48 protein-coding genes and 3 pseudogenes (1 of these 51 cut by a window edge) are annotated in these 56,975 nt (G+C 72.0%); 22 read left to right on the forward strand and 29 right to left on the reverse strand.

Going from position 1 to position 56,975, the window contains the following annotated elements; translation table 11 throughout:
- Positions 1-44 precede the first annotated feature (44 nt).
- Positions 45-1,052 carry a zinc-binding alcohol dehydrogenase family protein gene (locus ACFZB3_RS40360; RefSeq protein WP_391386169.1) on the reverse strand — a complete coding sequence of 336 codons (1,008 nt, stop codon included), beginning with the start codon at positions 1,050-1,052 and terminating at the stop codon, positions 45-47.
- A 148-nt stretch (positions 1,053-1,200) separates the two neighbouring features.
- On the opposite strand from ACFZB3_RS40360, the gene ACFZB3_RS40365 reads away from it, so the two are divergent.
- Together ACFZB3_RS40365 and ACFZB3_RS40370 are read left to right on the forward strand one after the other, a co-directional pair.
- Positions 1,201-1,995, forward strand: a complete 795-nt coding sequence (locus ACFZB3_RS40365) for a VOC family protein (RefSeq protein ID WP_391385977.1) — start codon at positions 1,201-1,203, stop codon at positions 1,993-1,995.
- A gap of 47 nt (positions 1,996-2,042) precedes the next feature.
- Entirely contained in the window at positions 2,043-2,744 is a 702-nt protein-coding gene (locus ACFZB3_RS40370) for an RNase H family protein (protein WP_391385980.1), read from the forward strand.
- Here the strand turns inward: ACFZB3_RS40370 and ACFZB3_RS40375 are convergent, their stop codons facing one another.
- Both ACFZB3_RS40375 and ACFZB3_RS40380 read right to left on the reverse strand, forming a co-directional pair.
- A complete protein-coding gene (locus ACFZB3_RS40375; protein WP_391385983.1) occupies positions 2,745-3,575 on the reverse strand; it encodes a tyrosinase family protein in 831 nt (276 codons plus the stop codon).
- A gap of 37 nt (positions 3,576-3,612) precedes the next feature.
- Complete coding sequence (locus tag ACFZB3_RS40380) at positions 3,613-4,011, reverse strand: tyrosinase family oxidase copper chaperone (RefSeq protein WP_391385985.1); 399 nt, start codon at positions 4,009-4,011, stop codon at positions 3,613-3,615.
- A 343-nt stretch (positions 4,012-4,354) separates the two neighbouring features.
- Between ACFZB3_RS40380 and ACFZB3_RS40385 the strand changes: the two genes are divergently transcribed.
- From ACFZB3_RS40385 to ACFZB3_RS40395, 3 genes are all read left to right on the forward strand, one after another.
- Positions 4,355-5,545: an FAD-dependent monooxygenase gene (locus tag ACFZB3_RS40385; protein ID WP_391386171.1), complete on the forward strand. Its 1,191-nt coding sequence runs from the start codon at positions 4,355-4,357 to the stop codon at positions 5,543-5,545.
- A 97-nt stretch (positions 5,546-5,642) separates the two neighbouring features.
- The gene (locus ACFZB3_RS40390) at positions 5,643-7,136 is read left to right on the forward strand and encodes an MFS transporter (protein WP_391385987.1); all 1,494 of its coding nucleotides are present in this window, start codon (positions 5,643-5,645) and stop codon (positions 7,134-7,136) included.
- Positions 7,133-7,741 (forward strand): TetR family transcriptional regulator, encoded by a 609-nt coding sequence (locus tag ACFZB3_RS40395; protein WP_391385989.1) that lies wholly within the window; start codon positions 7,133-7,135, stop codon positions 7,739-7,741. Before ACFZB3_RS40390 ends, ACFZB3_RS40395 begins: the two co-directional genes overlap by 4 nt.
- Before the next feature lie 288 nt (positions 7,742-8,029).
- On the opposite strand, the gene ACFZB3_RS40400 is transcribed toward ACFZB3_RS40395, so the two are convergent.
- A complete protein-coding gene (locus ACFZB3_RS40400; RefSeq protein ID WP_391385992.1) occupies positions 8,030-8,218 on the reverse strand; it encodes a hypothetical protein in 189 nt (62 codons plus the stop codon).
- Positions 8,219-8,458: 240 nt separating this feature from the next.
- On the opposite strand from ACFZB3_RS40400, the gene ACFZB3_RS40405 reads away from it, so the two are divergent.
- Positions 8,459-9,339 (forward strand): IS5 family transposase gene (locus ACFZB3_RS40405; protein WP_391385995.1). Its coding sequence is split into 2 segments (ribosomal slippage): positions 8,459-8,804 and positions 8,804-9,339, totalling 882 coding nucleotides; the frame shifts between segments, so codons are not numbered across the junction.
- 16 nt (positions 9,340-9,355) lie between these two features.
- Here the strand turns inward: ACFZB3_RS40405 and ACFZB3_RS40410 are convergent.
- The 3 genes from ACFZB3_RS40410 to ACFZB3_RS40420 form a co-directional block, all read right to left on the reverse strand.
- On the reverse strand, positions 9,356-9,649 hold the full coding sequence (locus ACFZB3_RS40410; protein ID WP_391385997.1) for a hypothetical protein: 294 nt from the start codon (positions 9,647-9,649) through the stop codon (positions 9,356-9,358).
- Positions 9,650-9,787: 138 nt separating this feature from the next.
- On the reverse strand, positions 9,788-10,819 hold the full coding sequence (locus tag ACFZB3_RS40415) for a tetratricopeptide repeat protein (protein WP_391385999.1): 1,032 nt from the start codon (positions 10,817-10,819) through the stop codon (positions 9,788-9,790).
- 46 nt (positions 10,820-10,865) lie between these two features.
- Positions 10,866-11,351 (reverse strand): hypothetical protein, encoded by a 486-nt coding sequence (locus tag ACFZB3_RS40420; protein ID WP_391386002.1) that lies wholly within the window; start codon positions 11,349-11,351, stop codon positions 10,866-10,868.
- Between the two features lie 1,194 nt (positions 11,352-12,545).
- On the opposite strand from ACFZB3_RS40420, the gene ACFZB3_RS40425 reads away from it, so the two are divergent.
- Complete coding sequence (locus ACFZB3_RS40425) at positions 12,546-12,911, forward strand: hypothetical protein (protein WP_391386005.1); 366 nt, start codon at positions 12,546-12,548, stop codon at positions 12,909-12,911.
- 128 nt (positions 12,912-13,039) lie between these two features.
- Here ACFZB3_RS40425 and ACFZB3_RS40430 read toward each other — a convergent pair whose 3' ends face one another.
- The 4 genes and pseudogenes from ACFZB3_RS40430 to ACFZB3_RS40445 form a co-directional block, all read right to left on the reverse strand.
- Complete coding sequence (locus tag ACFZB3_RS40430) at positions 13,040-13,348, reverse strand: hypothetical protein (protein WP_391386008.1); 309 nt, start codon at positions 13,346-13,348, stop codon at positions 13,040-13,042.
- A 56-nt stretch (positions 13,349-13,404) separates the two neighbouring features.
- Positions 13,405-13,835, reverse strand: a pseudogene (locus ACFZB3_RS40435) (transposase); the annotation flags it as partial.
- A 423-nt stretch (positions 13,836-14,258) separates the two neighbouring features.
- Positions 14,259-14,693: a hypothetical protein gene (locus tag ACFZB3_RS40440; RefSeq protein WP_391386010.1), complete on the reverse strand. Its 435-nt coding sequence runs from the start codon at positions 14,691-14,693 to the stop codon at positions 14,259-14,261.
- Positions 14,694-14,974: 281 nt separating this feature from the next.
- Positions 14,975-15,268: pseudogene (locus ACFZB3_RS40445) on the reverse strand (transposase); the annotation flags it as partial.
- Between the two features lie 332 nt (positions 15,269-15,600).
- On the opposite strand from ACFZB3_RS40445, the gene thrS reads away from it, so the two are divergent.
- Positions 15,601-16,827 (forward strand): threonine--tRNA ligase, encoded by a 1,227-nt coding sequence (thrS, locus tag ACFZB3_RS40450; RefSeq protein ID WP_391386174.1) that lies wholly within the window; start codon positions 15,601-15,603, stop codon positions 16,825-16,827.
- Positions 16,828-16,843: 16 nt separating this feature from the next.
- Here thrS and ACFZB3_RS40455 read toward each other — a convergent pair.
- A pseudogene (locus ACFZB3_RS40455) lies at positions 16,844-17,565 on the reverse strand (IS5 family transposase); the annotation flags it as partial.
- Positions 17,566-17,618: 53 nt separating this feature from the next.
- Positions 17,619-18,527: a LysR substrate-binding domain-containing protein gene (locus ACFZB3_RS40460; protein WP_391386013.1), complete on the reverse strand. Its 909-nt coding sequence runs from the start codon at positions 18,525-18,527 to the stop codon at positions 17,619-17,621.
- Positions 18,528-18,660: 133 nt separating this feature from the next.
- Here ACFZB3_RS40460 and ACFZB3_RS40465 point away from each other — a divergent pair, with 133 nt between their 5' ends.
- Complete coding sequence (locus ACFZB3_RS40465; protein ID WP_391386016.1) at positions 18,661-19,548, forward strand: NAD-dependent epimerase/dehydratase family protein; 888 nt, start codon at positions 18,661-18,663, stop codon at positions 19,546-19,548.
- Positions 19,549-19,638: 90 nt separating this feature from the next.
- Here ACFZB3_RS40465 and ACFZB3_RS40470 read toward each other — a convergent pair whose 3' ends face one another.
- On the reverse strand, positions 19,639-21,345 hold the full coding sequence (locus ACFZB3_RS40470) for a cholesterol oxidase substrate-binding domain-containing protein (protein WP_391386019.1): 1,707 nt from the start codon (positions 21,343-21,345) through the stop codon (positions 19,639-19,641).
- 139 nt (positions 21,346-21,484) lie between these two features.
- Here ACFZB3_RS40470 and ACFZB3_RS40475 point away from each other — a divergent pair, with 139 nt between their 5' ends.
- On the forward strand, positions 21,485-22,468 hold the full coding sequence (locus ACFZB3_RS40475; protein ID WP_391386022.1) for an aldo/keto reductase: 984 nt from the start codon (positions 21,485-21,487) through the stop codon (positions 22,466-22,468).
- A gap of 47 nt (positions 22,469-22,515) precedes the next feature.
- On the opposite strand, the gene ACFZB3_RS40480 is transcribed toward ACFZB3_RS40475, so the two are convergent.
- The 7 genes from ACFZB3_RS40480 to ACFZB3_RS40510 form a co-directional block, all read right to left on the reverse strand.
- Positions 22,516-22,941 carry an SsgA family sporulation/cell division regulator gene (locus tag ACFZB3_RS40480; protein ID WP_391386024.1) on the reverse strand — a complete coding sequence of 142 codons (426 nt, stop codon included), beginning with the start codon at positions 22,939-22,941 and terminating at the stop codon, positions 22,516-22,518.
- 111 nt (positions 22,942-23,052) lie between these two features.
- Entirely contained in the window at positions 23,053-24,090 is a 1,038-nt protein-coding gene (locus ACFZB3_RS40485; RefSeq protein WP_391386027.1) for a hypothetical protein, read from the reverse strand.
- Between the two features lie 154 nt (positions 24,091-24,244).
- The gene (locus ACFZB3_RS40490; RefSeq protein ID WP_391386030.1) at positions 24,245-25,867 is read right to left on the reverse strand and encodes a protein kinase; all 1,623 of its coding nucleotides are present in this window, start codon (positions 25,865-25,867) and stop codon (positions 24,245-24,247) included.
- A gap of 200 nt (positions 25,868-26,067) precedes the next feature.
- Positions 26,068-27,030 carry a pyridoxal-phosphate dependent enzyme gene (locus ACFZB3_RS40495; RefSeq protein ID WP_391386176.1) on the reverse strand — a complete coding sequence of 321 codons (963 nt, stop codon included), beginning with the start codon at positions 27,028-27,030 and terminating at the stop codon, positions 26,068-26,070.
- 134 nt (positions 27,031-27,164) lie between these two features.
- Positions 27,165-27,842, reverse strand: coding sequence for an AIM24 family protein (locus tag ACFZB3_RS40500; RefSeq protein ID WP_391386033.1), 678 nt, complete (start codon positions 27,840-27,842; stop codon positions 27,165-27,167).
- A 56-nt stretch (positions 27,843-27,898) separates the two neighbouring features.
- On the reverse strand, positions 27,899-29,242 hold the full coding sequence (locus ACFZB3_RS40505; protein ID WP_391386036.1) for a CAP domain-containing protein: 1,344 nt from the start codon (positions 29,240-29,242) through the stop codon (positions 27,899-27,901).
- A gap of 103 nt (positions 29,243-29,345) precedes the next feature.
- The gene (locus tag ACFZB3_RS40510) at positions 29,346-30,557 is read right to left on the reverse strand and encodes a serine hydrolase (protein ID WP_391386180.1); all 1,212 of its coding nucleotides are present in this window, start codon (positions 30,555-30,557) and stop codon (positions 29,346-29,348) included.
- A 323-nt stretch (positions 30,558-30,880) separates the two neighbouring features.
- Between ACFZB3_RS40510 and ACFZB3_RS40515 the strand changes: the two genes are divergently transcribed.
- The 5 genes from ACFZB3_RS40515 to ACFZB3_RS40535 all read left to right on the forward strand — a co-directional run bounded on the left by ACFZB3_RS40515 (position 30,881) and on the right by ACFZB3_RS40535 (position 39,685).
- Positions 30,881-32,662, forward strand: a complete 1,782-nt coding sequence (locus ACFZB3_RS40515; protein ID WP_391386039.1) for a M4 family metallopeptidase — start codon at positions 30,881-30,883, stop codon at positions 32,660-32,662.
- Between the two features lie 199 nt (positions 32,663-32,861).
- Positions 32,862-34,052 (forward strand): ROK family protein, encoded by a 1,191-nt coding sequence (locus ACFZB3_RS40520; protein ID WP_391386042.1) that lies wholly within the window; start codon positions 32,862-32,864, stop codon positions 34,050-34,052.
- 31 nt (positions 34,053-34,083) lie between these two features.
- Positions 34,084-35,880: a CBM35 domain-containing protein gene (locus tag ACFZB3_RS40525; protein WP_391386045.1), complete on the forward strand. Its 1,797-nt coding sequence runs from the start codon at positions 34,084-34,086 to the stop codon at positions 35,878-35,880.
- 143 nt (positions 35,881-36,023) lie between these two features.
- Positions 36,024-38,369 (forward strand): glycoside hydrolase N-terminal domain-containing protein, encoded by a 2,346-nt coding sequence (locus ACFZB3_RS40530; protein ID WP_391386048.1) that lies wholly within the window; start codon positions 36,024-36,026, stop codon positions 38,367-38,369.
- On the forward strand, positions 38,366-39,685 hold the full coding sequence (locus ACFZB3_RS40535) for a GDSL-type esterase/lipase family protein (protein WP_391386050.1): 1,320 nt from the start codon (positions 38,366-38,368) through the stop codon (positions 39,683-39,685). The genes ACFZB3_RS40530 and ACFZB3_RS40535 overlap by 4 nt, the downstream gene beginning before the upstream one ends.
- Before the next feature lie 25 nt (positions 39,686-39,710).
- Here ACFZB3_RS40535 and ACFZB3_RS40540 read toward each other — a convergent pair whose 3' ends face one another.
- The 4 genes from ACFZB3_RS40540 to ACFZB3_RS40555 all read right to left on the reverse strand — a co-directional run bounded on the left by ACFZB3_RS40540 (position 39,711) and on the right by ACFZB3_RS40555 (position 46,203).
- On the reverse strand, positions 39,711-42,587 hold the full coding sequence (locus ACFZB3_RS40540; protein ID WP_391386053.1) for an AAA family ATPase: 2,877 nt from the start codon (positions 42,585-42,587) through the stop codon (positions 39,711-39,713).
- 117 nt (positions 42,588-42,704) lie between these two features.
- Positions 42,705-43,058 (reverse strand): UBP-type zinc finger domain-containing protein, encoded by a 354-nt coding sequence (locus ACFZB3_RS40545; protein ID WP_391386056.1) that lies wholly within the window; start codon positions 43,056-43,058, stop codon positions 42,705-42,707.
- The gene (locus ACFZB3_RS40550) at positions 43,055-44,530 is read right to left on the reverse strand and encodes an ATP-binding protein (RefSeq protein ID WP_391386058.1); all 1,476 of its coding nucleotides are present in this window, start codon (positions 44,528-44,530) and stop codon (positions 43,055-43,057) included. The genes ACFZB3_RS40545 and ACFZB3_RS40550 overlap by 4 nt, the downstream gene beginning before the upstream one ends.
- A complete protein-coding gene (locus ACFZB3_RS40555) occupies positions 44,527-46,203 on the reverse strand; it encodes an FAD-dependent oxidoreductase (protein WP_391386061.1) in 1,677 nt (558 codons plus the stop codon). Before ACFZB3_RS40555 ends, ACFZB3_RS40550 begins: the two co-directional genes overlap by 4 nt.
- Before the next feature lie 190 nt (positions 46,204-46,393).
- Between ACFZB3_RS40555 and ACFZB3_RS40560 the strand changes: the two genes are divergently transcribed.
- On the forward strand, positions 46,394-47,263 hold the full coding sequence (locus ACFZB3_RS40560; RefSeq protein ID WP_391386066.1) for a universal stress protein: 870 nt from the start codon (positions 46,394-46,396) through the stop codon (positions 47,261-47,263).
- Positions 47,264-47,287: 24 nt separating this feature from the next.
- On the opposite strand, the gene ACFZB3_RS40565 is transcribed toward ACFZB3_RS40560, so the two are convergent.
- From ACFZB3_RS40565 to ACFZB3_RS40575, 3 genes are all read right to left on the reverse strand, one after another.
- Entirely contained in the window at positions 47,288-48,523 is a 1,236-nt protein-coding gene (locus ACFZB3_RS40565; RefSeq protein ID WP_391386069.1) for a DUF4032 domain-containing protein, read from the reverse strand.
- Between the two features lie 23 nt (positions 48,524-48,546).
- Entirely contained in the window at positions 48,547-49,296 is a 750-nt protein-coding gene (locus ACFZB3_RS40570) for an MBL fold metallo-hydrolase (RefSeq protein WP_391386072.1), read from the reverse strand.
- 85 nt (positions 49,297-49,381) lie between these two features.
- Positions 49,382-50,008 carry an alpha-ketoglutarate-dependent dioxygenase AlkB gene (locus tag ACFZB3_RS40575; RefSeq protein WP_391386075.1) on the reverse strand — a complete coding sequence of 209 codons (627 nt, stop codon included), beginning with the start codon at positions 50,006-50,008 and terminating at the stop codon, positions 49,382-49,384.
- Positions 50,009-50,142: 134 nt separating this feature from the next.
- Here ACFZB3_RS40575 and ACFZB3_RS40580 point away from each other — a divergent pair, with 134 nt between their 5' ends.
- Together ACFZB3_RS40580 and ACFZB3_RS40585 are read left to right on the forward strand one after the other, a co-directional pair.
- Positions 50,143-50,772 (forward strand): TetR family transcriptional regulator, encoded by a 630-nt coding sequence (locus ACFZB3_RS40580; RefSeq protein ID WP_391386078.1) that lies wholly within the window; start codon positions 50,143-50,145, stop codon positions 50,770-50,772.
- Positions 50,773-50,790: 18 nt separating this feature from the next.
- A complete protein-coding gene (locus ACFZB3_RS40585; RefSeq protein ID WP_391386081.1) occupies positions 50,791-52,464 on the forward strand; it encodes an FAD-binding dehydrogenase in 1,674 nt (557 codons plus the stop codon).
- A 110-nt stretch (positions 52,465-52,574) separates the two neighbouring features.
- Here the strand turns inward: ACFZB3_RS40585 and ACFZB3_RS40590 are convergent, their stop codons facing one another.
- Positions 52,575-52,925, reverse strand: a complete 351-nt coding sequence (locus tag ACFZB3_RS40590) for a DUF488 family protein (RefSeq protein WP_391386084.1) — start codon at positions 52,923-52,925, stop codon at positions 52,575-52,577.
- Between the two features lie 167 nt (positions 52,926-53,092).
- Between ACFZB3_RS40590 and ACFZB3_RS40595 the strand changes: the two genes are divergently transcribed.
- From ACFZB3_RS40595 to ACFZB3_RS40610, 4 genes are all read left to right on the forward strand, one after another.
- Positions 53,093-54,496 (forward strand): M1 family aminopeptidase, encoded by a 1,404-nt coding sequence (locus ACFZB3_RS40595; RefSeq protein WP_391386089.1) that lies wholly within the window; start codon positions 53,093-53,095, stop codon positions 54,494-54,496.
- Between the two features lie 66 nt (positions 54,497-54,562).
- Positions 54,563-55,312 carry a L,D-transpeptidase family protein gene (locus ACFZB3_RS40600; RefSeq protein ID WP_391386092.1) on the forward strand — a complete coding sequence of 250 codons (750 nt, stop codon included), beginning with the start codon at positions 54,563-54,565 and terminating at the stop codon, positions 55,310-55,312.
- Positions 55,313-55,343: 31 nt separating this feature from the next.
- On the forward strand, positions 55,344-56,045 hold the full coding sequence (locus ACFZB3_RS40605) for a response regulator (RefSeq protein WP_391386096.1): 702 nt from the start codon (positions 55,344-55,346) through the stop codon (positions 56,043-56,045).
- A protein-coding gene (locus tag ACFZB3_RS40610) for an ATP-binding protein (protein WP_391386099.1) crosses the window boundary here: on the forward strand, positions 56,042-56,975 show its 5' portion. The gene runs 926 nt beyond the window's last position; the window shows 934 of its 1,860 coding nt (coding positions 1-934); its start codon is at positions 56,042-56,044; the stop codon falls past the right edge of the window. Before ACFZB3_RS40605 ends, ACFZB3_RS40610 begins: the two co-directional genes overlap by 4 nt.

Below are 56,975 nucleotides of genomic sequence, written 5' to 3' on the forward strand. Positions count from 1 at the left end.
CGCCGGTGGCCCGCTCCTGTGCCCGGGCCGCCCGGGGATTGGGCTCAGGAAAGGTCGTTCACCAGCACCGCGGCCCCGTCGAAGCGCCCGGCCTTCAGGTCCCGCAGCGCCCGCGGGGCCTCCGACAGCGGGTAGGCGTGGGTGGTCGCGTGCACACCGTGCCGCTCGGCGAGGGCGAGGAACTCCCGCCCGTCGGCACGGGTGTTGGAGGTGACGCTGCGCAGCTCCCGTTCGTAGAACAGCTCGTGCTCGTAGTTCAGCGGCGGTACGTCGCTGAGGTGGATGCCCGCGACCGCCAGCACTCCGCCCCGGTCCAGGGCGCGCAGCGCGACCGGCACCAGGTCGCCGACCGGCGCGAACAGGATCGCGCTGTCCAGCGGCTCGGGCGGCGCCTCGTAGGCGTCCCGCGCCGAGGCCGCGCCCAGCTCCAGGGCCAGCCGCCGCGCCTCGGCACCCCGGGTGAGCACGTGCACCCGCGCGCCCTCGGCGAGCGCCACCTGCGCGCACAGGTGGGCGCTGCCCCCGAAGCCGTACAGACCGAGCCGCCCGCCCGTCGGGAGCGAGGCCCGCAGCAGTGCGCGGTAGCCGATGATCCCGGCGCACAGCAGCGGGGCGAGCGCCACGTCGCCGAGGGCGCCGGGCAGCCGGTAGGCGAAGGCGGCCGGCACGGTCGTGTACTCCGCGTAACCGCCGTCCGCGTCCCAGCCGGTGTACTCCGAGTGCGGGCACAGGTTCTCGGCGCCCCGCAGGCAGTACGCGCAGACCCCGTCCGTGCGCCGCAGCCAGGCCGCTCCGACCCGGTCGCCGACCGCGAAGTCCGCCACCTCGGCGCCCGTCCCCGCGACCGTGCCGACCACCTCGTGCCCCGGGGTCACCCCGGCCCGGTGCACCGGCAGGTCCCCCTCGGTGACATGCAGATCGGTACGGCACACCCCGCAGGCCCGCACCCGCACCAGCAGCTCGTCCGCCCCGGGCACCGGCACCGGCCGCTCGACCAGCCGCAGCGGATCCGCCTCGACCGGCCCGGGCCGCGCCACCGACCACGCCCGCATCACGTCCGCCATACCGCGCCCCGTCCGCCGAAGGCCGCCGACTCCCTTCCCAGTGTCCGCCGGAGTCCGGCGTTCGGCGCGCGGGCGGACCGCCCGGTGGCTAGCGTGAGGAAGCGGGAGAATCCGCACGATCGGAAGGGCCGCGGCGATGGCGGTACAACCTGAAGGAACCCCCTGCTGGGCCGACGCGATGTTCAGCGATCTGGAGGGGGCCAAGAGCTTCTACGGCGAGGTCCTGGGCTGGACGTTCGGCGAGTCGTCCTCGGAGTACGGCAACTACACCCAGGCCTACGCGAACGGCAAGGCCGTGGCCGCCGTCGTACCGCCCATGCCCGGCCAGGAGGGGCAGTCGCAGTGGTGCCTGTACTTCGCCTCGCCGGACGCGGCGGCCACCGCGGCGCGGATCCGGGAGAACGGCGGCGAGGTGCTGATGGAGCCGATGCAGGTCGGCGACTTCGGCACGATGTGCCTGGCCCGCGAGCCCAGCGGCGCGGTGTTCGGCATCTGGCAGGGCGGCGTCCACGAGGGCTTCGAGGCCACCGGCGTGCCCGGCGCCTACTGCTGGGCGGAGGTCTTCACCCGCGAGCCCGCGAAGGCCGACTCCTTCCTCGCGGCCGTCTTCCCGTACGCGGTCCGGCAGATCGAGGACGACAACGTCGACTTCCGCACGTTCAGCCTCGGTGAGCAGCCCGTGCTCGGCCGGATGCGGATGACCGACGACTTCCCGCCCGAGGTGCCCTCCTATGTCAACGTGTACTTCACCGTCGCCGACTGCGACGAGGCCGTCGCCAAGGCGGTGAAGCTCGGCGCGGTGCTCCGCTTCGGACCGATGACCAGCCCCTTCGGCCGGTTCGCCGCCCTCAGCGACCCGCAGGGCGCCAACTTCTCGGTGATCGACGTCACGACCACCGAGGGTGAGATGCCGTCTACCACGGACGTCTGACCTGCGCGGATCCAGGACCACGGCCGGGCACCCCGCCCGGCCGTGGCATGATCGGGGCCATGCGTGAACGAGTGGTGGCCGCGTGCGACGGGGCTTCTAAGGGAAACCCGGGACCGGCGGGCTGGGCCTGGGTGGTGTCCGACGACGCGGCGACTCCGGCCCGCTGGGAGGCCGGGCCGCTCGGCAAGGCCACCAACAACGTGGCCGAACTGACCGCCCTGGAGCAGCTGCTGGCGGCCACCGACCCGGACGTGCCGCTCGAAGTGCGGATGGACTCGCAGTACGCGATGAAGGCCGTCACCACCTGGCTGCCCGGCTGGAAGCGCAACGGCTGGAAGACCTCCGGGGGCAAGCCGGTCGCCAACCAGGACCTGGTCGTCCGCATCGACGGACTCCTCGACGGCCGCACGGTCGACTTCCGCTACGTCCCCGCCCACCAGGTCGACGGCGACCCGCTGAACGACTTCGCGGACCGCGCGGCCAGCCAGGCGGCCGTGGTCCAGGAGGCCGCGGGCAGCGCCCTCGGCTCGCCGGAACCGCCGCCGTCCCAGGCGCCCGCCGCCTCCGCCGGGGCGCCGCGCCGCAAGGCGGCACCCCGCAAGAGCACGGCGGGCGGCTCCTCGGCCCGCACCATCAAGGCGAAGTTCCCCGGCCGCTGCCTCTGCGGCCGCTCCTACGCGGCAGGCGAGTCCATCGCCAAGAACGCGCAGGGCTGGGGCCACCCGGAGTGCCGTACGGCAGAGGCCTGATCAGGCCTCCAGGGTGTCGAACGTGTAGAACTTCGTGTGGTCGAGCAGATCCGCCGGCCGCACGTCGTTCCACGGCTTCATGGTCTCGTCCAGGTCCACCACGTCCGGCGTGCCACCGCCCGGCAGGTAGGCCGACTCCGGGTGCCGGCGCTGCCAGCGGGCCCAGAGCTTGTCGATGAAGGCGTGGTGCAGCCAGAACACCGGGTCGTTGGGGGAGACCCCGGTGGCCATCTGCCCGCCCACCCAGACGTGGACCCGGTTGTGCAGGTTGACCCCGCGCCAGCCCTCCAGATGGTTCCGGAAGCCGTCCGAGGCGCTGTTCCAGGGCGCCATGTCGTACGTTGCCATGGACAGGACCGATTCGACCTCGGCCCGGGTCGGCAGCTCGCGCACGCTCGTCCCGAGCGACCTGCGCAGGTAAGTACGGCCGTCGACGCGGACGTTGACCGGCCAGTTCCCGCCGGTGGCGGCGAACGGCCCGTCCGTCACCCGCCCGTCCGAACTGCGCCCGGTGCCGCCGAGGAAGTCCGGCGCCCACAGGGCGGCACGGACGGTCCGGTCGGCGCTCCAGTCCCAGTAGGGGAGCGCGACGGAGGAGTCCACGGACTGCAGGGCCTGCTCGAAGTCGAGCAGGAACCTGCGGTGCCAGGGCAGGAACGACGGCGAACGGTGGCCGGTGCGCTCCGAGTCGTCGGTGTCGGACATGATGAAGGCGTTGTGCGTGCGCACGAAGTCGTCGTAACGCCCGGTGCGCTTCAGCTCGATGACGGCGGCGACGAACCGCCGCTTCTCGTCTGCGGTCAGTCCGGCCTGGTTCTTGCGTACGGTCATGTGCGGAGCTGCTCCTTGTACGGGGCGATCAGGGCGGTCAGTTGGCGGGGAACGGCAGCAGCGCGGCGCCCTGCAGCTCGTCGACCGCGGCACGGGCGGCGGCGCGCGGAGTGGCGACCGGGTCGTAGTGGCTGACCACGCTGATCCAGCTGCCGTCGGCGTTCCGCATCACGTGCAGTTCGACCCCGTCCACGAACACCGCGTATCCGGCGCCGTGTCCGTGGTGGTGACCGCCGCCCATTCCCTTCATGCCGTCCATGCCGTCCGGCCGGCCCTGTATTCGGCGGCCCTTGTAGACCTCGTCGAAGGGTTCGAGCGCTCCCTCGTGCGAGTGGCCGGCGGCCGAGGCGCCGGGCGCGAGGAGGGTCTGGGTCCCGGCCGCGGCGGCGAGGGCGGCCGCCGCGGTGAGCGCGCGACGGCGGGTGAGTTCGGGCATGCGGATGCTCCTGTGACGGGTGCGGGTGCTGACCCCGTATGCCTATCCGGCCGTCTCGGAGCGGGAGAAATCGCCCGGATCAGGTTGGCTGTGATCAGGACAATTAACCACATGTCATACAAGATTGAACAAAGATGATCTTGCTGCGGCGGTGGCTCCGCCGGGCCCGGAACGGGTAATTCCTTGCGCAGGTGCGCGGCTTGCCGGTGATCTTTCTCCGTGGTCCGCCGTCCGGGTGGCGTGGCTCACGGCGTCAATCTGGCGCGATTCGCGAACCCGGCCGGGTGGTCCCGCGCTGCTACCCTGCGGTGCCAATTGACCACGTTCGGTGAGATCCAGGGGTGTGTGCGTGAAGGTCGTCTGCGTCGGAGGCGGGCCCGCCGGCCTGTATCTCGCGATCCTGCTCAAGCGGCAGAACCCGTCCCACGACATCGCCGTCCACGAACGCAACCCCGAGGGCTCCACCTACGGCTGGGGCGTCACCTACTGGCGGGCCCTGCTCGACCGGCTGCACGCCTGCGACCCCGAGTCGGCGCGGGCCGTCGAGGCGAGCTCGGTGCGCTGGACCCAGGGTGTCGCCCACGTCCGCGACCAGGTGGCCCGGCAGCCCGGCGACGCGGGCCACGGCATCGGCCGCCACCGCCTCCTGGAGATCCTCGCCGAACGCGCCCGCGAACTCGGCGTCCGGCTGGAGTTCGAGGACGAGATCACCCCCGGGAACCTCCCCGAGGCCGACCTGGTCGTCGCCGCCGACGGCATCCACAGCGCCCTGCGCACCCGGCACGCCGGCCACTTCGGCACCGAGGCCGCCGAGGGCCGCAACCACTACGTGTGGCTCGGCACCACCCAGGTCTTCGACTCCTTCACCTTCGCCTTCGTCGAGACCGGCCACGGCTGGGTCTGGTGCTACGGCTACCCGTACGACGACGGGCACAGCACCTGTGTCATCGAGTGCGCCCCGGACACCCTCACCGGCCTCGGCCTCGACACGATGGACGAGGCCGGTCAACTGGCGCTGCTGGAGAAGCTGTTCGCCGGCATCCTCGACGGCCACCCGCTGACCGGCGGCTCCTCGGCGGCCTGGCCGGCCTTCCGCACCCTCACCAACCGCACCTGGCACCACGGCAACCTCGTCCTGCTCGGGGACGCCGCCCACACCACCCACTACTCCATCGGCGCCGGCACCACCCTCGCCCTGGAGGACGCGATGTGCCTCGCCGAGGCACTGCGCGAGCACGCCGTCCTGCCCGAGGCCCTCGCCGCCTACGAACGGCGGCGCAGGGCCGAACTGGTCTCCGCCCAGAGCGCCGCCCGCCTCAGCGCCCAGTGGTACGAGAACCTGCCCCGCTACATCGGCCTGCCCCCGCACCGCATGTTCGCCCTGCTCGGACAGCGGCACTCGCCGCTGCTGCCGTACGTCCCACCGCAGCTCTACTACGGCCTCGACAAGGCCGCCGGGCGGCTGGAGGCGCTGCGCAGGCTGAAGCGGTGGCTCGGGCCGCGGGCGGCGCGCGCCCTGCACGCCCGGTCGTAGGCGCCGTACGGCCGCGGAACGGTTTGGGTGAAAGGCCATTCACCCGATAGGGTGAATTAGTATTCACCTCGTTTTCCGCACCGCCGCAGGAGTGCCGATGGACCAGCCCGCCCCGACAGCCGGTCACCCGGGACCGCCCGCCGTCCCGCCCCCGCTGCGGGAGCGGCTGACCATCCCGGTGCTGGCCTTCGGCGGCATCCTCATGGCCGTCATGCAGACGGTCGTCGTCCCCCTCCTGCCCGACCTGCCCCGGCTCACCCACTCCTCGGCCGGCGCCGTCTCCTGGATGGTCACCGCGACCCTGCTCGCCGGGGCCGTCCTCACCCCGGTGCTGGGCCGGGCCGGCGACATGTACGGCAAGCGCCGGGTGCTCACCGGGGCCCTCGCGCTGATGACCGCGGGCTCCGTGATGTGCGCCCTGTCGTCGGACATCACCGTGCTCATCGTCGCCCGCGCCCTGCAGGGCGCCGCCGCGTCCGTCGTACCGCTCTCGATCAGCATCCTGCGTGACGAACTCCCGCCCGAGCGCCGGGGATCGGCCGTCGCGCTGATGAGCTCCACCGTCGGCATCGGCGCCGCGCTGGGCCTGCCGCTGGCCGCGCTGGTCGTGCAGTACTACGACTGGCACACCATGTTCTGGCTGACCAGCCTCCTCGGGGCGCTGGGCGTCGCGGCCGTCTGGTGGGCGGTCCGGGAGTCGCCGGTGCGCGAGAGCGGCCGGTTCGACGTCCTCGGCGCCCTGGGGCTCGCCGTCGGGCTGACCTCTCTGCTGCTCGGCGTCTCCCAGGGCGGTCAGTGGGGCTGGGGCAGCCCGCGCGTCCTCGGTCTTTTCGGAGCCTCCGTCCTCGTGCTGGCCCTGTGGTGGTGGCAGCAGCTGCGGACCGCCGAACCCCTGGTCGACCTGCACCTCGTGACCCGGCCGCGGGTCGGCCTCTCGCACGTCGCCGCCCTGCTCACCGGGTTCGCCTTCTACGCCAACTCCCTGGTCACCGCCCAGCTGGTACAGGCGCCGAAGGCCACCGGATACGGCCTCGGCCTGTCGATCGTGGCCACCGGCCTGTGCCTGCTCCCGGGCGGCGTCACCATGCTGCTGTTCTCGCCGCTCTCCGCGCGGATCTCCGCGTCCCGGGGCCCGCGCATCACCCTGGCCCTCGGCGCCGCGGTCATCGCCTGCGGGTACGTGGTCCGCATCGCCGACAGCCGCGACCTGTGGATGATCATCCTCGGCGCCACCGTCGTCGCCACCGGCACCACCCTCGCCTACTCCGCGCTGCCCACGCTGATCCTGCGGGCCGTCCCGGCGAGCCAGACCGCCTCCGCCAACGGCGTCAACGTCCTCATGCGCACCATCGGCCAGGCCACCTCCAGCGCCGCCGTGGCCGCCGTCCTCACCCACCACACCAGCCTCGTCGGCGGCGCCCCGATCGCCACGCTCCACGGCTACCTGCTGGCCTTCGCGATGGCCGGCGCCGTCGCCCTCGCGGCCGGTGCCGCCGCCCTCACCATCCCCGGCGACAAGAGCCCCGACGACACCCCCCGCGTTCGGGGCCGGGCCGAGAGTGCCAGGGACGACGCGCTGGAGGGAGCATGAGTGCCGTGAGCACCCGACCCGGCACCCCCTCCGCCACCGCGCCCGCGCCCGCCCGCCGGGACGCCGAGGCCACCAAGGCGGCCATCCTCAAGGCCGCCCGCCACCTCCTCGCCCGGCACGCGCACGCCGACATCACCCTCAAGGACGTCGCCGAACGCGCCGGGGTCAGCGCACCGCTGATCCTCAAGTACTTCGGCAACAAGGACAGCCTGTTCGCCCGCGTCATGTCCTTCGACACCGACGCGGCCGCCCTGCTGGACGCACCCCTGGAGGAACTCGGCCGGCACATGGTCCGGCACGTCCTGGAGAGCCAGCGCGACCGCGGCGCCGACCCGGTGCTGCGCATCGTCTTCGCGCCCCTGCACGGCGACCACGGGGACGTGCTGCGCGCCAACTTCCGCGCCCACGTGATCGACGCCCTCGCCGCCCGGCTCACCGGACCCGACCCGGACCTGCGCGCCGAACTGGCCGTCGCCCAGCTCATCGGCCTGGGCGTGATGTACGGCATCGCCCGCGGCCCGAAGCTGCGCGACGGTGCGGCCGTCGACATCGGTGACATCGCCGACCGGTACGGTCCAGCCGTCCAGGCCCAGTTGACGCCCTAGCTCCGGCTCTGGTCCTCGGGGCTGTCCGAGGGGCCGTCGCGTGACAGGCCGACTGGGAGGTCGCTCCTCCCGGACCGGCACTGGCCCTGGTGCTGGTGCTGGTGCTGGTGCTGATGCTGATGCGGAGGCGAACCGGTCATTCGTCGGATCGGCCGGTGCGAAGGTGCCTCTGCTCCGACTCGGACCCGGCGTGCCCGAAGGGTCGGCCTGGTCCCTGGGACTCTCCCGGCTGCGCACGCTCGCGCGGGAGCGCCCCGCAGCGCGTGACTGCGGGGCGCCCAGTGGGGTTCAGTCGACCATCTGCCCGTCGTACATGCCGCCCTTACAGGTGTTGTTCGCCCAGTTGACCGTTCCGCCGCCGTGCTCGCACTCACCCGGGGTGAGGCTGGCGGCGCTGGCGGTGACAGCGCCTGTGAGGCCGAGTCCGGCGAGCGCTGCCGTGGCGATGACGGCGGCGAGGAATCGTCGAATGCGCATGTGGTTCGCCTTTCACAGATTGCCTCGGTTGGGACAGTACTCAGCTTGATGTTCAGCCATGTGGGCGACATGTCGGGTTGGGCCGTTCGGGTGATATTGCCGTCGGGTGCGGGGTAGGCGACGCGACCCGTCGGACAGGCCCTGGCCCCGGTTCTGGCCCCGGCTCTGGCCCCGGTTCTGGCCCTAGGGCCTGTCCGGCGGATCATGTGACTATGGCGGTCCGGAGTCGTTGGTCTTGGTGTGGGGCGGGGAGATCCGACGAATGCTGAGTGGGCCCGGCTGGAGTCGCATCTGCCAATTGCTGGGCGACGCGGCGGACGCCGGCGTGATCACCGCACGGTGATCAACGGGATCCTCTTCCGCGTGCGCACGGGCATACCGTGGCGGGACCTGCCTGAGCAGTTCGGCAGCTGGAAGACCGTCTGTGAACGACATCGACGTTGGTCGGCGGACGGCACATGGGATCAGATCCTGTGCGCCGTCCAGACGGACGCGGACTCCGTCGGCCGGCTCGACTGGAGCATGGTCAGCATCGACTCGACGTCCTGCCGGGCACATCAGCATGCGGCCGGGGCCCGCAAGAAGAAGCCCCGTGTCCCGAAAAAAGATCAACGCCCCGGCACCACCGCCCCGACGAAGGACTCGGACGGTCCCGGGGCGGCCTGACCTGCAAAATCCACTTGACCGGTGAGGGCGGGTGTCGCCCCGTGGCGTTCCTGGTCACACCCGGCCAGTGGGGCGACGCACCGCAGATGATCGAGGTGCTGGAACGGATCCGGGTGCCCCGCCCGCAGGGCGGCCACCCCCGCACCCGGCCCGACCACCTCGGCGGGGACAAGGCATACAGCTCCCGCCGAAACCGCCGCTACCTGCGACGACGCCAGATCAAGCACACCATCCCCGAACCCAGGGACCAACGAGCCAACCGCAGACGCCGCGGCAGCATGGGTGGCCGTCCCACCGGCTTCGACCGGGAGATGTACAAGCGCAGGAACGAGGTCGAGCGCACGATCAATCGGCTCAAGAACGCGAGAGCAATCGCCACCCGTTACGACAAGCGGGCCTATGTCTTCCACGGCACCGTCTCAGTTGCCGCCGTCCGACCATGGCTACAGGACTGAACCAACCTGCGCGGCGTCAGTCCCCGAGAAACCACAAGTACAGGGCCTGCCCATCGAGGACCGCCCTCCCCAGCACGGTGAGTTCTTGCGCGAACTCGTCGGTCACCACGCCCGGCGGCAGGCGCGGTATCTCGTCCAACAGAGTCACCACCTGCCGGGAGTTGAACATGGTGTCTGCGTACGGCAAGAGGTGCCCGAGCATCGGAAATGCCGCCTGATCGAGCCCGCCCAGCTCCGGACTCCAAGCCACCCCATGCCGCCCGTGGATCTCGATTACACCGCTCTCACTACGGACCTGGACGTCGATCATGGCCAGAGCCTAAGGCCTCAGGATCCGCCGGACAGGCCCTGGCGCAGACCCACCAATGGGTGGGGTGACCGACGCCAGCGGCGAAGTCGCGGGGCGTTGCCGTGCAGGGCCGCGTCCTGACCGGCGTCGGACGGGGCGTCAGGTCCACGGGCCGCGGATGACATGCCGTTCGGGGAAGATGCGCGACTCGACGTATCTGCCGATCTCCCGTACGTCGTCGGGCTTGCCGATGCCGGGGAGTTCGACGTACTCCGTGGACGAGGCACCGGCCTCGTTGTAGCGCAGGCCCAGGGAGGCGGTGTTGGTGAGATATGTGCCGAAGGTACGTACGTAGCTGGGTGATTCGACGATCTGGTAGTACCAGACGAACTGGACCCGGCGCCGGACGAACCCGGCCTTCACGTCGACGCCGTACTCGTAGAAGTCCGCGCCGTTGGTACGCGTCTTGACGTACGCGACCAGGGGGAAAGCCAGGATGAGGGCCACGACGGCCAGGAGGGCGAGCATTCCGAGCATGCGGACGCCCATCGGGATCCGCAGGCTCTCTCCCGCGACGAACAGCAGAACGGCGAGCGCCACGGCGATCAGCAGGTGCCTCAGCAGTGTGGGGAGCAGATGGCGGGCCTTGAGGCGGACCGAGCGGACGATGTGGCCGCGGTCTGCCACCCGGTGGGAGTCAACCCGGGCCCGCAGGGTCGGCGGGCCCGGCGTGAGCGTCGGACCGACCAGGGGTGGCGCACCGCCGCCGGGTCCGGCCGGGGGCAGCAGGGGCTGTGGGCCGGCCGCAGCGGCCTCGCACTCGCGCAGCCGGGCCCGGGTGTCCTGGTAGTCGGTGACCGTCAGGACCCGTCGGTAGGCCTCGGCGGCCTCCCCCGACGCGCCCTCCGCCTGCAGGATCCGGCCGAGACGGTACGCGGCCAGATGGTGACGTGGCTCGCTGTCCAGGACGCGCCGGAGGTTCGCCTGCGCCTCGGGCGCCCGCCCCAGGTCGGTCAGGCAGACGGCGAGCGCGAAGCGTGCGGCGACGTCGTCCGGTGACCGCTGGAGGAGGCGCTGCAGCAGCAGGAGCGCCTCGTCGGGCCGGCCCCGGCGGTGCAGTTCGCCGGCCTCCTCGTACAGTCCCGCCTCCTCGTCCGGTGTCCCGCCGGGCGACGGTTCGTTCACGATCATCCGAGTCTCCCCCTTCTCGCGCCGGCGGTGCGGGCGCGGTCCCCGTTCACTCGCGGTTCGTCTCGGTGATGCCCGCCTCGGCCCTGATCAGCGGCATGATTCCGCACAGGCCGTAGCCGGCCAGTCCGATCAGCCCGGCCACGAGGCACACCCCGAGGGCGGTGTAGGCCTGGGTGTCGTCGACGGGCGGCGACCCGGCCGGGTGTGGCCGACTCATCCAGTCACCGAAATGCACGAACTTGATCATTCCTGCGGCCAACACGGCCTGGGACACGGTGTGCAACAGACGGCCCCACAGATCGCCCGGCCCCGGCCGCACCACCCCGTGGCAGAGCACGAGACCGGCGTTGACGCTGAAGACGCCCAGCAGCACCAGGTCGAGCCAGGCCAGGGGCGCGCCGGGCTGCGGCCAGGGCGGCCCCTCCCCGCGCAGGGCCGCGTCGAGCCAGGGCACCGAAGGGTCCCGGGAGTTCGACCACAGGGGCGAGCGGCCGTCGGTGACGCGACCGTCGATGCCCGTCGCGAGGAGCATGGCGCCGAATGCGCACACCAGGAGCCCGGGCCAGAACAGCGCGCTGCGCGCACCCGGCCCCCGCCCGGCCCCAGGTGACGGTCCCGTTCCGCTCGCCATACCGACCCCCGTCGCCCAGCCCCGGCTGCCGCGCGGCCGTGCGGCTCACGCACGCGGCATCGTCGCGTCGCCCGAAGGGTTCCGCCATGGGCGTGCGGGGTCATACGGGGGCGCGCGCGGGAAGGTGATTGCGCCTGGTGACAGGGCCTGTCGGCGCCGGGGACAATCGTGGGCGGGTGGAGGTGTCGTACGCCGTTGGGGGTGGGCGCGATGGGCGAACGCTGGCGCATCTTCCGCAGGACCGGCCGACCGCCGACACGAGGTGGCGGAGGCACCGGGGCGACCGGGGAACGACGCCGGTTCGGACCGAGCCCGGGCAACTCCTCCGGAGGCACACGAACGCCTGGCACCGTCACGCCGGGGCAGGGGCGGACCGCGCCGGAGGGCGGCAACGGGCACAGGGGCGGTGGCGGTGGCGGTGGCGACGGTACGGCCGGATCCGACGCCGGGACAGGCGCGGACGCGGGGGCCGGTCCAGGGCAGCACGTCGGACACGGGCAGCCTGCGGACGGCCAACACGGGCACGGACAGCAGGGGCACGAGCACGGACACCACAGTCACGGGCACGGGCACGGGCACCAGGGCGACTCCCCTGGCGGGCACTCCGGTGCCGGGCACGGGCACGGACATGGACACGGAAACAACCACGGGCCCTCCGACACGCAAGGACACCAAGCCCCGCCCGGGACGCCAAGCGTGGCACCCGATCACCACGACAAGTTGCCGCCCGTGAAGGGCGAGCCCCAGCCCCACGCGCCCGACTGGAGCGGCAAGGATCTGTATCCGTGGGGCAAGGGAGCCTCGGGCTCCTCGCAGCCACACCCAGGGCACCACGGAGGGGGGCACGATCCCCACGACAACGCCGCACCCCAGCCCTCGCCCGGGTCACCGGCTCCGGCGCCTGCCCCGGTAGGCGACCGCCACGGAAGCCACGGTCATGTCGTAGGAGACGGCGAAGGGGGCGGTGACGGGGAGGAGACATCCGGCGGTGGTCAGGACGCCGGGGCGCCCGACGCCGGTACGGCCGCTCCGCCGCCCGCGACCGACGGGGGCGGCGCCGCAGACGCGGGGATACGGGAAGAGGCCGGCGACCGGGTGGACGGCATCCCGATCATCGGCGAGCCCACGTCCACCGCTCCGCCGTCGACGCAGACGCCCCAGCAGCCGGACAGCCCTGTCCCGGCCGACCAGTACGAGTTCCGGGCCGACCCACCCTCGGCAGCACCGGCGGAGCCACAACAGCAGGACCATGCCACGTCCACCGATCAGCAGGCCTCCGCGGTGGCGCAGGCGGACACGCCCTACTGCGCGGGGCAGGACTTCGGGGCCGTGGCGTTCGACCTCGCGGGCGGGGCGGGCCCGGACACGGGTGCGGACGCGTTGGCGCCCTCGGACGGCGACACCCCGGCGCCCGGCTTCGACGCCTTCACGTTCTCGGCTCCGCCGGAGGCGATGGCCTGAGTCAGCTGTGGATGCCAGAAGGGCCGGCCCCAGACCCGCAAGGAAAAAAATAACTGCGGTGGGAGTCTCGATCGGGTGATCGCCGCTGGCCGCGGGCATGAAGACAGACACCTCACGTTGCTATGCCGTCAAGTTCTCGGGATGAGCCCTCCGTTCACGGCGCGGTTGTAGAGCCGCCGGTGCCACTCGTTGGCGTGGCGTCCGGGGTCGGTGGTCAGGACGGGGTTTGGGCCGGTCTCGATGAGGTGCAGCAGGGTCCCGGCGACGCCGTAGCAGTCGTCCGGGCCGAAGCAGGAGACCAGCGCGCGGGCTTCCTCGCCCGTGACCGGCTTCGGAATCGCCTCGAGTTGCTCGACGCGCCTGGCGATCTCCTCTTCGCTCGCGTCCCAGTCGGGGAGCGGGCCGTCGGCGACGAACGCCTGCACTTCGGGTCCCATGGGTGAATGATCAGCTTCCATCGCCAGCGTGAGCAAGGTGTCTTCGCTGTTCAGGCTGCCGCCGCCTGGTGGGCCCACTCGGCGCGGAAGACGTCGCGGACGCGGTCGGCCTCAGCCTCGATGCCGCGCTTGCGGCCTGCTCGTTTAAGAGCGGCCTGGAGCTGGGTGCGGGTCAGCCGCGCGGCCCGAGAGGGAGTCGGTGCGGCCTTGAGGAGTTCGCGGGCTTCGGGGCGGCACAGAGCGTTGGTCCAGGTGGCGAAGGCTTCCAGGGCGGCGGGGTAGTACTCGCGTAGCAGGGAGCGGAGCTGGTTGGCGAGCTGTTGCCGGTTCCACAGAGAATCTTGCTGGGCGCGTGCCAGGACGGCGATCGCCCGGCCGAGGTAGCTGTCCTGCGGCAGCGGCGGTGGGCGTGCATGTCGGTGCGCAGGATGTTTGCGAGCACGAGTGCGTCGCCGGGGTCGGACTTCTTGCGCTGGCTACGGCGGCGCGAATCGGGACCACCGAGGCGCCTCGAATCGGCCCCGATCGGTGAAGATCACTGCTCCGCGCAGACGGCTTGAAGCGGCCCCGCTTGGCCCCGCGGGCCGGTCACGGACGGGGCGATTCAGGTCGCTCCGGCGAGGCGGGAAAAGCCGCCGTAGCCAGGAACTGACCGCGAAGGACCAGGTCGTCGTCGACGCCGTGATGGACACCCCGGGCGGGCGCGAGGTCCCCATGGTGACCGGCTTGCCGGTCCTGGGCTGCCTCGTCGGCCCCGCCGCTTGGCCGAACCGGTACGCGTTGCCCGGCGGAACGACGAAGGACCGCAACGGACTTGGGCGCGCATGATCGAGCACATGTGCGACCGTCCCCCCGGCGTGTGTACGACAGCCGACTGATCAATATCTGGTCCGGCACCGACAGCGGAGACTCACGAGACTTCATCGGAAGCGGCTGGTTGCCTTGCTCGGTGGAACTCTCTGACGGTGAGAGCTCCCGCGCCTGCTGTCCCGAAGAGCGGCAACATGGGGAACAAGATCCAGATGCCCCACGAAACAAAGCCTGTGTCCACCAATTCGTAGCTTCCCCAGGGAGTCCGTGCAGCCCTGACGGTCTCGCCCTCGTGGCCCTTGTACGAAACCTCTACGGTGCGCGCGTTCGTGCTGTTCTCCACTGGGCCGCTGCATACGGTGTAGGAGCCGCCCTTCCCCTCATCTTGGTGACACTCCGCGAGCCGGACCTCCACAGCGTTCCCCAACAGGTTCAGCTTCGCGATGCCGTAGAACACGACCACTGCTGTCGCTGCCGCACACAGCAGTGTGAGCGCGGCGTAGCCGACGACCGCACGTACCCGCCCCTTTGGCATGAGCCAATCATGCCGCCCCCTGAACCCTTCACACAGCCCAGGAGTCTCCCCGCCCTCGCCCGTCGTACGGGGCATCAAAGGCATAGCCCAGCGCGCAATCTACAGAATCTGGCCACGGCGGCTTTTCCCGCCTCGCCGGGGCGACCTGAATCGCCCCGTCCGTGACCGGCCCGCGGGGCCAAGCGGGGCCGCTTCAAGCCGTCTGCGCGGAGCAGTGATCTTCACCGATCGGGGCCGATTCGAGGCGCCTCGGTGGTCCCGATTCGCGCCGCCGTAGCCATCTTGCGCGAGACCGAGTGGCGGTCGCGGTAGCGGGCGGCGGCCAGCGGGTTGATCGCGAACACTTGCCGTTTCCCGGTCCGCAGCACGGCAACCAGCAGGCCGCGGGAGGTCTCGGTCGCCACCGGTATCGGGTTCTCCTCGGTGTCGCCATACTCCGCGAGCAACTCCAGCAGCAGTTTGTAGCCGGACGCGTCGTCGGTGATGTGCCGCTTGGCCACCAACGCTCCGGCGTCGTCGACCAGGGCGACGTCGTGCGTGCGCTCTGCCCAGTCGATTCCACAGTAGATCAAGATTCTCCCTCCCCGATATGCAGGTGTTTGCGCTGGTCACGAGCGCATGTGGGCCACGCGAGCGACCTAGTCCCAGGCATCACCGCCTTGCGGATGTGCCTCCACCTCACTAGGGGCTGTCCGGCGGATCTCCTGACCCGGGAATGACCGTGTGGACCGCAGTACATCCTGCTAACGTCTGCGCCATGAAGCGCGCTGCTATGACGACGACGCCGGAGAGTGTCCCGGCGCGCTGACAGATGATCTGATCCGAAGCCCCGGGGCAAGTGCCCCGGGGCTTCGGCGTAGACCCGGTCACTTGCTCCGCACCCTGCAAGGAGACCGCGATGACCACCGTGCACGACCACCGCAAGATCGGCCGTGAACTGGGCCTGTTCGACACCGACCCGCTCATCGGCGTCGGCCTGCCGTACTGGCTGCCCGACGGCGCGACCGTACGGCACACCCTGGAGGAGTACATCCGCGCCGCCGAGCGGCGAGCGGGCTACCAGCACGTGTACTCACCGGTACTCGGCAAGCGGGAGCTGTACGAGATCTCGGGGCACTGGGCGCACTACAGCGACGACATGTTCCCGCCGATGGACCTCGGCGGGGAGCAGGTCGTCCTGCGGCCGAGCCTGTGCCCCCATCACGCGGTGATCTATCGCTCCCGCTCCCACAGCTACCGCGAACTGCCCCTGCGGATGGCCGAACTGGGAGGCATGTACCGCTCCGAACTCTCAGGCGTGCTCGGCGGACTGACCCGGGTACGGGCCATCCAGCTCAACGACGCGCACATCTTCTGCACCCTGGACCAGGTCGCCGGGGAGGCACAGGCGGCGCTGGACATGATCCGACAGGCGTACGAGGCACTCGGCATCACCCCGACCCGTTACCGGCTCTCCCTCCCGGGTCCCGGTGGCAAGTACGTTGCCGCACCCGAGAAATGGCAACGCTCCACCGCCCTGCTGACCGACGTCCTCGACCGCTCCGGCCTGCCCTACGAGGCAGCAGAGGGAGAGGCCGCGTTCTACGGCCCCAAGATCGACGTCCAGGTCACCGACGGCGCGGGCCGGGAGGCCACCCTGTCCACCGTCCAGGTCGACTTCCACCAGCCTGAGCAGTTCGACCTGCACTACATCGGCCCGGACGGCGCCAAGCACCGGCCGGTCATGATCCACCGCAGCATCATCGGCAGCGTGGAACGAGCCGTCGCCCACCTCATCGAACAGCACGGCGGTGCCTTCCCCGCCTGGCTCGCCCCCACTCAGCTGGTCATTCTCCCGATCTCCGACACCGAACTGCCCAACGCCGAAGCCCTCGCCCAACGCTGCACCCGTCTCGGACTGCGTGCCGAAGTCGCGGGACCGGAACGTGGCAGCCTGGGCGCCCGAATCCGAGAGGCCCGCCTGGTTCCCTACCAAGCCGTCATCGGCGCCAAGGAGGCCGCCGACGATCACGTCGCACTGCGCTTGCGGGACGGACGCCGACTCGATCCGCAACCGGTCAGCGACGCACTCACCCACATCAGCGCTCTCATCGGGGATCACAGCACCGAACTGTGGGCCGACCTGGCCTCATAGCAGGCGCCGCGATCACGGTGGGCCGGCCGCCCTTGCTGCCGCGGCGGAAGTGGTTCGCCTGCTGGTTCTCCGGCTCGGGGATCGTGTGCTTGATCCGGCGTCGCCGCAGGTAGCGGCGGTTGCGGCGGGAGGAATACGCCTTATCCCCGCCGAGATGGTCAGGCCGAGTCCGTGGACGCCTGCCGTCCAGCCGGGCGACACGGACACGCTCCAAGACCGGGATGAACTGCGGGGCGTCGCCCCACTGGCCCGGCGTGATCAGCAGGGCCAGTGGGCGGCATCCACCCTCACCAGCAGGGTGAATCTTGCAGGTCAGGCCGCCCCGGGAGCGTCCAATTCCCTCATCAGGGCGGTGCTGCCGAGGCGTGCGTCTTTTCCCAGCAGCCTCGGAGGCTTCCTGCTTGCTCCGGCGGCGTGCTGGTGAGCCCGGCAGGAGGTGGAGTCCACGCTCACCATCGACCAGTCGATACGGCCCTCCGCGTCAGCATCGGCCAGGACAGCCGCGAAAAGCCGGTCCCATGTGCCATCCGCTGACCACCGCCGATGCCGCTCGTACACGGTCTTCCACTTGCCGAAACGCGCAGGCAGATCCCGCCACGGCACCCCGGTCCGGTTCCGGTACAAGATCCCGTTGATGATCCTGAGGTGACAGCCCCAACGTCCCCCACGAAGCCCGGACTTCGGCAGATGCGGCTTCAGCCGAACCCATTCGTCTCTCGTGAGATCTCCCCGCCCCATGCGCATGCCAACGAACCAAGACCGAGACGGTCACAAGATCCGTCGGACAGACCCTAGGCCTGGTCCCGGCCCTGCTCCGGCCCCGTCAGCAGCGCCTCGGCCGACCTGCGGAAGGCGGCCGTCAGCCGGTGGTTGTCCCCGGCTCGGGTTGCCAGGACCACCTGGCTCGGCTCGACGCCGTGCAGCGGGACCGCGGTGAGGTCGGGGCGGATGGTCGCGCCCGGCACCAGGGGCACGATCGCCACGGCCTGCCCGGCGGCGACATGCTCGAACTTGTCCTCCACCGCGCCGATCAGCGGACCGTCGGGTGCCGGGCTGCCGTCCGGCCGGGGGTCGACGCGCCAGAACGCGTTCCAGAGCGGATCCCGCCCCCGGGGCAGCGGCTCGTCGGCGATGTCGTCGAGCGTGACCGACTCCTTCCCGGCCAGCCGGTGGTCCAGCGGGACCACCAGGACCCGCGGCTCGTCGTGGAGGACCGTCACCCGCAACCCGTCGGTGCGCAGCGGCAGCCGGGTCACGACCGCGTCCACGCGCCCCGTCAGCAGGGCCTCGCGCGGCTCGCCCCAGTCGAGGTGCAGGGTCCGCACGTCGGCGTCCGGGAAGCGGCGGCGCAGCTCGCGCACGGCCGGGGTGACGAAGATCCCGTTGATGTAGCCGACGGTGATCCGGCTGGGCTCGGCGGCGGCCCGGGTGACGGCCGCGGCCTCGCCCGCCGCCCGCAGCAGCGCCCGGGCCCGCGGCAGGAACACCTCGCCGGCCTCGGTGAGCAGGGTGCCCTGCGGGGTGCGGTCGAAGAGCCGCGCGCCCAGCACCTGCTCCAGCCGCTGGATCTGCCGGCTCAGCGCGGGCTGGGTGATGTGCAGGACGCCGGCGGCCCGCCCGAAGTGCCGCTGCCCGGCGACCACGGTGAAGTACCGGACGAGCCGCAGATCGAGGTCAGGGGCGGAAGCCGGATCAGCCATGCCCCCAGCATATGGGCGACGACCTGCACCGATGCCTGAAAGGCATTGCGCATTGCGAAAGAGGCTTTGGACGTCCGCCGCCCGTCGGCCGAACGATGGAAGCACCATCCTCTTCCTCGAAGGAGCACCCCTCATGCGGGTATTCGTCACCGGCGGCAGCGGCTTCATCGGCTCCGCCGTCGTCCCCGAACTCCTCGGCGCAGGCCACCGGGTCCTGGCCCTCGCCCGCTCTGAGAAGTCCGCCGAGACCCTGCGGGCGGCGGGCGCCGAAGTCCACCGCGGCAGTCTCGACGACCCCGAGGACCTGGCCGGTACGGCGGCAGGGACCGACGGCGTGATCCATCTGGCCTTCGACCACGACACCTTCCCGGACATGACCCGCGCCGTGGAGACCGACCTCGGCGTGATCGAGGCGATCGGGGCGGCCCTGGCAGGCTCCGGCCGGCCCTTCGTGGTCACCTCGGGAACGATGATGCTCGCCTCGGTCGACGGAGTGGCGACGGAGGCGGACACCCCGGTGCCGGGCACCCACCGCAGCGCCCCCGACCTCGCCGCACTCGCCCTGGCCGGGCGCGGCGTGCGCAGCGCGGTGGTCCGCCTCGCCCCCACGGTGCACGGCCCCGGCGACCAGGGCTTCGTGCCCCGGCTGATCGATGTCGCCCGCGAGAAGGGCGTCGCCGCCTACGTCGGCGACGGCACCAACCGCTGGCCTGCCGTCCACCGCCTGGACGCGGCCCGCCTGTTCCGCCTGGCCCTGGAGTCGGCTCCGGCGGGCACCGCGCTGCACGGCGCCGCCGACGAGGGCATCCCCTTCAAGGACATCGCGGCGGCCATCGGCAGGGGGCTCGACGTACCGGTGAAGAGCATCCCGGCGGAAGAGGCGCAGGCCCACTTCGGCTGGCTGGGCATGGCGGCGTCGATCGACAACGCGACGTCGGGCGAACGGACCAGGAACCTCCTGGGCTGGCAGCCGGAACAGCCGGGTCTGATCGCGGACCTGGCCGAGGGGTCCTATTTCTAGAAGTGGTGCCATGCCTTGAGGCGCCGGTTCGGACAGCGCCCGCAGGGGCGCGGGGAGCTGCGCGACCAGCCCCCACCGAACCCGCAGTCATCAACGGCGCACCAGCACCCCGTCCAAGAACCCGTTGCTGAAAACCCGGTGAGGATCAAGCCGATCAAGTGTCTCGACCGCCGCGTCCCACACCTCACTCCCGAACGACCCCGGAACCCTCGTCCCGAGCACCGCCTCGTCACTCCACACACCCGACTCCGTATAACCCCACCCCTTGGACCACTCGACCCGGGTCCCCTCGAAACGCCCGAACAGAAACTCCTCCAACTCCCGCAGGAACGCCTCCGCATGAGGCGTCCCCGGCAGCGTCAGCACGTCCAGCCACACGGCGGTGTCGGCCCCCTCCCGGGGCCGCACCGCCGACAGCAGCGGCACCTGCGCCCCGGCCACCCCGGCATCGGACGCCTCGTCCAGCCCCGTCACCCGGATCTCCACCGACCCGTTGACCGGGAACCGCCCCGACGCCGCGTACGCGGTGAGCCTCTCCCGGTAGAACGAGGTGAACTCGTGCACCACCCGCTGCACGTCGGAGCGCCGCGTCAGCACCGCGTACCCGTTCGCGCCGACCCGCAGGGTGGTCGGTTTGATGTACAGCAGCGTGTTCTTCGACGCGCCCCAGATGTCCGAGGACAGCGTGGCCACCAACCCGAGCGCCGCCACGTCCAGTTGCGCGTTCCCGAGCACCGGCGCCAGGTACCAGGCCGCGTCGGACACCATCCGCCCCACCAGGTCGGCGACCACGGTCGGCACGTTGTCGGAGAAGGGGTAGTTGTACGGCGCGGTGACGTGCCGCGAGGTGAGCGGCTTGGCCGGCGCCACGCTCCACTCCTTCAGCCACGGGTACTCGGTGAAGGCGAACCAGATCGCCTCCACCCGCCCCGAGCGCCGCAGGAAGCCGTCCAGGGTCCGGCCGCCCGAACCGGGCGCGGCGAACAGCTCGGCGGCCGGGACGTCGGTCCGGCTGACGCACCGCAGACTGCTGTCCGCCCCGACCCGCAGCACGACCTCGGTGACCAGCGCGCGGCCCAGATGCGTCAGCAGCGCCGCACAGTCCGCCTCCTCGCGCCGGAACGTCCGCAGGACGTACGCTCCGGCGCCGCCGTCCCACACCACCGCCGTCAGCTGCAGCACCAGATTGCTCAGCGAGCCGTAGGTGCGGCCGGGCAGCGGCTCCTCGCCGTCGGCCGGTACGGCGGTTCCGTGCGCGTCGATCGCGAGCGCGCCGCCGAGCGTCAGATCGCCCGGCGCGGGCGCGGCGGTGAGCCCGAGGCCGTGGCCTTCCAGGAAGGTGAGCAGCGCCTCCAGGGTGACCCCGGTGCCGGCCCGGACCGCCGAACCGGAGTCCAGGGAGAGCCCCGTGAGACGGCTTGCGGTGTCGACGAGCAGAACCCGGTCGTCGGCTCCGGTCCCCGCCGTGATCGTCAAGGGCGACCAGCCGTGCGAGGAGCCGCGCGCGCGTACCCGCCAACCGTTGCGCCAGGCCCAGTCGACGACCGCGAGCACCTGAGCGGCGTCGTCCGGGGCACAGGCCCACAGCCCGTCGGCGGTGATCTCGCCGGCCCAGTTGCGGTACGCGGAACGGTACGGCGCGACCTCCGCCGGGAATCCGGGCAGCTCGGCGGCGGCCACGGCCGGATCGGCGGCCAGGAGCACCGGAACGGCGGCGAGCGCGGCCGCGGACCGCAGGAAACCCCGACGGCTCCAGTCGTGCGGGGCAGGCAAGTCGTTCGGTGAATGATCAACCATGCCGTCACGCTAGGGGCCGGGTTGACATGCCCTCGCCTTCTGTCCACCACAATCACCCGTGTGAGTGAAGGATTCACAGGCGGCCGCGGGCGGTCCGGCCCGTGACAGCGTTGTCGGTGGCGGATGACAGACTGACGCCATGGACGAACGCGTAATCGGCAGGTCGGGACAGCGGGCATCGGTCGTCGGCCTCGGCACATGGCAGCTCGGCGCCGACTGGGGCGAGGTGGACGACAAGGAGGCGCTCGCCGTCCTGGAGACGGCGGCGGAGTCGGGAGTGACCTTCTTCGACACCGCCGACGTGTACGGCGACGGGCGCAGCGAGCAGACCATCGCCGCCTTCCTGCGCGCCCGGCCGGACCTGAATCTGCTGGTGGCCACCAAGATGGGCCGCCGGGTCGACCAGATCCCGGAGAACTACGTCCTGGACAACTTCCGCGCGTGGAACGACCGGTCGCGCCGCAACCTCGGCGTGGACCGCCTGGACCTGGTGCAGCTGCACTGCCCGCCGACCCCGGTCTACTCCTCCGACGCGGTGTACGACGCCCTCGACACCCTGGTCGAGGAGGAGCGCGTCGCCGCCTACGGCGTCAGCGTCGAGACCAGCGCGGAGGCCCTCACCGCGATCGCCCGCCCCGGCGTGGCCAGCGTGCAGATCATCCTCAACCCGTTCCGCATGAAGCCCCTGTACGAGGTGCTCCCGGCCGCCCGGGAGGCCGGCGTCGGCATCATCGCGCGGGTGCCGCTCGCCTCCGGGCTGCTGTCCGGCAAGTACACCAAGGACACCGTCTTCGCGGCCGACGACCACCGCACCTACAACCGGCACGGCGAGGCCTTCGACCAGGGCGAGACCTTCTCCGGTGTGGACTACGCGACGGGCGTCGAGGCCGCCGCCGAGTTCGCCGCCCTCGCTCCGGAGGGGTTCACCCCCGCCCAGCTCGCGCTGCGCTGGATCATCGACCAGCCGGGCGTGACCACGGTGATCCCGGGCGCCCGCAACCCGGAGCAGGCCCGCGCCAACGCGGCCGCCGAGAAGCTCCCGGAGCTGTCCGGGGAGACGGTCGCCGCGATCCGTGAGCTGTACGACCGCCGGATCAAGGACCAGGTGGAAACCCGCTGGTAGCGGGGCTGCCCGGCACGGAAAGGACGATCCGCACCGCCACCGGCTGCTCAGCCGGTGGCGAGGATCTCCGCGAGCAGGTCGTCCACCGGGACCTCCTCCCGGCCCGGCGGCACCGCCATGTAGGTGTCGCTCAGGAAGGAGGCCAGCGCGGGCGCCCACGCGAACACCACCGCGTGGTGCCGGCTGCCGCCGGGCAGCGGGTCGCCGAGGAAATCCATGCGCACTTCCCTCCAGCGGCCCTGCCGCACGGGACGCAGCCGGACGTCCCCGACCCCGACCGGCTCTCTCAGCCCGTCGTTCAGCATCTCGCGGTCCAGCCGCCACCGGGCGAGCACCCGGCCGTCCAGGGTGAACACCGCGGTGACGGCGAACGGGTCACCGGCGTCGTACGACAGATGGGCGAGGACGGGACAGCGGCCCGACCCGTCCGCCCGGAGCTGGACGACCAGGGTCCTGTGCACGATGGGGTTCACGCGAGTGGCCTCCGAGAACGATCGGCTTGGTGCCCTCTAGTACCCCTCTCACGGGAAAAACGCTCAATCCTGAGCGGAATTGCCCTGCGAGTCCTGCAAGTCCTGTGAAACCTACGAGTCCTGTGTGCTCTTCGTGCCGCGCAGTGCGGCCAGGCAGGAGCCGATGGCCTGCTGGAGGTCCTCCAGGCGCTGGACCATGTCGTCCTCGTAGAAGTCCTGGGCGTCGTCGAAGGTCAGCTCCTCGAACGCCTTGGTCGCCTTCTGGAGGCTGCTGTAGAACTTGGTGCGCTTCTCCTGGACGCGCAGTTCGGGGTCGGCCTCCACCGCCTCCACGACCAGGTTCTTCATCGTGTCGTAGGCCTCGGTCGCCCACTCGCCGGTGTCCTCGTCCTCGTCCAGTTCGTCGAGGAGCGACAGGTGGCGCTCGGCCTCCTGGCGCAGCTCCGACGGCGCGTCGACGGTCTGCCCGGCCGGGGTCTTGATCTGGCCGGACTCGGCGATCTGCCGGACGTAGCCGATCCGGTCGGCCGAGCGGCTCTCGGTGGCGACGGCCTTCTTCAGGTCGGCGGTGCGGACCACGTCCCGGGCCAGCACGGTCTGCAGGTCCGGGTCCTCCTTGATGCGGTCGAGGAGGGCCGAGCGGGCCGCGCGGGCGGTGGACGGGTCGGCGAGGATCGCGGCGCGCAGCGCGGTGGGGTTCTCGGCGACCTCAAGGGCCTTGGTGGGCCGGATGCCCTCGGCCTCGGCGGCCTCCGCGATGGCGGTGCCGCGCTCCGAGGTGGCGCTGTTGCGGGAGACGTAGTAGTCCAACCAGACGTCGGAGTCCGGGAGTTCCACCTCCTGGCCCGGCGCGAGGGCCTCGAAGTGCGGGACCAGACCGTCGTCGGCGGCCCTGTCCCACGCCTTGTAGTAGCGCATGACGCGCTCCGCGGAGCAGCCGGCCAGCTCGGCGAACTCCCTCGCCGACACCTTCGGCGTCTCCTCCGCGCCCTGCCCGCCCGGCCGGACGCTGCGGGCCACCATCAGCCCGAACGTCCAGCCTCCGGTCCGCACGTAGGCGCCGAACTCGCGCGCGTCCCGCGCCACCAGGTCGGAGAGGGGAGCCGGGGACGCGCTGGACGTCTCGGACGGGTCGATCGCTAGGGTCACGGAGGACACTCCTGAAGGCTGCCGAACTGCGTACGTACCGACCGGCAGCCTATATCGACCCATTGGCCGGGGTTTGCCGCACCGTCGAAGACCGGCCGAGCACCCCGTCGCCCGTCGCCCGTCGCCCGTCGCCCGTCGCCCGTCGCCCGTCGCGTCAGCTCGTCGAACCGCGGAACGTCGCGAGGAAGGTCTTCATGGCGAGCTGGTCGGCGGCGTCGTCCCAGGCATCGGCCGGCGTCGTGATGCGCAGCGAGAAACTGCGGCCGCCGCCGAGCAGGAAGCCGCGGCCGAAGGTGTGCACCCGGTCGGCGCCGGTCCCGGAGAGCCACTCCATGTCGGCCGCCTTGTACCCCTGGTAGGTGGTCGCCTTGATCGCGCCGATCAGCTGGTAGCCGTCCAGCTTCTCCAGACCCGGCTCCACCTCGTCCCGCCAGATCGCGACCGGGTCCGGGCCCGCCTGGGTGCTGTAGGTGACGGCCAGGGTCCGCAGGTCGTCGCCGCCAGGGCCGAAGGTGACGCGGTAGGCGACGTCGTCCCGGGCGGTGTCGAGGCGCTTCCAGCCCTTCGGGAGCGCCACGGAGAACCCCTCCGGGGCCGTGTAGCGGCGGAAGCCGGCCGGCAGGGCACCCGCCGAGGCCGAAGCCGAGGGGGAGGGGGTGGCAGCCGCGGAGGCCGACGGGGTGGGCGAGGAGGATGCCGTCCGCGAGGGGGAGGGGCTGGGGGCGTTGCCGTCCGTACGGTTGGCCGGGTCGGCGGTCGTGGCGGAGGCGGTCGGGGCCGAGCCCGCCGAGGAGGCGCCCGGCAGGCCCTGGGTCGCGGCCAGCACCGCGACCGAGACGGTCACGACGGCCAGCGCGGTGCCGCCGATCATGGTGGTTCTGCTCCACCCGGAGGCCCGGGCGGCCACGTAGGCGCCGCGCAGCCGGGAGACGGGGGCGGGCTGTTCGACCGTGTCGGGGTCCTCGTCCAGGACACGTGTCAGTGCCTGACGCACCACGGCCCGGCTCAGCCGTTCACGGGAGTTCTTCCGCAGCAGCCCCTGCACCACCTGGGTCAGCGGGCCGGCCCGCAGCGGGGTGCGCAACGGCAGCCGGTCCACGCCCTTGAGGGTGGCTTCGGCCTTGCCCCGGTCCCGGAACGGCGGCCGCCCCTCGACCATCGTGTAGAGGATCGCGCCGAGCGCCCACAGGTCGGCGGCGGGGCCGATGCGCTCGTCGCGGGCCTGCTCCGGCGAGGCGTACGACGGCGCGGTGACCCGGGGCGCCAGCGTCGCGCCGGCCAGGCCGAACCCGGTGATGACCACCGGGCCCCGCTCGCGGACGAAGATCTGCCCGGGACTGAGCTCGCCGTGCGTGTAGCCGTCGGCGTGCGCGGCCTCCAGCACGTCGAGCACTTCGAGTCCGATGCGCGCGGCCCGTACGTAGTTGAACGTGGACTGCTGGACGAGCAGTTCACTGAGCGGCGTGCCGTCGATCACCTCCGTCACCGTCCACAGCGCGCCCGCCTCCTCGAAGGCGTCGATCACCATGGCGACCCGGCCGGGCCGCAGCGCGCTCATCACCTCCGAGGAACGCAGAATGCGGGCGGTGGCCCGGCGCACGGTGTCCTCGGTGGGCGCCTCGGGAAACGCGATCTCCGTCACCAGCCGCGGTCGCTCGGCCTGCACGTCCTCCGCGTACCAGCTGACGCGGTTCGGCTCGCGGTCGGCGACTTCGAGGAGCCGGTACCTTCCTGCGACCATTTCCTGTGCGGAGACATGCGCCTTGACCATCGTCATCCCTCGCTGAAACCCCTGCCTCGTCATTAACCAGAAGTACGCGGGGCGAGCCCGGGTTTGTTCAAAGAATCTGCAACTCGGGGACCGTTCTTGCCTTTTATTCAAGTGGCCGCACCGGCCGGGAACTTGGGGAAAACAGTGAATGGCCGGGCTTCGACCTGCGGGTAACCGACGGTAAAAGCCCGGCTGCGATCCGCTGGTCAGTCCAGTCCGAAGCGCGCGGTCCACTCCGAGATCTCCTGGTGCGTGACATTGCCCCCGCAGACCACGAGGCCGATCCGCGCCCCGTCGCCCACCCGCTCCCGCACCTGCCGGGCCGCGGGCAGCAGACAGCCGGCGGCCGGCTCGGTCCACACCTTGGCGTGCTCGGCGAACTCCAGGCTGCCCCGCACCGCCTCCCGGTCCGGCACCACCAGCACCTCCTCCACCAGCGCCGCCGCGTGGTCGTACGTCAGCCGGGACACCGACGGCGCGCTGAGCGTCGTCACGATCGACGACACCGCGACCGGCAGCGGACCGCCCGCCGAGAGCGCCTCGGACATCGCCTGCGCGCCGGCCGTCTCCACGCCCCACACCCGCACCCCGGGGCGGCGGGCCCGCAGCGCGGCCGCGACGCCGGCGATCAGGCCCCCGCCGCCGATGCTGACGACCACGTCGGTGAGGTCGTCGTCCGCGTCCTCGGCGAGCTCCAGGCCCACCGTGCCCTGCCCGGCGATCACCACCGGGTCGTCGAAGGGGTGGACCAGGGTGAGCCCCTCGTCCCGCAGCCGCGGCACCAGCTCGAACGCCGAGCCCATGCCGTCGGTGAGCCGCACCGACGCCCCGGCCGCCTCGACCAGCCGGATCGACCGGGCGGGCGCGGTACGGGGCATCACCACGGTCGCTTTCACGTCGAGGGCCGCGGCCATCACCGCGAGGGCGATGCCGTGGTTGCCGCCGCTGACCGCGACCACACCGGCCGCCCGCTCCGCCTCGCTCAGCGACAGCAGCTTCGCCGCGGCCCCGCGTGCCTTGAAGGAGCCGGTGCGCTGGAGGAGTTCCAGCTTGGCGGTGACCGGGACGCCGAGCAGCTCCGACAGGCCGGGGCTGGGCACGGTGGGGGTACGGACGACGTGTCCCGCGACCAGCCGGGCCGCGGCTTCGATGTCCGAGATGCCGATGATGCCGTTCAAGGCGGTTCACCCTTCCGGCGCGGGGGCGACGGTCCGCGCCGTTGGCACCCTCACCCGGCCGGACCGCCCTGGTCAACCCGCCCCCGCCGGGGCGGCCGGGCCACGTGGACCAGGGCCGCCGGACGTCAGTGCTGCTGTGCCTTCTGCGGGGTCAGCTCGCTCGGCCGGACCACGACGTACCCCTCGCCCTGGAGCATCAGCTGGACCGCTTCGCCCGAACCGCCGCGCAGCATCGACCCGATGGACTGCGAGCGGTGCAGCGAGGTCTGCAGGTGCGCGGTCCAGCCCACCACCGCGTCCGTGTCGACGTACACCGGGGCCTGCGGCGAGACCGGGATCACCAGCGGGTTGCCGTCGCAGACCAGGCCGAGCCGGCCGTGTCCGGAGAACACGCTGTTGAACAGGCCGCCGCCGGCGATGCCGGAGCCCTTCACCGTCCTGATCTCGTACGCCAGCGTGGCGTCGAAACACAGGACGTTGCGGCCGTTCACCGTGAACTGGTCACCCGGCTCTATCTCGACGATGAAGCAGTTCTGCGCCTCGTGCGCGAACCAGGCCTCGCCCTGGCCCTGCACGGACATCAGCGGCAGCCCCTCGCCGGTGACCGCGCGCTTGAGCATGCCGCCCACGCCCTGGCCCTTGCGCTCGAACTTCAGGCTGCCGCGGTGCGCGATCATCGCGCCCTGGCGGGCGTACATCTCGCCGTTCACGGCGTACTTGACGCATTTCGCGTTCTCGACGGTCATGCCCGGCTCGGTCGCCGGTGCCACCATGTGCTGACTGGAAAAGAGATCACCCTTCATGCGGGGCATGGTGTCCCGGACGGACTCGTTCCGCCAAGATCACGGACGGTACCGGTTCAGGCACCGAACAGCTGGGTCCAGTAGGTACCGGCCCGGCCGCCCCCGGCGAAGCCGATGCCTATGTGCGTGAAGTCCGGTTTGAGGATGTTGGCCCGGTGCCCCGGGCTGTTCATCCAGCCCTCCACCACCTCGGCCGCGGAACGCTGGCCGCAGGCGATGTTCTCGCCGATGGTGCGCCGCCGGGAGCCCGCGGCGGCGGCCCGGTCCCAGGGCTGGGTGCCCTCGGGGGAGGTGTGCGCGTAGAAGTCCCGGGTCGCCATGTCCGTGCTGTACGCCTGCGCGGCCGCCGCCAGCTGCGGATCCGCCGCGAGCGGCCGCAGCCCGGCCCTGGTGCGCTCCCGGTTGGTGAGGTCGGCGACCTCGGCGCGGGTGCGGGTCAGTTCGGCCTGGGTGAGGGGTCTGGCCCACAGCGCGGTCCAGTAGGTGTCCCCGTCCCGCGGGCCGCGGGCGTGCGCGAGGCCCGCGTGGGTGAACGCCGGGTCGAGCAGGGTGCGCCGGGCGTCCTCGGCGCGCAGGCAGTAGTCGACGAACTCGGCCGGGGTGCGGGGGCCGGAGACGAGGTGTTCGCCGACGGTGACATAGGCGAATCCGGTGGCGCTGATCCGCTGGTGGACGGAGACGCCGTCAGGGCCCTCGCCGGCCAGCCGTCCCGCGTCGGCCATCGCCGTGGCGTGGGCGAGGGCGGCGGAGGTGAGCCGGGGGTCCGGGGCCACCGGCGGGCGGCCGGACCGGGCGCGGGCGGAGTTGACCAGGCCCAGCAGGCCGTCCGGATCGGGGAGCGCGGCCGCCGAGGGGCGGGCCGGGGAGGCCGCCGTGCGCTGGGCCGGGATCGTGGCGCGGAAACCGGGGGACGGCTGCCGGTCCTCGACCACGTCGACCCCGAAGTCCCGGGCCAGCCCCGCCAGTCCGTCCGCGTATCCCTGGCCGATCGCGCGCAGCTTCCAGCCGGTGCCCCGGCGGTATATCTCGGAGAGCAGCAGCAGGGTCTCCGTCTGCGGGCGCGCCGGTGCGAAGCGCGCCACCGTGCGGCCGAGGCGGTCGGTCACGTGCAGGGTGGCGGCGGGCAGCCGGCCGAGCGGGGTGCCGGACTCGGCGGCGGTGACCGTGAGGGTGACGCGCTGGGCGCCGGCCCGCAGCAGGGCCGGCTCGACGGTCAGCGTGTCCCCGCGCAGCCGGACGCCGGGCGCGTCCGGCTGGTTGTAGAAGACGAAGTCGGCGTCGCCGCCGACCTTGCCGCTCTCGTCGGTGATCAGCGCCGACACGTCGAAGGGACCGGGCACCCGCAGCGTCAGCGCGCCGCCCGGAAGGGGCAGATTGCCCCCGGGGACCAGCTCGCTCATCGCGCCGCCTCTACGAGGTCAGGGGGCCGAACGTCGCGCCCGGTGGGGGAGTCGCCGGTTGAACGTCCGGCCCGGGCGCGAGGTTCCCTCCGGAATCGGGGCGCTACTGCTCGCGCGGCGCGGCCGGTGCCACGTCCTCGCGCTCCAGCGGCACGGGCGCGCTCCGCGGGGACTTCTGCTTGCCGCAGAACGCTGGCTCCAGCGTGGCCGCCAGCGTGTTGAGCACGTCGGAGCTGTTGGAGGCGTTGGCCAGCGCGGTGACGCTGCGCTTGCCGTCCTTGCTGGTGAAGGCGTACGTGTAGTAGCCCTGCACGGCGCCCGTGTGGCCGTACACCGAGATTCCGCAGGACAGGTCGCGGCGGCGCAGCCCGAGGCCGTAGGAGGTGTTGGCGTTGACGCGGGTGAAGCGCTCCATCTCCGCGAGGCGGGCGGTCGACGTCAGCTTGCCGCGCACCAGCGCCGAGTAGAACGTGTCGAGGTCGCGGGCGCTGGAGATGATGGCGCCCGCGCTCTGTGCCCAGGAGACCGTCTGGTTCGTGGCGTCGACGGGCGTGGCGCCCGCCCGGTCCGCGGTGAGGTAGCCGCTGGCGTGCAGCCCGGGGATCTTCGTGTCGGGGTGCACGTAGAAGGTGTCGTTCAGCTTGAGCGGCTTGAAGATGCGGTTCTCGTACTCCGTGCGCACGCTGTGCCCGGTGAGCTTCTCGATCAGCATGCCGGCGACCACGAAGTTGGTGTTGGAGTACGAGTAGGCGGCGCCCGGCGCGTTGGTGCGCGCCTTCTTCAGGGACAGGTCCACCAGCTGGCGGTAGGTGAAGACCTTGTTGCGCACGGCCTCGAAGCCGGACACGCTGCTGGCGAACATGTCGTTGGTGTAGTCGTACAGACCGCTGCGGTGGCTCAGTACGTGCCGCACGGTGATGCGGTCGTCCGGCAGCAGGCCGGGCAGGTAGCGGTTGACCGGCGCGTCCAGCGCGAGCTTGTGCTCGTCCACCAGCTGCAGCAGGACCACTGCCGAGAACGTCTTGGTGACGCTGCCCACCCGGAAGCGGTCGGCGGTGGTGAGGGCCCGCCGGCTCCCGCGGTCGGCGATGCCCTGCGCGGACCGGTAGACCGTCGTGCCGTCGTCGATGCGGGCCATCGCGCCGGGCGCGCCCTTCGCCACCACCGAACGCAGCACCGCGGCCAGCCCCGCGGTGTCGGGCGCCGGGAGGGCGGTGGCCGCCCGCGCCGTCGCCGCCGTCTTCAGGGGCGCCGCCTGGGCCGGGACCGCGAGCAGTGACAGCGTCACCGCCCCGAGCACCGCACTTCTGCACATCATTGCCGAGACCATTCGGACCTGTTCCTCTCTGAGCCGTCTTCGATGCGAGATGAGTCACATTCGGTTCGGGGAACCCTCTCGCATCCCGTCACATCTCCACAGCCGACGCACAGTTGGTCACTCCTTGATCACCGTGCGGTGCGGATTCGCCAAGTATTGCCACGAAAAGCAAGAAAAGCGACGAATTGCGCTTTACATGGACATGATTCGTCCGGAAGGGTTGCGGCCCGGGGCCCGACCAGCCCCCTGGGCACCCAACGGCGCCCTGCCGCAAGGCGGTTGGTGACCCCGGCCGCCTTCGAACGAAGGAACCCTGATCAGTGCGTAGTGCGCACATACGCAGCGTGGCGGTCGCCGTCGCCGTGACGACGGCTGCCACGGGCCTGGCCGGTACGGCCTTCGCCGGTCCCGCGACGGGGGAACGACAGCAGACCGCGGCCTCCGCGACGACGGCCGCGCAGGTGGTGGCAGCCGCCCGGGCCGCAGCCTTCGCCCATGCCTCGGCGACCGGAGTCGGCGCGGGCGACGAACTCCAGCCGCAGGACGTGATGGTCGACCCCGAGGGGGCCCGCCACGTCCGCTTCGTCCGCACCCACCGGGGGATGCCGGTGCTCGGCGGCGACCTCGTCGTCCATCTTTCCCACCGGTTGGCCTACACCGGTGTCACCCGCGCGGCCGACCACGCCGTCGGGCCCGCCGCCACCGAGGCGAAGCTGACCGCCCGGCAGGCCGAGGAGAAGGCCGCCGCGGCCGCCGACGGCGACGCCGGCACCGCCCAGCTCGTGGTGGACGCCCGGGACGGCGCCGCCGCCCTCGCCTACCAGGTGACCGTCGACGGCTCCGACGGCTCCAGCACGGTCGTCGTCGACGCCCTCACCGGCGAGGTGCGCAGCAACACGCCGGACAGCGACGAGTTCCTCTCACCCAAGCTGCTCAAGGCCCTCCGCAGCCACGGCGAGACCCTCGACCCGGCCACCGGCACCGGCGCGCAGGCCCAGGCCCTCGCCGGCGCGTCCGTCTCCGCCGCCGCCCACTACCCGGTGACCGCCCACGGCTCCGGCAGGTCCCTCTTCGTCGGCAAGGTCCCGCTCACCACCACGCAGACCGCCCGCAAGAGCTTCCTGCTCAAGGACCCCACCCGCTACGGCACCGAGACCCGGGACGCCAAGGGCAGGGAGACCGAGAGCTTCGGCCAGGGCGCCAAGTTCACCAGCACCACCGACAGCTGGGGCAACGGCACCACCGCCAACCGGGGCAGCGCCGCCGCCGACGCCCAGTACGGCATCACCGAGACCCTGGACTTCTACAAGAAGACCTTCGGCCGCAAGGGCATAGCGAACAACTCCAAGCCCGCCCGCGCCATGGTCCACTGGGGCAAGAAGGTCGGCAACGCCTTCTGGGACTCCGCCTGCGGCTGCATGCTGTACGGCGACGGGGACGGCGACGAGATCAAGAAGCCGCTGGTCGTCCTCGACGTCACCGGCCACGAGCTGACCCACGGCGTGGTGGACGCCACCGCCAAGCTCGAACCGACGTACGTCGACAACGACGGCAACCAGTTCGGCGAACCGGGCGCGCTGAACGAGTCGCTGGCCGACATCTTCGGCTCCGGCGTGGAGTTCTTCGCCAACAACCAGAAGAACCCGCCGAACTACCTGCTGGGCGAGAAGCTGGGCCTGCGCCAGAAGTTCCTGCGCCGCCTCGACCACCCCTCGCTCGACCGCCTCGAAGGCACCGTCGACTACTGGTCGCCCGAGGTCGCGAACGCCGAGGTGCACGCCGGCTCCGGCGTCTCCTCGCACGCCTTCTACCTGCTCGCCGAGGGCAGCGGCCGCAAGACGATCGGCGCCACCACCTACGACTCGCCGACCTACGACGGGTCCACGGTCACCGGCATCGGCCGCGCCAAGGCCACGGCGATCTTCTACCGTGCCCTGACCCGGTACATGGTCTCCTCGACCGACTTCCACGACGCGCGGATCGCGACGCTGAAGGCGGCCACGGACCTCTACGGCGCGAGCAGCGTCGAGTACCGCACGGTCGACCAGGCCTGGGCCGCGGTGAACGTCACCGAGGCCGACACGCCGGCCGCCCGCCACTGACGGGCGCGCCCCGCCGCTGGTCCGGGTGCCCCGTCGGGGGGCTGGGTACCCGGATCGGCCGCGCTCGTGGAACACGAACACGAGCCAACGGCCCCGTCCCACCCGCCATTTGAAGGCCACGGGAGCCTCACAGTCAACCATCAGGTGATTCCTGTTTCTTTTATTGACAGCGGAAAATAAGCCACCTAAGTTCCCGGCCATGCGCTCCACCTCCCGTGCCGAGACGTTCCCGGCCCACACGCCGGCCGTCTCGCAGATCTTCACCACGGTCCTGTCCCACGGCCCCCTCACCCGGCTGGAGGCGGCCCGCCGGGCCGGGCTGTCGCCGGCGGCCGTGACCAAGGCCGTCCGGCCGCTCCTCGCGGCCGGGTACCTGGCGGAGGACGCCGACGGCGAGGCCCGGCCCGCCCTCGGGCGCCCCGCCAACCTGGTACGGGTGGACGGCGGACGCGCGCTGTTCATCGGGGTCAAGGTCACCGGCGACGAGGTCATCGCGGTCCTCACCGACCTGTGCTGCCGGATCCTGCTGGCCCGCCGCCTCCCGGTCACCGACCGCGCGGCCAGGGCCGTCCTGACCTCCGTCGCCGATCTCACCCACGAACTGCGCACCGAGGCCGAGGACTTCGGCGCCCCCGTGCTCGGCCTCGGCATCGCCGTCTCCGGCGACGTGGACCGCGCCGAAGGGGTGGTGCGCTACTCGCCCTTCCTCGACTGGCGGGACGTGGCCCTCGCCGAACTCGCCGCCATGACCACCGGGTTGCCGGTCGTCGTCGACAACGACGTACGCGCCCTGACCGTCGCCGAGCAGTGGTTCGGCGCCGGGGTCGGGCTCTCCGACTTCGCCGTCGTCACCGTCGGCGCCGGCATCGGCTGCGGACTGGTGATCCACGGCCGGGTGGTGTCCGGCGCGCACGGCGTGGCGGGGGAGATCGGGCACGTGGCCATCGACCCGGCCGGACCCCTCTGCCACTGCGGCAACCGGGGCTGCGTGGAGGCGATCGCGGGGGACGCCGCGATCGTCACCCGCATGCGGGAGGTGACCGGCCGTCAGGTCGCCGACTCCGCGGCCGCGGTGGCCCTCGCCCACGAGGGCGTGCCCGGAGCGCGCGAGGTGTACGCCAGGGCCGGCGAGGCCATCGGCCGGGGTATCGCGACGGTGGCCAACCTCTTCGGCCCCGAACGAGTGATCATCTCCGGCGAGGGACTCGCCGCCTACGACCTCTTCGCCGAGCAGATCCTCGACTCGTTCACCGCGGCCGCCTTCGGCTCCGCCGCGCAGAGCGACGTACAGACCCGCCCGCTCCCCTTCGAGGAGTGGGCGCGCGGGGCCGCGGCCGCCGCGATCCAGTCCTTCATCACCTCTTCTCCCACACCGACGGGCAAGGGCTGAGCCGCCCAAGACCCCGAACCCTGGAGGGCCCATGCGGTCACCTTCGACATCCGCCCTGCCCGTACGCGGGCTGAGAACCGTCCTCGTACTGGCACTGACGGCCGCCTTCGCCGCCGCCGTGCCCGCGGCGCAGGCCGACACACCCGCCCCGATCGCCGCCAAGCCGTACATGGGCTGGTCGAGCTGGAGCATGCAGTCGTCCAAGTACCCGGGCCTGAACGACAAGGGCGACTACAGCTACCTCACCGAGGCGAACGTCCTCAAGCAGACCGACGCCCTGGCGAGCAAGCTGAAGAAGTACGGCTACGACTACGTCAACATCGACGCCGGCTGGTGGATGGACTGGAACTGGAAGCAGGGCTACGACCAGTACGGCCGCCAGAAGGCCGACGCCGCCCGCTTCCCCAGCGGCATGAAGGCCGTCGCCGACCACATCCACGCCAAGGGCCTCAAGGCCGGCATCTACCTCCCGGCCGGCCTGGAGAAGGGCGCCTACGGCGACGGCAGGACGCCGATCTGGAACGCCGAGGGCTGCACCACCGCCGACATCGTCTACGACGACCTGCGCACCACCAACGGCTGGGACAGCTCGTACAAGATCGACTTCGACAAGCCGTGCGCGCAGAAGTACATAGACTCCCAGGCCCAGTTGATCGCCGGCTGGGGCTACGACTTCCTCAAGCTCGACGGCGTCGGCCCGGGCTCCGGCAAGAGCGGCGACCAGTACGACAACGTCGCCGACGTCGCCGCCTGGCACAAGGCGATCGCCGCCACCGGCCGCCCGATCCACCTGGAGGCGTCCTGGTCCCTGGACTACGGGCACGCCGCCGACTGGCAGAAGTACACCAACGGCTGGCGCATCGACACCGATGTCGAGTGCTACTGCAACACGCTGGTCAGCTGGGAGAACTCGGTCGACGACCGCTGGGACGACACCCCGGCCTGGACCGACAAGGCGGGCCCCGGCGGCTGGAACGACCTCGACTCCCTCGACGTCGGCAACGGCGCGATGGACGGCCTCACCAAGGCCGAACGGCAGAGCTACGCCACCCTGTGGGCCATCGCCAAGTCGCCCCTGTTCACCGGCGACGACCTCACCAAGCTCGACGACTACGGCGTCTCCCTGCTGACCAACCGCGACGTCATCGCGATCGACCAGAGCGACAACCCGCCGGCCCGGCCGGTCACCCCCTCCGACCCGCAGCAGGTCTGGGCCGCGAAGAACGCCGACGGCACCTACACGGTCGCCCTGTTCAACCTCGCGGACTCGCCCTCGGCGGTCACCGCCGACTGGACCGCCCTCGGCTTCAGCGGCAAGGCCGCGGTCCGGGACGTCTGGAACAAGGAGAACCTGGGCAGCTTCCAGAACAAGATCACCGAGGCGCTGCCGGCGCACGGCTCGCGGCTGTTCACCGTGACGCCGAAGGGCAGCGCGCTGGCCTCCACCGGGTACGAGGCCGAGGCGAGCGGGAACACGCTGAGCGGCAACGCGTCCGTCGCCGGGTGCGACGCGTGCTCCGGGCAGAAGAAGGTCGGGAACCTGTACCAGGGCGGCAAGCTGACCTTCAACAACGTCGTCGTCGACAAGGCGGGCACGTACCTGGTGAAGGTCGCCTACATCAGCGGTGACTCGCGGCCGGCCACCGTCGCGGCCAACGCCGGGGGCGGGACCAGCCACAAGTTCCCGTCCACCGGGGACTGGGGGACCGTGGCGACGGTGAGCGTGCCGGTGACTCTGAAGGCCGGGGCCAACACCATCAGCTTCGACAGCGGGTCGGGGTACGCGCCGGACGTAGACCGGATCGACGTTCCCAAGTCGCCTCGGTAAGTCGCCTCGGTACGTGCGTCGTCGGGAACTGCGGGCCGGTGGGGGCTGGTCGCGCAGTTCGTCCCCCAGCCTTCGGCCGGGGGGACCCCCAGCGCCCCTGAAGAGGCGCGTTGCATCCCCCCATACTTCAAAAGGACACCGTCATGCAGAATCACCCCAGCAGACGAAGCTTCCTCGCCCTCGCTGCGGCCACCGGAGCCCTCGCCGGGCTGCCCTCCTTCACCGCCTCCGCCGCCCCGGTGCGGTCCTCCGAGCCGCTCGCCTCTCCTCGCCACCAGCTGTGGTGGCAGGCGCCCGCCGACGACGGGTCGATGATCACGCAGGGTCTTCCGGTCGGCAACGGGCGGCTCGGCGCCCTCGCGAGCAACGACTCCGGCCGAGAGCTCCTCCTGGTCACCGACGCCACGCTGTGGACCGGCGGGCTGAACGACACCCTCGACTCCGACGGCCAGTTCCCCTACGGCCGCGCCGACTTCGGCTCCCTGACCCTCCTCGCCCGGCTCGTCGTCGAGATACCCGACCACGACCTGGGCAGCGTCTCCGACTACCGCCGCACCCTCGACCTCGACAACGGCGTGGTGACCGCGTCCTACGTCCGCTCCGGAGTGACGTACCGCCGGCAGATCTTCGCCAGCCGCCCCGACGACGTGATCGTGCTGCACTTCGGCCAGGACGGCGGCGGCCGCTACACCGGCACCCTCACCTTCGAGGGCACCCACGGGGAGACCGGCGGCACCGCCGAGTCGTTCGCCGGGTCCTTCGCCAACGGACTGAAGTACGGGGCCGCCGTCAAGGCGTACGGCAGCGGCGGCAGCGTACGGGTGAGCGGCTCGCACATCACCTTCACCGACTGCCGCGAGCTGACCGTCGTGCTCAGCGGCGGCACCGACTACGCACCGGACGCCGCCGCCGACTACCGCGACCCCTCCGTGAACCCGGTGGCGCTGGCCCGCACCAAGGTCAAGGCGGCCGCCCGGCACTCGGCGGACTCGCTGCTGCGCACCCACGCCGCCGACCACCGGGCGCTGTTCGGCCAGTTCGACCTCTCGCTCGGCACCTCGACCGCCGACCAGCGAGAACTCGACACCTGGGCGCGCATCCAGGCCCGCGCCGACACCGGCGACCCGGACCCGGAACTCGAAGCCGCCTACGCCCAGTTCGGCCGCTACCTGATGATCGCCGGATCGCGCGACAGCCTGCCGATGGGCCTCCAGGGCATCTGGCTGGACGGCAACGACCCGGACTGGATGGGCGACTACCACACCGACATCAACATCCAGATGAACTACTGGATGTCCGACCGGCTCGGCCTGTCCCAGTGCTTCGACGCCTACACCGACTACTGCGTCGACCAGCTCCCCTCCTGGACCGACCTCACCCAGCGGCTCTTCCAGGACTCCCGCAACCGCTACCGCAACTCCAGCGGCAAGGTGGCCGGCTGGACCGTCGCCATCTCCACCAACCCCTTCGGCGGAGGCGGCTGGTGGTGGCACCCGGCGGGTAACGCCTGGCTGTGCCAGAGCCTCTGGGAACACTACGAGTTCACCCGGTCCCGGGCCCACCTGGAGAAGATCTACCCGCTCCTCAAGGGCGCCTGCGAGTTCTGGGAGGCGCGGCTGCTCACCACCACCCTGGACGACGGCAGGGAGGTGCTGATCGCCGACAGCGACTGGTCGCCGGAGCAGGGCCCGCTGGATGCCAAGGGCATCACCTACGCCCAGGAACAGGTGTGGATGCTGTTCGGGAACTTCCGTACTGCGGCCGCCGAGCTGAAGAGGGATGCTGGATACGCGGGCACCATCGGCAAGCTCCGCGACCGCCTCTACCTGCCGGTGGTGAGCCCCAAGACCGGCTGGCTGGAGGAGTGGATGTCCCCGGACAACCTCGGCGAGACCACCCACCGCCACCTCTCGCCGCTGATCAACCTCTTCCCCGGCGACCGGATCCGCCCCGACGGCTCCACCCCCGCCGACATCGTCAAGGGCGCCACCGCCCTGCTCACCGCCCGCGGCATGGACAGCTTCGGCTGGGCCAACGCCTGGCGCTCGCTGTGCTGGTCCCGGCTGAAGGACGCCGACAAGGCCTACCAGCTCGTCATCCGCAACCTCCGTCCCTCGGACAACGGCAGCAACGGCACCTCGCCCAACCTCTTCGACATCTACCAGGTCGAGGAAGGCCGGGGCATCTTCCAGATCGAGGCCAACTTCGGCACCCCGACCGCGATCCTGGAGATGCTGCTGTACTCCCGGCCGGGCCACCTGGAACTCCTGCCGGCCCTCCCCGACGCCTGGGCCGCCTCCGGCAAGGTCACCGGGGCGGGCGCCCGCGGCGGCTTCGTCGTCGACCTGAGCTGGCGGGACGGCAAGCCCACCGAGGCCCGGATTCGCAGCGTCGGCGGCCGTACCACCACGGTCGCCTACGGCGGCCGGACCCGGACGGTCACGCTGAAGCCCGGCGCGTCCGTCACGCTGAAGGACCTGGCACGGTGACCGGCCGGTTCGCGGGGCTCCTCGGCGTCGCCGCCGTCTTACTGACCACGGTCGCCTGCCAGACCGGGCCCGCCACCGCGGCGCCCGTGGGACAGCCCTCCGCCCAGCCCTCGGCCCAGTCCGCCGCCCGGTCCACGCCGTCCTCCGCCCGGTCCGCCCAGCCCTCTTCCAGGTCGGCCCGGCCGCCCGCCGGATCCGTCGCCGCTGCCCGGCACGACGTCGTCACCTGGGGTGCCAGCGCCGACCAGCTGGGACAGGGCACCGCCGACCGCGGCTACCGGCTGGTCGTGCACACCAGCGCGGCCGGCAGCGACCTGCGGGTGCGCCTGTCCAACGCCTTCGGGGACCGGCCGCTGACCCTTGACAGCGTCTACGCGGGCCTGCAGAGCCAGGGCGCCGCCCTCAAGCCGGGCAGCAACAGGCGGCTGACCTTCGACGGCGCCCGCACGGTCACCGTGCCGGCCGGCGCCACCGCGTGGAGCGACCCGCTGCCCGGCACCCTGCCCGCCGGCAGCAACCTGGTCGTCAGCCTGCACAGCCCGGACGCGGCCGGCCCCGCCACCGGCCACGGGATGGCCATGCAGACCTCCTACGTCGCCCAGGGCGACCACACCGCCGAGGAGGGCGCCGCCAACTGGACCGACACCACCGGCTCCTGGTGGTACCTGGACTCGGTCTCCGTACGGCCGAAGAACCCGGACACCGGGGCCGTGGTCGCGCTCGGCGACTCCATCACCGACGGCTGGGCGTCCACCAGCGACCAGAACCGCCGCTGGCCCGACTACCTCGCCCGCCGCCTCCAGAAGGCGGACACCGAGGTCAAGGGCGTGGCCGACGAGGGGATCTCCGGCAACAAGGTCCTCGCCGACGGCGCCGGGCAGGCGGCCCTCAACCGGCTGGACCGCGACGTCCTCAGCCAGCCGGGCGTCCGGACCGTCTTCCTCTTCGAAGGGGTCAACGACATCAAGGCCCACTCCGGGGTGACCGCGGCCGACCTGATCGCCGGCTACCGGGAGATCGCCCGGCGGGCGCACGCGGCCGGGAAGTGCGTGGTCGCCTCGACCGTCGGACCGTTCGAGGGCTGGCCGGAGTGGGACCAGGCGGGCGAGGCCGTACGCCAGCAGGTCAACCAGTACATCCGCACCAGCGGGGAGTTCGACGGGATCGCCGACTTCGACCGGATCCTGCGCAGCCCCTACGACCAGGCGCGGATGCTGCCGTTCCTGGACGGCGGCGACCACATCCACCCCAACGACAAGGGAATGCAGGCCATGGCCGACTCCGTCGACCTGGCGGGTCTCAACTGCGACCACTGAGACACCCGGACCACCCCCCGTCCGATCACCCCCGGGCCGACGGCCCGGGGGTGATCAGGCGTTCCCGGTAGGCGATCGCCACCGCCTCCGTACGGCTCGCCGCGCCCAGCTTGGCGAGGATGTTGGAGACGTGCACGCTCGCCGTCTTGCCGGTGATGAACAGCTCCTCGCCGATCTGCCGGTTGCTGCGGCCCAGCGCCAGCAGCCGCAGCACGTCCTGCTCACGTGCGGTCAGCCGGGAGCCCGGGTTTTCCGCCGGTGCCTCCCGGCGCAACAGCGCCTCCGCGCGCTCCAGCAACGGCGCGGCCCCCAGCGCCGCCGCCGTCTCCCGGACCGCCCGCGCCTCCTCCGCCGCCTCCGCACGCCGCCCGTCGGCCGCCAATGCCTCGGCATACCGCATCCGCACCCGGGCCGCCTCGTACACGTCGCCGTGCGCGAACGCGGCCACCGCCTTCTCCCAGGCCGCCACGTCCGGCCCGGACACGGCACCGGCCCACTCCGCCTCGGCGCGCGCCAGCCAGGCCTGCCCCTCCGGACCCTGTCCCGCGGCCGTCGTCCGTGCCAGCTCCACCAGTTCGCCGGCGACACCGCCCCAGCGGTCGGCGCTCCCGTCGCCCCGCCGGTCGGCTGCCGCCCGGTCCCCGACCGCCGCCAGCGCGAGCGCGGCGAGCCGGACCGTCACGTGCGGCGCCCGCCCCAGCCCGTCGGAGAGTACCGCGACCGCGTCCCGAGCCCGTGCCACGGCCTCCTCCGCATCGCCCCGCCACGCGGCCGCGTCGGTCAGCACGATTCCGCCGACGAACGTGCCCATCCAGTCGAACGGCTCCCCGAGCAGCGCCCTCGCCCGCTCCACGACGTCCGGCTCGCCCCGGGCCAGCGCCACGTACAGGACGGGCCCCTCGGCGAAACCGGGCGCCGGATCCGCGCGGGCCACCCGCACACACTCGTCCCACTGCCCCAGCGTGAAGAGCACCAGCAGCCGCAGATACCGCATCTCCAGGGCGTACGGCGAGGACAGCAGACCCGACCGCCGGGCCCGGTCGAGTCCCTCGGTGATCCACGGCAGGCACTCCCGCAGCTCACCCGACTCGAAGCAGCTGATGGCCAGGCTGAACAGCGCCCGCATCTCCACCGGCGTGTCCCCGGCCGCCCGGGCCAGCTCCCGCGCCTCCCGCAGCCGTTCCCGCCCCTTCGGGGTGCGGCGCCCGCCGTCCTCCAGCCGGGCCAGGGAGATCAGCAGGTCGGCCCGGGCGGCGGTGGCACCGATCCGCTCGGCGACCTCCAGGGCCTGCCGCGCGACCCGCAACGCGGTCGCGTCGTCCCCGACCTGCCGGGCCGCCATGACATGGGTGGCCGCCGCCCACACCCAGGTCCGGGACGGCGGTTCGGCGGGGATCATCGCCAGTGCCTCGCTGCTGTAGGCGAACGCGGCGGCGAGGTTGTCGACGGTGATGAGGTTCCCCGCAAGGGTGTAGCGCACCCGGGCGGCGAGTTCGGGATCCGCGTCCTGGCCGGTCCCGGCCAGCGCGGCCCGGGTCAGGGACACCGCCCGGTGCGCGTCCCCGGAGTGTGCGGCAGCCGCCGACGCCCGCAGGGTCAGACCCACCGGGTCCAGCCCCTCGCCGGCGGGCCGCGCCTCGCACGGCACGGCCGGCCACAGGTCCAGGGCCGCCTCCAGGTGGCGCAGTTCCTCCGCCGGGGCACCCATCCGCCGGGCGTGATCCGCGGCCTCCACGGACGCGGTGAGCGCCTCGGGCAGATCGTGGCTCTCCCGGTAGTGGTGCGCCCGCTCGGCGGCCGTCGCCGCCCCGCCGCCGCGCGCGGCGAGCAGCCTGGCGTACGTGCCGTGCAGGCGCGCCCGCTGCCCGGGCAGCAGGTCGCCGTAGACGGCCTCGCGCGCGAGGGCATGCCGGAAGGCGTACGTGTCCGCGTCCCCGGCGACGAGCAACTGCCGCCCCACCGCCTCCCGCAGGGCGGCCTCCAGCTCCTCCTCCGGGAGCCCGGCCGCGTCCCGCAGCAGATCGTGCCCGACCCGGCGCCCGGCCACCGCGGCCGTCCGCAGCACCTGCTGGGCCGTCTCCGACAACTGCTCGACCCGGATCAGCAGCAGATCGGCGAGCCCGGTCGGCATCCCGTCCGCGCCGGCGGCGGCCACCAGTTCCTCGGTGTAGAAGGCGTTGCCCTCGGCCCGCTCCACGATGTCCCGCACGGTCGCCTCGGGCAGCGGCCGCTCCTCCAGCGCCCGCACCAGCCGCGCGACTTCCCCGTCCGCCAGCGGCCGTACCTCCAGCCGCTCCACCCCGGGCAGCCGCACCAGCTCGGCGAGCAGCGGCCGCAGCGGATGCCGCCGGTGCAGGTCGTCGGCACGGTAGGAGGCCAGCACGGCGAGCCGCCGCGGGAGGACACCCCGGCTCAGCAGGAACCGCAGCAGGTCCCGGGACGACTGGTCGGCCCAGTGCAGATCCTCCAGGACCAGCAGCAGCGGTGCGGCAGCCGCCAGTTCGGCGAACAGCCCTGCCACGCCCTCGAAGAGCCGCAGCCGCGCGTCGGCATCGCGGGAGGAATCCGGCCCGGCACCGAGCAGCCGGTCCACGACAGGATGCGCGGCGAGGACGTCCCCGAACCGCCCGTCCCCCGCCAGCACCCCGAGGATCTCGGTGAAGGGCAGGTACGGCAGCCCCACATGCCCGAGATCGACACAGTGCCCGGTGACGACGGTGGCCCCGGCCGCGACCGCCCGAGCCGCGACCTCGTCCAGCAGCCGGGTCTTCCCGACCCCCGCGTCCCCGGCGACCAGCACGGCCTGCCCGCTGCCGCTCCGGGCACGCTCCAACACCCCGGCAAGGCGGCCGAGTTCGTCGTCCCGCCCGATGAGAGGGCTGCCAAAAGATCTCTGCGACACGCCCTCATCCTCGCAAGAAGCGCGAGGCGAAACCCCCGAGGGGCGCGGGGAACTGCGCGACCGGCCACGATGCACCTTCAGCCGCCGTCACCACAGAACCCCCACCCCCCCTGGGCGTCAGCCCCTCAGTACCCGAGCCCAGTCCTCCGGCACCCGCTCCGCGGGACCCGGCACCGACTGCTCCGCAGGATGACTCACCGGCGGCGCCAACTCCGGCCCGGCCTCGAACAATTCCTCCGTCTCGAAGTTCCAGAACCACCCCTCGCCCGGTTCGTAACTACGGATGATCGGATGCCCGGTGTCACGGAAGTGCGCCGTCGCATGCTTCGCCGGCGAGTCGTCGCAGCACCCGATGTGCCCGCACTGGGTGCACCGCCGCAGATGGAACCACCAGCCCCCCGCCACGTCGCACTCCACACACCCCGCGCCGCTCGGCGGAACGTTCGGGTCTATCGAGGTGTCGCCACTCATACTGCCTCCACAGGTGTCTCGGATTCCTCGGGCGTCTCGGCGGTGAGCGGAAGCAGCACCTGGAACCGGGTGTCGCCGGGCTCCGACTCCACCCGCATGGTGCCGTGATGCTTGTTCACGACGATCCGCCAGGAGATGTCCAGACCGAGCCCCGTGCCCTGCCCCACGGGCTTGGTCGTGAAGAAGGGGTCGAAGATCCGGCTCTTGATCTCCGGTGCGATCCCGCTCCCGGTGTCCCGGAACTCGACCAGCAGCTGCTCGTGGTCGAGCGCCGTCCGCACGGTCAGCGTGCCGTGTCCGGCGCCCTCGCCGCCGTCCTTCATCGCGCACACCGCGTTGTCGATGAGGTTGGTCCACACCTGGTTGAGCTCGGCGGGGTAGGCGGGGACCGGCGGGACCGTACGGTCGTACTCCTTGACCACCCGGATGCCCTGCCCGATCTTCCCGGACAGCATCAGCAGGGTGCTGTCGAGGAGTTCGTGCACGTCCACCTCGCGGTACGGCGCCCGGTCCAGCTGGCTGTACTGCTTGGCCGCGTCGACGAGGTTCGAGATGCGGGTGGTGGAGTCCTCGATCTCGTTCATCAACAGCTCGGTCTCGATGGTGTAGTTGAGCCAGCCGACCGAGTTCGGCAGGATCTCCTCGTCGACGGCGGCCGCGACCTGCTCCAGCCAGTCGACGTCGAGCCCGGCCTGCACGAACGTCGGCGCGAGCTCCCAGCCGTGGTCGATGCCGTGGTCCTCCAGCCAGTCGGTGAGCTCGTCCTCGCGGTCGGCGGCCTCCAGCGGGCTGAGCGAGGACGCCTTGGCGACCCGTTCCGCGGTGCGCTCCTGGATCTCGATCAGACCGGACAACTGCTCCCGCGAGAACGGCCCGCCGGCGATGATGGCGAGCTTGTGCCGCATCTTCGCCACCCGCTCGCGCAGCGTCGAGGTGGCCCGCACGGCCGCCGCGGCCGGGTTGTTGAGCTCGTGGGTGAGGCCCGCGGACAACGAGCCGAGCGCCAGCAGCCGCTCGCGCTGCCCGATCGCCGCCTGGGTGTTCTTCGAACCGAAGAACAGGCCCTCCAGGAGGTGCACGGCCATCGGGAACCAGTCCTGCATGATCTCCGCGAACGTGTCGGCCGGCAGCACGAAGAACCGCGTCGGCTCGGTCACCCGCATCGTGTTGTTGTACGCCTGCCGCACCCGGTCCCCGAGGTAGGCCTGCATCGCGCCCGCGTACACCCCGGCCTGCGAGGTCCGGGTCACCTCGACGTCGTCCCCGCCGACCTGCCGGGAGAGCACCACGGTGCCCTCGACCATCACGTAGAAGCAGGTGGCCGGCTCACCCTCGGTGTAGACCGGGCCCGGCTGGAACAGCTCCACCCGGCCGGCCGCGCACAGCCGCCCGAGCTGCTCCGGCTCCAGCTTCTCGAACAGGAACAGCGCGCCGATCTCCTTCGGGCTGCACGGCATCAGCTGCCCGCTCATGACTGCTCCAGATACCGGTGGACGAGCATCACTGCCATGGCTCCTTCTCCGACGGCGGACGCGACACGCTTGGCGGACTCGGCGCGTGCGTCGCCCGCCACGAACACGCCGGGAATGCTGGTCTCCAGGTGGTACGGCGGCCGGTCCAGCTCCCAGCCCGCCGGCGGCCGTCCGTCGACGGTCAGGTCCGGCCCGGCCAGGATGAACCCGCGTTCGTCCCGCAGCACCGTGTCACCGAGCCAGTCGGTGAGCGGTGCCGCCCCGATGAAGACGAACATCCACTGGGCGTCGACCTGTTCCCGGTCCCCGCTCTGCACATGGCGCAGGGTGAGCTGCTCCAGGCGCTCGACGCCGTGCGCGGCGTCCACCACGGTGTGACTGCGCACGGCGATGTTCGGGGCCTCGCTGATCTGCTGGATCAGGTAGTACGACATCGACGCCGACAGGTCGGGGCCGCGGACCAGCAGGGTCACCGACTTGGCGAACCGGGACAGGTACATCGCCGCCTGGCCGGCCGAGTTGGCGCCGCCGACGATGTACACGTCCTGGCCCTGGCAGGAGGTCGCCTCGGTGAGCGCGGAGCCGTAGAACACCCCGCAGCCGGTCAGGTCGATGCAGCCCTCGGCCTCCAGCTGCCGGTACTGCACCCCGGTCGCCAGGATCACGCTGTGGGCGGCGACCGCCGAGCCGTCCGCGAACCGCACCACCCGCGCGGCCCCGTTGATCTCCAGTCCCGTGACCTCGCGGGCGGTCAGGATCTCCGCGCCGAACTTGGCGGCCTGCCGCCGGGCCCGGTCGGTGAGCTGGGCGCCCGAGACACCGTCCGGGAAGCCCAGGTAGTTCTCGATCCGCGAGCTCTGTCCGGCCTGCCCGCCGGTCGCCGACCGCTCCACGAGCACGGTCCGCAGCCCCTCCGACGCCCCGTACACGGCCGAGCCGAGCCCGGCCGGGCCGCCGCCGATCACCACCAGGTCGTAGAAGTCCGCCGTCGGGGTCGTCGCCAGGCCCACGTGCGCGGCCAGCTCCGGCGCCTCCGGCTCCACCAGCGGCGTGCCGTCCGGCGTGATCACCAGCGGCAGCCGCGTCCCGTCGGCCTCGGCCGCGGCCAGCAGCCGCTGCCCCTCCGGCTCCTCCACCGAGTACCAGCGGTACGGCACCTGGTTGCGGGCCAGGAACTCCCGCACGTCCGAGGACCGGGCCGACCAGCGGTGCCCGACCACCTTGGTGGCCGGCACCGGCTTGTAGTCGCTGGCCCGCCAGGCGTCCAGCAGGTCGTCCAGGACCGGGTAGAGCTTCTCCTCCGGGGGGTCCCAGGGCTTGAGCAGATAGTGGTCCAGGTCGACGACGTTGATCGCGTCGATCGCCGCGTTGGTGTCCGCGTACGCGGTCAGCAGCACGCGGCGCGCCCCCGGGTACACGTCCAGGGCCTGTTCCAGGAACTCGATGCCGTTCATCTGCGGCATCCGGTAGTCGGCCAGGATCACCGCCACCAGGTCGCCGCGCAGCTTCAGCTCCCGCAGCGCCTCCAGCGCCGAGTCGCCGGACTCCGCACGCACGATCCGGTACGACGCGCCGTAGCGGCGCCGCAGGTCCCGGGCGACGGCACGGGACACCCCCGGGTCGTCGTCCACGGTCATGATGACGGTCCGTGCTGCGTCGGCAGCCTGTGCCATACGTCTCCCACCCCGAGCCGTTGGTTCAACGGCGCGGCCGGCCCCCCGCGAGAAGAGCGGCCACCGCACCGGTTCCCGCCCATCGTATGTTCGATCGCCCGCCTTCGCTCTTGTACGACGGTGCACAGCGGGCACCCGTCGGTGCGGAAGACTGATCACGCAGACGCGGAACCGACGAGGAGGCCGGTGCATGACACGCCCGATCACGGCAGGGGTCGACGGTACGGAGGAGAGCCTCGCCGCTCTCGACTGGGCGGCCCGGGAAGCGGTGCGCCGCGGGCTGCCGCTCCGGGTGGTGCACGCCTGGCGCTACGAGGAGCACGAGGCGCTCGGCGCCGACCGGGAGGCCCAGCGCGGGTGGGTGTCCGACGGGGTCGCCGAGTCGGTGCGGACCGTCACCGGGCGGTATCCGGAGCTGGTGGTGGGCGTCGACGTGGTGGAGGGCGGCCCGGTCGAGGTGCTGGCCGACGCGGCGGCCGGGGCCGAGCTGCTGGCGCTGGGTTCGCGCGGGCACGGCCGGGTCGCCGGGTTCCTGCTCGGCTCCGTCGGACAGCAGGTGATCGCCGAGGCCGCCCGCCCGGTGGTCCTGGTGCGCGCCGGTGACCGGCCCGCTGCCGAGGCCGCCGGACGCGAGGTCGTCGTGGGCCAGCAGGGCGGCCCGCAGGACAGCGCGGCCGCACTGGAGTTCGCGTTCGGGACGGCGGCGGCCCGGGGCGCGACGGTCCGGGTGGTGCGGGCCTGGACCCTGCCGCCGGTCTTCGCCTACAGCCCGGGCTCGCTGAAGCTGCTGGACGAGGCCGGAGGCATGGAGCCCTTCGAGAAGAAGGCGCTGTCCGAGGCGGTGCGGCCGCTGCGCGAGCGGTTCCCGGACGTGCCGGTCGCCGAGCACGTGGAGATGGGCAGCGCCGGGCAGGTGCTGCTCTCGGCGGCCGCACACGCCCAGCTGGTGGTCGTCGGGCGGCGCGCCCACCGTACGGCGGTCGGCGCCCGCATCGGCTCGGTCGCGCACGGGGTGCTGCACCACGCCGACTGCCCGGTGGCCGTGGTCCCGCACGGCTGACCCACGGCCCGCGCGCCGGGCCGGTCACTCCGGGGTGACCGGCTCCAGGGTCTCCCGCGCCTTGGGCAGCACGTTCTCGATGTAGTCCTCGACCGCCTTGTCCAGGCCTATGTCGTGCTGCGCCCGCTCGGACAGGTACCAGCGGTGCTCCAGCAGCTCGTGGTAGATCTCGGCCGGGTCCATCGAGCCGCGCAGCTCCGGCGGCACGGCCCGCACGGTGGGGCGGAAGACGTCCCGCACCCACCGGTGGGCCAGTACCTCGGGGCGGGCGGCCAGGGGGTCGCCCGGGGCGTAGTCGTCCTGGGTGGCCATCCAGCTCTCCAGGTCGTTGAGCAGCCGCCGCGCCTGGTTCTCCTCGGCGTCCAGGCCGGTCAGCCGCAGCAGCTGGCGCTGGTGGTGGCCGGCGTCGACGACCTTCGGCACGAAGGTGACGGAGTCGCCGTTGGAGGAGTGCTCGATCTGCATCTCGGCGACGTCGAAGCCGAGGTCGTTGAGCCGCCGGATCCGGCGCTCGATGTACTGGTACTTGCCCGCCGGGTACACCGAGGTCCGGGTCAGCTCCTCCCACAGCTCGCCGTACCGGGTGCAGATCTCGAACCCGAACTCGATCGGGTCCAGCGACGGGTGCAGCGCTCCCGAGGCCTCCAGGTCGAGCAGCTCCCCGCTGATGTTCACCCGGGCCAGGTCGAGGTCGTACTCCCGCTGCCCGTTGCTCAGCTGCGGGTGCAGGTCGCCGGTCTCGGCGTCCACCAGGTACGCCGCGTAGGCGCCCGCGTCCCGCCGGAACAGGGTGTTGGACAGCGAGCAGTCGCCCCACGCGAACCCGGCGAGGTGCAGGCGGACCAGCAGCACGGCCAGGGCGTCCATGAGGCGGTGCATGGTGGCCGGGCGCATGGTCGTCTCGAACATCGAGCGGTACGGCATCGAGCCGCCGAGATGCCGGGTGACCAGCACCGACTCCAGGGGGTCGCCCGCGGTGTCGGTGCGGCCGGTGATCACCGCAAGGGGGTCGACCGCGGGGATGGCGAGCCGGTCCAGGTCGCGCAGCAGCTCGTACTCGCGCAGCGCCGGGCGTTCCGCGAGCTCCTTCACGGCGATGACCTCGCTGCCGGCCCGGGCGTAGCGCACCACGTGCCGGGAGATGCCCCGGGGGAGTGGCACGAGGTAGTCCTCGGGCCACTCCTCCAGCGGGACGTCCCAGGGGAGTTCGAGCAGGAGCGCGGGGTGCTCCGGGTTGGTGGCGTTGATCTGCAAGGCCATGGACGAACCTTAAGGCCGGTGGGTCACGAGGCCAGCTCCCGGGCCCGGTCGGCGGCCGCCCGCACCGGACCGCGGTGCAGCGGGCCGTGTCCCGGCAGCAGGGCGTCGCCGTCGAGGGCGCCGATGAGTTCCAGCGAGGCGACGGCCCGGGCCCGCTCGTGGTGGAACATGTCGGGCAGCAGCTGCGGGCCCTGGATCCGCGAGGTGCGGTGGCCGCTGACCAGGGCGTCCCCGGAGATCACCAGGCCGGCCTCGGGCAGGTGGTAGACGGTGTGCCCGTCGGTGTGGCCGGGGGTGTGCACCGGGACCGGGCGGCCCGGCAGGTCGAGGGGGCCGTCGGCGACCGGGAACGCCTCGGGCGCCTTGACCGGGTGCTGCTCGGTGCCGCCGACGCGCAGCACGTGCACCAGCCACGGCACGACACCCGGCCGCCAGGCGTTCTTCACCACTTCGCCCACGGACACCTGCTGGAGGAAGTCCCGCCGGGCGTGCGGTACTTCGGCCTCGTGGAGATAGACCGGCGTGCCGTGGGCCTCGCGCAGGTACTCGGCGGAGCCCAGGTGGTCGTTGTGCGCGTGCGTGATCAGGACGGCCGCCACCGCCTCCGGCGAACTGCCCACCTCCGCGAGGGAGTCGAGCAGCCCCTGCCGGTCCCCGGGGTAGCCGGTGTCCACCAGCGTGACGGCGTCACCGTCCTTGAGGATCACCCAGTTGGTGTGCTGGCCGTGCACCAGATAGGCGCCCTTGCCGACTTCGTGTACCTCTGCCCGCATGATCACTCCGGCTTGCCCGTTCGTGCCGATCGAAACGGAGCACAGCCAACCACATGCGGCGGGCCGCCCATTGCCGAGGTCCGGGTCACCGCACCCCCTGTGGCCGGAACTGGATGCTGATCCGCGGTCCGGCGGCCCGGGCCGTCTTCGGTACGCAGTGCTCCCACGTCCGCTGGCAGGAGCCGCCCATCACGATCAGGTCGCCGTGGCCGAGCGGTCGCCGGACCGAGGGGCCGCCGCGCAGCGGACGCAGCAGCAGGTCGCGGGGTGCGCCCACGGAGAGGATCGCGACCATGGTGTCCTCCCGGGCGCCCCGCCCGATCCGGTCGCCGTGCCAGGCCACGCTGTCCCGGCCGTCGCGGTAGTAGCAGAGCCCGGCGGTGGCGAACGGCTCGCCCAGCTCCTCGGCGTAGTGCCGGGTGAGCGCCTCGCGGGCCGCCACGAGGACGGGGTGGGGGAGCGGGTCGGCCGCGCCGTAGAAGGCGAGCAGGCGCGGTACGTCCACGACGCTGTCGTACATCTGCCGGCGCTCGGCGTGCCAGGGGACGTCCGCCGCCAGCTGTTCGAACAGCGCGTCGGCGCCGCCCAGCCAGCCGGGCAGCACGTCGATCCAGGCGCCGGAACCCAGCGTGGTCCGGCCGATGCCGTCGAGGGTGCCGAGCCGCAGCTCGTCGGTCTGGTCGAACAGGGAGCCCTGGAGGTGCGTGGCCATGCGGCAAGCGTACTCCGTAATCGAAAATCTGTTCCTATTTGATCTCCGGCGGGTATGCGACGTCGAGTTCCCGACGGCCTCTTTCGATACATCGATGTATTCGATACATTCGCGTATCGAACGGAGGTCCGCACATGAGGGTGGACGGCGACACGCACCGGCGCGTGACCCGGCGGCGGGTGCAGACCCGCGCCCGGCTGCTCGGCGCCGCGTTCACCGTGTTCGCCGCCAAGGGATTCGGGCGGGTCTCCATCGAGGAGGTCTGCGAGGCCGCCGGGTTCAGCCGGGGCGCCTTCTACTCCAACTTCGCCACCCTCGACGAGCTGTTCTTCGCCCTCTACCGGGAGCGGGCCGACCTCATCGCCCAGCAGGTCGCCGACGCCCTCGCAGGCGACGGCCCCGACCTGGACGTGCCGGCCTCCGTGGACCGGGTCACCGACGTGCTCCTCCTCGACGTCGACTGGCTGCTGGTGAAGACCGACTTCCTGGTGCACGCCGCCCGGGACCCGGCCGTCGCCGGGCTCCTCCTGGACCACCGGGCCCGGCTCCGCGAGGCCGTCGCCGACCGGCTCCTGCGGGCCCGCGGCCGCGCCCCGGTCCCCGCCGTGCTCGGCGACGTCGAGGGTGCGGCCCACGCGGTGGTCGCCGCCTACGACGGGGTCACCGTCCAGCTGCTGCTCGACAAGGACGTGGACCGGGCCCGCGCCTGGCTCAAACAACTGCTCACCGCGCTGCTGACCGACGGCAGCACCCGACTCGGATAAGAAAGAAGGGGCGACGCCATGGACGCGGACGTCATCGTCGTCGGAGCCGGCCTCGCCGGCCTGGTCGCGGCGCACGAACTCACCAGCCAGGGCAGGCGCGTCGCCCTGGTCGACCAGGAGAACGCCGCCAACCTCGGCGGCCAGGCGTTCTGGTCCTTCGGCGGGCTCTTCCTCGTCGACTCGCCCGAACAGCGCCGCCTCGGCATCAAGGACTCCCTCGACCTGGCCTGGAGCGACTGGCGGGGCAGCGCCCAGTTCGACCGCGAGGACGACGAGGACTCCTGGGCGGTGCGCTGGGCACGCGCCTATGTCGAGTTCGCGGCCGGGGAGAAGCGGCCCTGGCTGCAGAGCCACGGCATCTCCCTGCTGCCGACCGTCGGCTGGGCCGAGCGCGGCGACCTGCGGGCGGACGGCCACGGCAACTCGGTGCCCCGCTTCCACGTGGCCTGGGGCACCGGCACCGGCGTGGTCGAGCCGTTCGTCCGGTACGCCAAGCAGGCCGCCCGCGACGGACTGCTCACCTTCCACCACCGCCACCAGGTCGACGAACTCGTCATCGAGGACGGCGAGGCGCGCGGCGTCCGCGGCACCGTCCTCGCCCCCGACGACTCGGCGCGCGGCGTCGCCTCCAACCGCGACCGCATCGGCGACTTCGAACTCACCGCCCAGGCCGTCGTCGTCACCACCGGAGGCATCGGCGCCAACCACGACATCGTCCGCCGCTACTGGCCCGAACGCCTCGGTACGCCCCCCGCCGAGATGGTCACCGGCGTCCCCGCCTACGTGGACGGCCGCATGCTCGACATCAGTGCCGGGGCCGGCGTCCGCCTGGTCAACCGCGACCGCATGTGGCACTACACCGAGGGCATCCAGAACTGGAACCCCATCTGGCCGGGCCACGGCATCCGCATCCTGCCCGGCCCCTCCTCCATCTGGCTCGACGCCCTCGGCCGCCGCCTGCCCGACCCCTGCCTGCCGGGCTACGACACCCTCAGCACCCTCAGGCACCTGCGCACCACCGAGGACATCGCCGGGTACGACCACTCCTGGTTCGTCCTCACCCGCAAGATCGTCGAGAAGGAGTTCGCGCTCTCCGGCTCCGAGCAGAACCCCGACATCACCGCCAAGGACCGCAAGGCCGTGCTGCGCGACCGGCTGCTCGGCAAGGGCGCGCCCGGCCCGGTGCAGGCCTTCCTCGACCACGGGGCGGACTTCGTGACCGCCAGCTCCCTGGAGCAGCTCGTCGAGAAGATGAACGGCCTCACCGACAAGGCGCTCCTCGACGCGGCCGAGGTGCGCCGCCAGATCGTCGCCCGCGACCTGCAGATCGGCAACTCCTACAGCAAGGACTCCCAGATCCAGGGCATCCACAACGCCCGCCGCTACATCGGCGACCGCCTGGGCCGGGTCGCCACCCCGCACCGCATCCTCGACCCGGCCGCCGGACCGCTGATCGGCGTCAAGCTGCACGTCCTCACCCGCAAGACCCTCGGCGGCATCCAGACCGACCTGGACTCCCGCGCCCTCGGCGCCGACGGGCAGCCGATCGGCGGGCTCTACGCGGCCGGCGAGGTGGCCGGCTTCGGCGGCGGTGGCGTGCACGGCTACAACGCGCTGGAGGGCACGTTCCTCGGCGGCTGCCTGTTCTCGGGGCGGGCGGCGGGGCGGGCGGCGGCGAAGCAGACCGGCTGAGCGCCGGCAGTGCCGTGGGGTGCCGTCTGCCGACTTCCGTCTGCGGCGCCGTCGTGGCTGGTCGCGCAGTTCCTCCCCCAGCCTTCGGCCGGGGGTACCCCCCGCGCCCCTTACGGGGCGCTCAGGAGCCGTGCCAGCACCGTTGCGTGGCTCTCGTCCGGGGTCTTGGACGCGGTCAGCAGGGTCACCGGCCCCTCGCGCACCGACTTCCGCAGGCCGTCGAGGAGTTCGGCGGCCTCGGGGGCGGCCAGTTCCGCCTCGTAGCGGCCGACGAACTCCTCGTACGTCCCGCCCGCGTGGAACCAGCGGCGCAGTTCGTCCGACGGAGTCACAGCCTTCGGCCACTCGTCCACGTGCGCGACCTCCTTGGACAGTCCGCGCGGCCAGAGCCGGTCCACCAGGACGCGCAGTCCGTCCGCCGGCTCGGGCGACTCATAGATCCTGCGCACGCGCACGCTCACGGTCGATGCACCCTTCGGCTCGCTGACGGTGCCGCGAGCGTATGCGGCGGCCCCGCCCCACGGGCTGCCGACGCGGCGCGGCTTGACCAGAATGAGGGGGAAGCGCGGACACCCGCGCGCCTAGTCTGTGGGGTCACTGATCATCGGCCACCCCCCAAGGAGTTCATGTGCAGGGCGCAAGCAGACGTACCGCAGTCCTCCGCCGCGAGGCCGTCCTCGGCACCGTCCCGGTCGCCCTGGCGGCCCTGCTCGCCGCCGCCGGAACGGCCTCGGCGAGCACCGTCGGCGCGGCGGGCGCGGGCGACCCCTACTTCCCGCTCAGCGGCAACGGCGGCTACCACGTCAGCCACTACGACCTGACGCTGCGCTACGACACCTCCTCCCGGCACCTCGACGGCAAGGCGGTCCTCACCGCCCGCGCCACCGAGAAGCTCACCCGCTTCGACCTCGACCTCAGCGGTCTGAAGGTCACCAAGGTGACCGTCGACGGCCGGACCGCGCGTTTCAGCCGCAGCGGACAGGAGCTCGTCGTCACGCCGGCGCGGGCGCTGGCGAAGGGCCGGGACTTCCGGGTCACCGTGGCGTACAACGGCACGCCCAAGCAGGTCACCGACCCCGACGGCTCGGCCGACGGCTGGATCCGCACCGACGACGGCGCGTTCGTCGCCGGGGAGCCGCAGGGCGCGATGACCTGGTTCCCGGCGAACAGCCACCCCAAGGACAAGTCGTCGTACGACTTCACGATCACCGTGCCCAAGGGCCGCACCGCCGTCGCCAACGGCGTCCTCCTCGGCCGGCACACGTCCGGCGGCCGTACGACCTTCCGGTGGCGGCAGACCGAGCCGATGGCGGCCTACCTCGCCACCGCCACGGTCGGCAAGTTCAAGGTGCAGCAGTACACCACCCGGGACGGGATCAAGGTGTACAACGCGGTCGACCCGCGCGAGGCGAGCGGGTCGGCGGCCGTGCTGAAGAAGCTGCCGTCCGTGCTGGAGTGGGAGAGCAAGCTGTTCGGGCCGTACCCGTTCCGGTCCGCCGGGTCCATAGTCGACCACGCGCCGAGCGTCGGCTACGCGCTGGAGACCCAGGGCCGGCCGGTCTACGACTCGGCACCGGACCTGAGCACCCTCGTGCACGAGAACGCCCACCAGTGGTTCGGCGACTCCGTCTCCCTCACCGCCTGGAAGGACATCTGGCTCAACGAGGGCTTTGCCACGTATGCCGAGTGGCTGTACAGCGAGCAGCACGGGGGCGACAGCGCGCAGAAGAACTTCGACGCGCTGTACGCGAAGCCGGCGAGCGACGAGCTGTGGGCGTACCCGCCGGGGGATCCGGGGAGCGGGAAGAACATCTTCGGTGAGCCGGTGTACGCCCGGGGCGCGATGGCGCTGCACGAGCTGCGGAAGGCGGTCGGGGACCCGGTGTTCTTCCGGATCCTGCGGGCCTGGGCCTCGGAGCACCGGTACGGGCACGGGACCACCGCGGAGTTCGTGAAGCTCGCCGAGAAGGAGTCGGGGAACGACCTCGGTTCGTTGTTCCAGACCTGGGTGTACAAGAAGGGGAAGCCCTAGCGGTTCTTCGGGTGCGGGCGTAAAAAGCTGACGAGTTTCTTACATTCGTCGGCCAGGGTCGCTCTCATGATCCATCGCAGAGCCGCCGTCTCCCTTCTCGCCGCCTCCCCCGCCCTGCTCACCGGGTGCGGGGGTGGCGCCGAGGCCGCGCCGAACCGGTCGGAGGACGACCGGCCGGTACGGCAGACGGCTTCCCCCGCACCCGCACCGGCGAGCAGCAGTCCGCAGCCGAGCGGCATACCCGGGCTCGGGCCTGCAAGGACGGCCGCGATACCCGAGCGGGCGGAGCAGGTCGTCGTGGCCAGTGGCCGGGGCAGGAACTCGCCGCTCTCCACCGTCGTGCTCTACTCGCGCGACGACGGCGTCTGGCAGCCCGGCGCCCGTTGGCCCGCCCACAACGGCAGGGACGGCTGGAGCGAGCACCACCTGGCCGGGGACCTGCGCTCGCCGGTCGGCGTGTACGGGCTCACCGACGCCGGGGGCCTGCTCGCCGACCCGGGGAGCAGGCTGCCGTACCACCAGTCCTACGGCTTCACCTCGCCCGGGACCGGGTTCGAGGGCGAGCCGCTGGAGGGTTCCTTCGACTACGTGATCGCCATCAACTACAACCGGGAGCCCGGCACTTCACCGCTCGACTGGACCCGGCCGATGGGTGCCAAGCGGGGCGGTGGAGTGTGGCTGCACGTCGACCACGGAGGTCCGACGCACGCCTGTGTGAGCGTCGCCAAGGCGCACATGAAAGAGCTGCTGCGCGCCCTCGACCCGGGCCGGCATCCGGTCGTCGTCATGGGGCACGCCGACTGGCTCGCCCAGTAGGCCGCCGGAACTCCGCTTAGGATCCGAACCTGTGTGCGCACATGTGCTGGTCGCCGAGGACGACGAGATGCAGGCCGAGCTGATCCGGAGATCGCTGCTCGCCGAGGGGCACAGCGCGACCGTGGTCCATGACGGGGCCGCCGCGCTGGACGCGGCCCGGCGGCTCGGGCCCGACCTGGTCGTGCTCGACCTGATGCTCCCGGTGATCGACGGCTTCGGCGTCTGCCGGGTGCTGCGCGGCGGCGATCCGGAGATCCCGGTGCTGATGCTCACGGCCCGCTCCGACGAGGACGACGTGCTGCTCGGCCTGGAACTGGGCGCCGACGACTACATGACCAAGCCGTACAGCCCGCGTGAGCTGATGGCCCGGATCCGGACGATCCTGCGGCGGAGCGGGCGGGCCGCCCCGGTCCGGGAGGAGGAACCCGCCGTGAGCGCCGCCGGGATCAGCGTCGATCCGGTGCGGCACGCGGTGCGCTGCGACGGGGAGCCGGTGGAGGTGACCCCGGCCGAGTTCCAGATCCTGCTCGCCATGGCCGGGGAGCCCGACCGGGTGTTCACCCGGCGGCAACTGCTGCAGTGCACCCGGGGCTTCGACCGGGCCTCCACCGAACGGGCCGTCGACGTCCACGTGATGAACCTGCGCCGGAAGATAGAGGCCGACCCCCGGCGGCCGGTGCGGCTGGTCACCGTGTTCGGCGTCGGCTACAAGCTGAGCGGCAGGCGGCCGTGAAGCCCCGGATACCGTGGCGCAAGCGGCTGCTGGTCCGGCTGCTGTTCACCTCGGTGCTGATCGCCCTGTGCTCCGTGGCCGCCACCGCCTGGCTCGCCGTGACCACCACCACCAGCGCGCTGGAGGAGGAGCAGGGCCAGGACCTCGCCGCGGACAACAAGATCCTCGCCGAGCTCAGCGGATACGCGGCGGACCACCCGGACTGGGCCGGGGTCCAGCACACCGTGCGGGCGCTGGCCGCGAAGACCGGCCGCAGGATCGCGCTGACCACCGCCGACCGCACGCTGATCGCCGACTCCGCGTCCCACGACACCCCGCTGCCCCCTCGGTCCGCGGCCACCGTGGACCCCCTGCACACCGACACCTACACCGAGTTCGGCGCCCAGCTCAGCGGCATCGACCCGCGCGCGGTCGGCCCGTTCCGGCTCACCGCGGCCGAACGCAGTGAGCTGGACCTGGTCGCGCAGAAGCAGAAGTCCTGCTTCGACCGGTTCAGCGCCGCCACCAGCGTCCAGCACACCCCGAGCGGGCGGCCCTACCTCGTCGTCGACGACGGCACGGACACCTCCTACTACTACAAGTACGGCTGCGGCGACCTCCTCGTGACCGGGGCCACCGGCCGCAACTCGGTGCTCGACGTCCCGACCCGCACCGAGACCAGGGCCCTCACCGCGCTGACCGGCCTGGCCCGCCCCTGCCTCCGGGCCAAGGACATGGACCTGGGCGGCAAGCTGTCCCTCACCTACGACACCACCGGGCGCAACCCGGTCTCCGGCGGCTTCCTCGTCACCAGGAAGGACGTCAGACGGTCGATGGACCAGATCGCGAAGAACTGCGTCCTCGACGCCCGGCGCACCCAGCTCGAACCGTACGTCGCCCCGGCCGCCGAACTCTTCCTCGGCATCGGCGACCAGACCGCACCCCGCTTCG

Origin of the sequence: Streptomyces sp. NPDC008092, assembly GCF_042957285.1 — a bacterium.
Classification (GTDB): Bacteria; Actinomycetota; Actinomycetes; order Streptomycetales; family Streptomycetaceae; genus Streptomyces.

Bases quoted from the DNA above. Each gene is read 5' to 3' on its own strand.
- ACFZB3_RS40360 (WP_391386169.1), bottom strand. From the start codon at position 1,052: ATGCGGGCGTGGTCGGTGGCGCGGCCCGGGCCGGTCGAGGCGGATCCG.
- ACFZB3_RS40365 (WP_391385977.1), top strand. From the start codon at position 1,201: ATGGCGGTACAACCTGAAGGAACCCCCTGCTGGGCCGACGCGATGTTC.
- ACFZB3_RS40370 (WP_391385980.1), top strand. From the start codon at position 2,043: ATGATCGGGGCCATGCGTGAACGAGTGGTGGCCGCGTGCGACGGGGCT.
- ACFZB3_RS40375 (WP_391385983.1), bottom strand. From the start codon at position 3,575: ATGACCGTACGCAAGAACCAGGCCGGACTGACCGCAGACGAGAAGCGG.
- ACFZB3_RS40380 (WP_391385985.1), bottom strand. From the start codon at position 4,011: ATGCCCGAACTCACCCGCCGTCGCGCGCTCACCGCGGCGGCCGCCCTC.
- ACFZB3_RS40390 (WP_391385987.1), top strand. From the start codon at position 5,643: ATGGACCAGCCCGCCCCGACAGCCGGTCACCCGGGACCGCCCGCCGTC.
- ACFZB3_RS40395 (WP_391385989.1), top strand. From the start codon at position 7,133: ATGAGTGCCGTGAGCACCCGACCCGGCACCCCCTCCGCCACCGCGCCC.
- ACFZB3_RS40400 (WP_391385992.1), bottom strand. From the start codon at position 8,218: ATGCGCATTCGACGATTCCTCGCCGCCGTCATCGCCACGGCAGCGCTC.
- ACFZB3_RS40410 (WP_391385997.1), bottom strand. From the start codon at position 9,649: ATGATCGACGTCCAGGTCCGTAGTGAGAGCGGTGTAATCGAGATCCAC.
- ACFZB3_RS40415 (WP_391385999.1), bottom strand. From the start codon at position 10,819: ATGATCGTGAACGAACCGTCGCCCGGCGGGACACCGGACGAGGAGGCG.
- ACFZB3_RS40420 (WP_391386002.1), bottom strand. From the start codon at position 11,351: ATGCTCCTCGCGACGGGCATCGACGGTCGCGTCACCGACGGCCGCTCG.
- ACFZB3_RS40430 (WP_391386008.1), bottom strand. From the start codon at position 13,348: ATGGGACCCGAAGTGCAGGCGTTCGTCGCCGACGGCCCGCTCCCCGAC.
- ACFZB3_RS40440 (WP_391386010.1), bottom strand. From the start codon at position 14,693: ATGCCAAAGGGGCGGGTACGTGCGGTCGTCGGCTACGCCGCGCTCACA.
- ACFZB3_RS40460 (WP_391386013.1), bottom strand. From the start codon at position 18,527: ATGGCTGATCCGGCTTCCGCCCCTGACCTCGATCTGCGGCTCGTCCGG.
- ACFZB3_RS40465 (WP_391386016.1), top strand. From the start codon at position 18,661: ATGCGGGTATTCGTCACCGGCGGCAGCGGCTTCATCGGCTCCGCCGTC.
- ACFZB3_RS40470 (WP_391386019.1), bottom strand. From the start codon at position 21,345: ATGGTTGATCATTCACCGAACGACTTGCCTGCCCCGCACGACTGGAGC.
- ACFZB3_RS40475 (WP_391386022.1), top strand. From the start codon at position 21,485: ATGGACGAACGCGTAATCGGCAGGTCGGGACAGCGGGCATCGGTCGTC.
- ACFZB3_RS40490 (WP_391386030.1), bottom strand. From the start codon at position 25,867: ATGACGATGGTCAAGGCGCATGTCTCCGCACAGGAAATGGTCGCAGGA.
- ACFZB3_RS40500 (WP_391386033.1), bottom strand. From the start codon at position 27,842: ATGAAGGGTGATCTCTTTTCCAGTCAGCACATGGTGGCACCGGCGACC.
- ACFZB3_RS40505 (WP_391386036.1), bottom strand. From the start codon at position 29,242: ATGAGCGAGCTGGTCCCCGGGGGCAATCTGCCCCTTCCGGGCGGCGCG.
- ACFZB3_RS40510 (WP_391386180.1), bottom strand. From the start codon at position 30,557: ATGTGCAGAAGTGCGGTGCTCGGGGCGGTGACGCTGTCACTGCTCGCG.
- ACFZB3_RS40520 (WP_391386042.1), top strand. From the start codon at position 32,862: ATGCGCTCCACCTCCCGTGCCGAGACGTTCCCGGCCCACACGCCGGCC.
- ACFZB3_RS40525 (WP_391386045.1), top strand. From the start codon at position 34,084: ATGCGGTCACCTTCGACATCCGCCCTGCCCGTACGCGGGCTGAGAACC.
- ACFZB3_RS40530 (WP_391386048.1), top strand. From the start codon at position 36,024: ATGCAGAATCACCCCAGCAGACGAAGCTTCCTCGCCCTCGCTGCGGCC.
- ACFZB3_RS40545 (WP_391386056.1), bottom strand. From the start codon at position 43,058: ATGAGTGGCGACACCTCGATAGACCCGAACGTTCCGCCGAGCGGCGCG.
- ACFZB3_RS40550 (WP_391386058.1), bottom strand. From the start codon at position 44,530: ATGAGCGGGCAGCTGATGCCGTGCAGCCCGAAGGAGATCGGCGCGCTG.
- ACFZB3_RS40555 (WP_391386061.1), bottom strand. From the start codon at position 46,203: ATGGCACAGGCTGCCGACGCAGCACGGACCGTCATCATGACCGTGGAC.
- ACFZB3_RS40560 (WP_391386066.1), top strand. From the start codon at position 46,394: ATGACACGCCCGATCACGGCAGGGGTCGACGGTACGGAGGAGAGCCTC.
- ACFZB3_RS40565 (WP_391386069.1), bottom strand. From the start codon at position 48,523: ATGGCCTTGCAGATCAACGCCACCAACCCGGAGCACCCCGCGCTCCTG.
- ACFZB3_RS40570 (WP_391386072.1), bottom strand. From the start codon at position 49,296: ATGCGGGCAGAGGTACACGAAGTCGGCAAGGGCGCCTATCTGGTGCAC.
- ACFZB3_RS40575 (WP_391386075.1), bottom strand. From the start codon at position 50,008: ATGGCCACGCACCTCCAGGGCTCCCTGTTCGACCAGACCGACGAGCTG.
- ACFZB3_RS40580 (WP_391386078.1), top strand. From the start codon at position 50,143: ATGAGGGTGGACGGCGACACGCACCGGCGCGTGACCCGGCGGCGGGTG.
- ACFZB3_RS40585 (WP_391386081.1), top strand. From the start codon at position 50,791: ATGGACGCGGACGTCATCGTCGTCGGAGCCGGCCTCGCCGGCCTGGTC.
- ACFZB3_RS40600 (WP_391386092.1), top strand. From the start codon at position 54,563: ATGATCCATCGCAGAGCCGCCGTCTCCCTTCTCGCCGCCTCCCCCGCC.